The organism is Sphingomonas sp. Sph1(2015) (assembly GCF_001970915.1).
In the GTDB taxonomy this organism is placed as follows: Bacteria; Pseudomonadota; Alphaproteobacteria; order Sphingomonadales; family Sphingomonadaceae; genus Sphingomonas; species Sphingomonas parapaucimobilis.
In genome coordinates this window covers 1-49,908 of the sequence record NZ_MQUI01000029.1, presented here as the reverse complement: position 1 = coordinate 49,908, position 49,908 = coordinate 1, and the positions used below count along the sequence as shown (strand labels likewise).

At 67.1% G+C, this 49,908-nt stretch carries 36 protein-coding genes and 1 pseudogene; 25 read left to right on the top strand and 12 right to left on the bottom strand.

Annotation, left to right across the window (positions count from 1 at the left end):
• Window positions 1-330: 330 nt before the first annotated feature.
• From BSZ14_RS12535 to BSZ14_RS12515, 5 genes are all read left to right on the top strand, one after another.
• Window positions 331-603: an acyl carrier protein gene (locus BSZ14_RS12535; protein ID WP_042483611.1), complete on the top strand. Its 273-nt coding sequence runs from the start codon at window positions 331-333 to the stop codon at window positions 601-603.
• Window positions 600-1,295, top strand: coding sequence for a hypothetical protein (locus BSZ14_RS12530; protein ID WP_076711200.1), 696 nt, complete (start codon window positions 600-602; stop codon window positions 1,293-1,295). The genes BSZ14_RS12535 and BSZ14_RS12530 overlap by 4 nt, the downstream gene beginning before the upstream one ends.
• Entirely contained in the window at window positions 1,283-2,107 is an 825-nt protein-coding gene (locus tag BSZ14_RS12525) for a hydrolase 1, exosortase A system-associated (protein WP_076711198.1), read from the top strand. Before BSZ14_RS12530 ends, BSZ14_RS12525 begins: the two co-directional genes overlap by 13 nt.
• A gap of 74 nt (window positions 2,108-2,181) precedes the next feature.
• Complete coding sequence (locus tag BSZ14_RS12520; RefSeq protein WP_076711196.1) at window positions 2,182-3,039, top strand: SDR family oxidoreductase; 858 nt, start codon at window positions 2,182-2,184, stop codon at window positions 3,037-3,039.
• A gap of 250 nt (window positions 3,040-3,289) precedes the next feature.
• A complete protein-coding gene (locus BSZ14_RS12515; protein WP_076711194.1) occupies window positions 3,290-4,552 on the top strand; it encodes a M20/M25/M40 family metallo-hydrolase in 1,263 nt (420 codons plus the stop codon).
• A gap of 149 nt (window positions 4,553-4,701) precedes the next feature.
• On the opposite strand, the gene BSZ14_RS12510 is transcribed toward BSZ14_RS12515, so the two are convergent.
• From BSZ14_RS12510 to mqo, 3 genes are all read right to left on the bottom strand, one after another.
• Window positions 4,702-5,652, bottom strand: coding sequence for an RcnB family protein (locus tag BSZ14_RS12510; protein WP_083748242.1), 951 nt, complete (start codon window positions 5,650-5,652; stop codon window positions 4,702-4,704).
• Window positions 5,653-5,769: 117 nt separating this feature from the next.
• The gene (locus BSZ14_RS12505) at window positions 5,770-6,264 is read right to left on the bottom strand and encodes a GAF domain-containing protein (RefSeq protein WP_042483616.1); all 495 of its coding nucleotides are present in this window, start codon (window positions 6,262-6,264) and stop codon (window positions 5,770-5,772) included.
• A 192-nt stretch (window positions 6,265-6,456) separates the two neighbouring features.
• Window positions 6,457-8,100 carry a malate dehydrogenase (quinone) gene (gene mqo / locus BSZ14_RS12500; protein WP_241823749.1) on the bottom strand — a complete coding sequence of 548 codons (1,644 nt, stop codon included), beginning with the start codon at window positions 8,098-8,100 and terminating at the stop codon, window positions 6,457-6,459.
• 544 nt (window positions 8,101-8,644) lie between these two features.
• On the opposite strand from mqo, the gene BSZ14_RS12495 reads away from it, so the two are divergent.
• From BSZ14_RS12495 to BSZ14_RS12485, 3 genes are read left to right on the top strand one after another with little or no spacing between them, the layout of a single operon-like run.
• A complete protein-coding gene (locus tag BSZ14_RS12495; protein ID WP_076711206.1) occupies window positions 8,645-9,535 on the top strand; it encodes a 2-dehydro-3-deoxygalactonokinase in 891 nt (296 codons plus the stop codon).
• Window positions 9,532-10,161 (top strand): 2-dehydro-3-deoxy-6-phosphogalactonate aldolase, encoded by a 630-nt coding sequence (locus BSZ14_RS12490; RefSeq protein WP_076711188.1) that lies wholly within the window; start codon window positions 9,532-9,534, stop codon window positions 10,159-10,161. Before BSZ14_RS12495 ends, BSZ14_RS12490 begins: the two co-directional genes overlap by 4 nt.
• A gap of 5 nt (window positions 10,162-10,166) precedes the next feature.
• Window positions 10,167-11,108, top strand: coding sequence for a Gfo/Idh/MocA family protein (locus BSZ14_RS12485; protein ID WP_076711186.1), 942 nt, complete (start codon window positions 10,167-10,169; stop codon window positions 11,106-11,108).
• 219 nt (window positions 11,109-11,327) lie between these two features.
• Here the strand turns inward: BSZ14_RS12485 and BSZ14_RS12480 are convergent, their stop codons facing one another.
• Together BSZ14_RS12480 and BSZ14_RS12475 are read right to left on the bottom strand one after the other, a co-directional pair.
• Window positions 11,328-14,411 (bottom strand): TonB-dependent receptor domain-containing protein, encoded by a 3,084-nt coding sequence (locus BSZ14_RS12480; RefSeq protein WP_076711184.1) that lies wholly within the window; start codon window positions 14,409-14,411, stop codon window positions 11,328-11,330.
• A 456-nt stretch (window positions 14,412-14,867) separates the two neighbouring features.
• Window positions 14,868-17,963 (bottom strand): TonB-dependent receptor plug domain-containing protein, encoded by a 3,096-nt coding sequence (locus BSZ14_RS12475; RefSeq protein ID WP_083748241.1) that lies wholly within the window; start codon window positions 17,961-17,963, stop codon window positions 14,868-14,870.
• A gap of 352 nt (window positions 17,964-18,315) precedes the next feature.
• Here BSZ14_RS12475 and BSZ14_RS12470 point away from each other — a divergent pair, with 352 nt between their 5' ends.
• Entirely contained in the window at window positions 18,316-19,371 is a 1,056-nt protein-coding gene (locus BSZ14_RS12470; protein WP_076711204.1) for a N(4)-(beta-N-acetylglucosaminyl)-L-asparaginase, read from the top strand.
• 131 nt (window positions 19,372-19,502) lie between these two features.
• Here the strand turns inward: BSZ14_RS12470 and mprF are convergent, their stop codons facing one another.
• Complete coding sequence (gene mprF / locus BSZ14_RS12465) at window positions 19,503-22,085, bottom strand: bifunctional lysylphosphatidylglycerol flippase/synthetase MprF (RefSeq protein ID WP_445190546.1); 2,583 nt, start codon at window positions 22,083-22,085, stop codon at window positions 19,503-19,505.
• A 358-nt stretch (window positions 22,086-22,443) separates the two neighbouring features.
• On the opposite strand from mprF, the gene BSZ14_RS12460 reads away from it, so the two are divergent.
• The 3 genes from BSZ14_RS12460 (at window position 22,444) to BSZ14_RS12450 (ending at window position 24,846) form a co-directional block, all read left to right on the top strand.
• The gene (locus BSZ14_RS12460) at window positions 22,444-22,836 is read left to right on the top strand and encodes a hypothetical protein (RefSeq protein WP_076711178.1); all 393 of its coding nucleotides are present in this window, start codon (window positions 22,444-22,446) and stop codon (window positions 22,834-22,836) included.
• Window positions 22,805-23,494: a winged helix-turn-helix domain-containing protein gene (locus tag BSZ14_RS12455; protein WP_076711177.1), complete on the top strand. Its 690-nt coding sequence runs from the start codon at window positions 22,805-22,807 to the stop codon at window positions 23,492-23,494. The genes BSZ14_RS12460 and BSZ14_RS12455 overlap by 32 nt, the downstream gene beginning before the upstream one ends.
• A gap of 86 nt (window positions 23,495-23,580) precedes the next feature.
• Window positions 23,581-24,846, top strand: a complete 1,266-nt coding sequence (locus tag BSZ14_RS12450) for a sensor histidine kinase (RefSeq protein ID WP_241823748.1) — start codon at window positions 23,581-23,583, stop codon at window positions 24,844-24,846.
• Between the two features lie 170 nt (window positions 24,847-25,016).
• Here BSZ14_RS12450 and BSZ14_RS12445 read toward each other — a convergent pair whose 3' ends face one another.
• On the bottom strand, window positions 25,017-28,319 hold the full coding sequence (locus tag BSZ14_RS12445; protein ID WP_076711176.1) for a glycosyltransferase: 3,303 nt from the start codon (window positions 28,317-28,319) through the stop codon (window positions 25,017-25,019).
• 206 nt (window positions 28,320-28,525) lie between these two features.
• Here BSZ14_RS12445 and BSZ14_RS12440 point away from each other — a divergent pair, with 206 nt between their 5' ends.
• On the top strand, window positions 28,526-29,278 hold the full coding sequence (locus tag BSZ14_RS12440; protein WP_076711174.1) for an AcvB/VirJ family lysyl-phosphatidylglycerol hydrolase: 753 nt from the start codon (window positions 28,526-28,528) through the stop codon (window positions 29,276-29,278).
• 276 nt (window positions 29,279-29,554) lie between these two features.
• Here the strand turns inward: BSZ14_RS12440 and BSZ14_RS12435 are convergent, their stop codons facing one another.
• Window positions 29,555-31,228 carry an alkaline phosphatase D family protein gene (locus BSZ14_RS12435; protein ID WP_089413646.1) on the bottom strand — a complete coding sequence of 558 codons (1,674 nt, stop codon included), beginning with the start codon at window positions 31,226-31,228 and terminating at the stop codon, window positions 29,555-29,557.
• Between the two features lie 172 nt (window positions 31,229-31,400).
• Here BSZ14_RS12435 and BSZ14_RS12430 point away from each other — a divergent pair, with 172 nt between their 5' ends.
• Together BSZ14_RS12430 and BSZ14_RS12425 are read left to right on the top strand one after the other, a co-directional pair.
• Window positions 31,401-33,833 (top strand): TonB-dependent receptor, encoded by a 2,433-nt coding sequence (locus BSZ14_RS12430; RefSeq protein ID WP_076711173.1) that lies wholly within the window; start codon window positions 31,401-31,403, stop codon window positions 33,831-33,833.
• Window positions 33,834-33,915: 82 nt separating this feature from the next.
• Complete coding sequence (locus tag BSZ14_RS12425) at window positions 33,916-34,866, top strand: cell wall hydrolase (protein WP_241823747.1); 951 nt, start codon at window positions 33,916-33,918, stop codon at window positions 34,864-34,866.
• A gap of 54 nt (window positions 34,867-34,920) precedes the next feature.
• Here the strand turns inward: BSZ14_RS12425 and BSZ14_RS12420 are convergent, their stop codons facing one another.
• The 3 genes from BSZ14_RS12420 to BSZ14_RS12410 all read right to left on the bottom strand — a co-directional run bounded on the left by BSZ14_RS12420 (window position 34,921) and on the right by BSZ14_RS12410 (window position 39,106).
• A complete protein-coding gene (locus BSZ14_RS12420; RefSeq protein WP_042483657.1) occupies window positions 34,921-35,619 on the bottom strand; it encodes an HAD family hydrolase in 699 nt (232 codons plus the stop codon).
• Window positions 35,620-35,662: 43 nt separating this feature from the next.
• A complete protein-coding gene (locus BSZ14_RS12415; protein ID WP_083748245.1) occupies window positions 35,663-36,340 on the bottom strand; it encodes a hypothetical protein in 678 nt (225 codons plus the stop codon).
• 93 nt (window positions 36,341-36,433) lie between these two features.
• A complete protein-coding gene (locus BSZ14_RS12410; RefSeq protein ID WP_198930509.1) occupies window positions 36,434-39,106 on the bottom strand; it encodes a PAS domain-containing protein in 2,673 nt (890 codons plus the stop codon).
• A 136-nt stretch (window positions 39,107-39,242) separates the two neighbouring features.
• Here BSZ14_RS12410 and BSZ14_RS12405 point away from each other — a divergent pair, with 136 nt between their 5' ends.
• The 9 genes from BSZ14_RS12405 (at window position 39,243) to BSZ14_RS19680 (ending at window position 47,750) form a co-directional block, all read left to right on the top strand.
• Window positions 39,243-39,719, top strand: a complete 477-nt coding sequence (locus BSZ14_RS12405) for a hypothetical protein (protein ID WP_076711165.1) — start codon at window positions 39,243-39,245, stop codon at window positions 39,717-39,719.
• A gap of 87 nt (window positions 39,720-39,806) precedes the next feature.
• Window positions 39,807-41,255, top strand: a complete 1,449-nt coding sequence (locus BSZ14_RS12400; RefSeq protein ID WP_076711201.1) for a PepSY-associated TM helix domain-containing protein — start codon at window positions 39,807-39,809, stop codon at window positions 41,253-41,255.
• Between the two features lie 34 nt (window positions 41,256-41,289).
• The gene (locus tag BSZ14_RS12395) at window positions 41,290-41,799 is read left to right on the top strand and encodes a TspO/MBR family protein (protein ID WP_241823746.1); all 510 of its coding nucleotides are present in this window, start codon (window positions 41,290-41,292) and stop codon (window positions 41,797-41,799) included.
• Window positions 41,800-41,866: 67 nt separating this feature from the next.
• Window positions 41,867-42,835 carry a cytochrome c oxidase subunit II gene (gene coxB / locus BSZ14_RS12390; protein WP_076711164.1) on the top strand — a complete coding sequence of 323 codons (969 nt, stop codon included), beginning with the start codon at window positions 41,867-41,869 and terminating at the stop codon, window positions 42,833-42,835.
• A complete protein-coding gene (gene ctaD / locus BSZ14_RS12385; protein WP_076711163.1) occupies window positions 42,832-45,342 on the top strand; it encodes a cytochrome c oxidase subunit I in 2,511 nt (836 codons plus the stop codon). The genes coxB and ctaD overlap by 4 nt, the downstream gene beginning before the upstream one ends.
• Window positions 45,339-45,716, top strand: coding sequence for a hypothetical protein (locus tag BSZ14_RS12380; RefSeq protein WP_076711162.1), 378 nt, complete (start codon window positions 45,339-45,341; stop codon window positions 45,714-45,716). The genes ctaD and BSZ14_RS12380 overlap by 4 nt, the downstream gene beginning before the upstream one ends.
• The gene (locus BSZ14_RS12375; protein WP_076711158.1) at window positions 45,713-46,291 is read left to right on the top strand and encodes a cytochrome c oxidase assembly protein; all 579 of its coding nucleotides are present in this window, start codon (window positions 45,713-45,715) and stop codon (window positions 46,289-46,291) included. Before BSZ14_RS12380 ends, BSZ14_RS12375 begins: the two co-directional genes overlap by 4 nt.
• A complete protein-coding gene (locus tag BSZ14_RS12370; RefSeq protein WP_076711157.1) occupies window positions 46,288-47,319 on the top strand; it encodes a c-type cytochrome in 1,032 nt (343 codons plus the stop codon). Before BSZ14_RS12375 ends, BSZ14_RS12370 begins: the two co-directional genes overlap by 4 nt.
• A gap of 95 nt (window positions 47,320-47,414) precedes the next feature.
• Window positions 47,415-47,750 (top strand): hypothetical protein, encoded by a 336-nt coding sequence (locus tag BSZ14_RS19680; RefSeq protein ID WP_158069208.1) that lies wholly within the window; start codon window positions 47,415-47,417, stop codon window positions 47,748-47,750.
• 276 nt (window positions 47,751-48,026) lie between these two features.
• Here the strand turns inward: BSZ14_RS19680 and tnpC are convergent.
• Window positions 48,027-49,617, bottom strand: a pseudogene (gene tnpC / locus BSZ14_RS12365) (IS66 family transposase).
• 42 nt (window positions 49,618-49,659) lie between these two features.
• On the opposite strand from tnpC, the gene BSZ14_RS12360 reads away from it, so the two are divergent.
• Window positions 49,660-49,908 (top strand): transposase (locus tag BSZ14_RS12360; RefSeq protein WP_198930508.1); only part of this gene is annotated, 249 nt, incomplete at its 3' end.

Sequence of the window (49,908 nt, the reverse complement as noted above, 5' to 3'; positions counted from 1 at the left end):
CCTCTCCCCTCCCGCAGGCGGGAGGGGCCGGGGGAGGGCCTGGGGCTCCGGCGCTTTCCCCATGCCGAGCATTTGCATGCGTCATGCCACAACGACCGCGAGGGTGAAAAAACCCAGGGCATCCCCTCCCCCAACCCCCTCCCGCCTGCGGGAGGGGGCTTTTCGCCAGGCCGCAATACCTCTCCCCTCCCGCAGGCGGGAGGGGCCGGGCGAGGGCCTGGGGCTCCGGTGATTGCTTCGACACCAAACGCCTTCACCAACACCCGTTGCCCAACGCCCGCCGCCGCACTAACGCTGTCGCAAACATTACAAAGAGCAGGGCGACAGGGTTTGGAACTCCAGACGAACGGGCAAGTGGAAGCGGCAGTGCGCGGCGTGCTGGCCGATGTGCTGGGTCTGTCGGCCGAGCGCGTGGACGGTTTCGACGTGGATACGCCGCTGTTCGGCGCGCTGCCCGAACTGGACTCGATGGCGGTCGCGGGCGTGCTGACCGAGCTGGAGGACCGATTGGGCATCCTGATCGAGGATGACGAGGTCGATGGCGAGATGCTGGAGACGTTCGGCCAGCTGGTTGCCTTTGCGCAATCCAAGGCGGGCGCTTGATCGACTATTATGACTGGCCCGGCGGGCGCGAGGCGATGTTGCGCTTCGGCCCCGCGCAAGGGCCGGTCGTGCTGGTCGCGATGCCGTTCTGGGAAGAAGCGAACCGGACGCGCAGCCTGGCGGTCGCCATGCTGCGGCGGCTGGCCGATCACGGCATCGGCGGCGCGCTGCCCGACTGGCCGGGCACGGGCGAGAGCGTGATCGACACCGAGAAGGCGAGCCTGCTGCAATGGCGCGACGCGCATCAGGCGGCGGCGGAATCGCTGGGCGACCGGCCCTGTTACGCCGTGTCGATCCGGGGCGGCGCGCTGGTCGACGGGTTCGCGCTGCTGGCCGGGCGCTGGCACCTGACGCCGATGACGGGCGAAGCGGTGCTGCGCGACGTGATCCGGCTGCGCGCGGCGGCGGGGCTGCGCGGCGACGAACATGGCGTGTTCGGCGCGGAGTCGCCGGTGCGCGTCGCGGGCAATCGGGTCTCTCCGCACTTCCTTGCCGGGCTGGCGGGGGCCGGACTTCACGACCAGCCGGGGGTGCCGCGCCGCGTAGTGCGGCTGGGCCATGACCGAGCGCCCGCCGACCGCGTGATCGATGCCGTCCCGCCCTGGCGCCGGGCCGAGCCGCAGGAAGACCCCGAACTCGCCGCCCTGCTGGCCGAGGATATCGCGCAGTGGATCGCATCATGCGAAGGCTGATCTCCTTTCCCTGCGACGGCGCGACGCTGATCGGCACGCTGGACGAAGCGGCGGGTGCGACCGGCCTGCTGATCGTCTCCGGCGGCAACGAGCCGCGCATGGGTGCGCACCGGGGCCAGGCGATGATGGCGGCCCGCATCGCGGCCCATGGCTATCCGGTCTTCCGCTTCGACCGGCGCGGCGTCGGCGACAGCGCGGGTGGCAATGGCGGCTGGGAGTCGAGCGGTCCCGATATCGCCGCCGCCGTCGATGCCTTTGCCGATGCCGCGAACCTGACCCGGATCATCGGCTTCGGCAATTGCGACGCCGCCGCCGCGCTGGCGATGTTCGGCGCGGAGGCCGGGTTCGCGAAGGTCCTGCTCTCCAATCCATGGCTGTCGGACGAACCCGACGCGCTGCCCCCCGCCGCCGCGATCCGCCGCCATTATGCCAGGAAGCTGGTCAATCCGGCCGAGTGGCTGCGGCTGGCGCGCGGCGCGGTCGATCTGGGCAAGCTGCGCCAAGGACTGACCAAGATTGCCGCAGCCCCCTCTGCGCTCGACGAGACCGCTGCGCCGCTGATCCGCGCGATCCATCGCTGGGCCGGGGATGCCGCGATCATCGTGGCGCAGGGCGATGCGACCGGTGTCGCCTTTCGCGCCGCCGCGCGCGGGCACGGCTTTGCCATCGAGACACTGGCGACGGACTCGCACAGCTATGCCGATGCCATGGACGCACTGGAGCGGGTGGTCCTCACCCATCTGGCACGGGCCGGATCGGACGGAGCGACACCTGTGCGCGACAGCGAGGCGGAACCCCAGAATATCGCTTGATACGTTTTAAGATTCGATTTTTCTCAGGAACGCCTCCCCGCCCCGCCCATTGGTCGGGCAAGGAGAGACGGTCCATGAACGAACGCCCTACCCCGCCCCAGCCCGAACAGCAGCAGGACATGCCCGGCCAGACCGAGGCGATGGACCCACGCCCCGACCATGGCGAGCATAGCTATGTCGGCCATGGCAAACTGACCGACAAAAAGGCGATCATCACCGGCGCGGACAGCGGCATCGGCCGCGCGGTCGCCATCGCCTTTGCCCGCGAGGGTGCGGACGTGGTGATCTCGTACCTGTCCGAAGATGAAGACGCCGCCGAAACCCAGCGGCTGGTCGAACAGGCAGGCCGCAAGGCCCTGCTGATCCCCGGCGATATCAGCGATCCGGCGCATTGCCGCACCATCGTCGAGCGTGCCGTCCAGACCTTCGGCCGCGTCGACATCCTGGTCAACAATGCCGCGCATCAGGCCAGCTTCCAGGCGGTCGAGGATATCAGCGACGAGGAGTGGGAAACCACCTTCGCCACCAACATCCATGCGATGTTCTATCTGGTGAAGGCCGCGCTGCCGCACATGGGCGAAGGCGCATCAATCATCAACACGACCTCGATCAACGCCGACAAGCCCAACCAGCAACTGCTCGCCTATGCGACCACCAAGGGTGCGATCCACAATTTCACCGCGGGGTTGGCGCAGATGCTCGCCGAGCGAAAGATCCGGGTCAATGCGGTGGCGCCGGGGCCGGTCTGGACCCCGCTGATCCCCTCGACCATGCCACCCGAGGCCGTGAAGAGTTTCGGCGAGCAGACGCCGATGGGCCGCGCCGCGCAACCCGCCGAACTCGCCCCCCCTTACGTCCTGCTCGCCAGCGGCGAGGCCAGCTACATCAGCGGCGCGACCATCCCCGTTACCGGCGGCACCCCCTTTCTCTGATCCCCTGAAAGCAGATGATCCATCGCGACGCTCGCCGATGCCGTCGAATATCAGCCGCCGGCGCTGATCGACCGGCAGCCCGACCACCAGTCCGGTCGTCCGGGCGTCGCCGATGGCGTGCGGATGCACCGGGGACGAGACCGAGGGGAAGCCGATCGACGCCGCGCAGGCGGCGACGTGGCGAGCAGAACGGCTTCGACCGTAAAATCCGCCACTTGCCTCCCCCCGCCCGCTCGGCCAGTCTGGTACGATGATCCTCCCGCTCCTGCTCGCCGCCGCCGCGACGCCCGCCGCCGCTCCCTCCCCCGCCCGGCTGAAGGCCGATGTCGAAGCGCTGGTCGGCTTCGGCACGCGCCATACTGCCTCCACGACCACTGATCCCAAACGCGGCATCGGCGCGGCGCGCGACTGGGCGGCCAGGCAGTTCGAGACGATCGGCCAGGGCTGCAACGGCTGCATCACCGTGGAGCGGATCAACCGCCGCTTCACCGGCCCGCGCGCCCCGAACGGCGTGATGGTCGAGGACGTGCTGGGCATCCAGCGGGGGCGCGACCCGAACCGCGTGGTGATCGTCGGTGCGCATATCGACAGCCGCGTGACGGATGTGATGGATGCGACGTCGGACGCGCCGGGGGCCAATGACGATGCCTCGGGCGTGGCGCTGGTGCTGGAGGCCGCGCGCCAATTGTCGAAGCAGCAGTTCGACGCGACCATCGTCTATGCCGTCTTCTCGGGCGAGGAACAGGGGCTGTGGGGCTCGACCCTGCTGGCCGACACCGCCAAGGCCCGCAACTGGCGGGTCTCGGCGATGCTCAACAACGATATCGTCGGCAACACGGTCGGCCAGGGCGGCGTGCGCGAGGCACGCTGGGTCCGCGTCTTTTCCGAGGGCATCCGCGCCTCCGAGGACCTGCCGCAACAGATCCAGCGGCGGGGCAATGGCGGCGAGGATGACGGACCCAGCCGCGCGCTGGCCAAGGCGATCGACGGCGTCGCCGACAAGCTCGGAGGCCTCGACGTGTTCCTCGACCGGCGGCCCGACCGTTTCGGCCGCGGCGGCGATCATGAGCCGTTCCTGAAGCTCGGCTATCCGGCCGTCCGTTTCTCCGTCGCCAATGAGGATTGGGACGCGCAGCATCAGGACCTGCGCAAGGAAGGAACGGTCGCGTACGGCGACACCATCGACAAGATGGATTTTCCCTATCTGGCGAAGGTGACGGCGATCAACATCGCCACGCTGGGCCGTCTGGCCGCCGCCCCGGCCGCCCCCGACAAGGTGACGATCAGCGGCGCGCTATCCCGCGACACGCAGGTCGAATGGGCGTCGGTGCCGGGCGCGGTCCGCTACCGCATTCATTGGCGGCGCAACGACGTCGCCGGATGGACCGACGCACGCGACGTGACCGAGACGAAGACGGTGCTGACCCAGGTGCCGGTCGACGACCATTTCATCGGCGTCTCGGCGATCGCGGCGGACGGCGCGGAGAGCCTCGTCACCTTTGGCGGCCGCTGAGCGTCACCTTTGACGGCCGCTGAGCGGCGATCGATCGGACCATGGAAAGGATGCCGCCCCGCGGGAGAGTCGGAGCGGCATCCCGGTTTCCAACCCGGCGTCTCTCGGGCTGAAATCCCCCCTGGGGGAAGGCGTCAGCGACGGACCAGCTAGCTGCGAACGCGCGCGCGGCGCGGGGCAGAACGCACCACTTCGGTCGTAGTGGTGGTCGTCGTGGTAATGACAGGAGCGCCCTGTACCACAATTGTGGTAGTCGTGGGAGCCGGATAATAATAGCCGTCCGCATAATAACCCGCTTGCGGCGAAGGCGGCATACCTGTCGTTCCCACCGTGGTCGTGGTGGTGACGGTCGTGCCGCCCTGCGTCACCACGCGCCGTCCCATGGCAGGCGGCGGCGGGGGCGGAGCATATGGGTCCCGATAGCTGTAATCGTCATAGCCCGGCTCCATACGCCGCCCGCGATCCTCGGCCCGGTCGATGGCATAGCCCGCCGCCGCCCCGACACCCGCGCCGATCAGCGTACCACCCAGGCGGTTTCCACGCCCGGCGACCAGATTGCCCGCCACGCCGCCTGCCACCGCACCGATCGCGGCACCCCCCAACCCGTCATCGCGCCGGACGGGCGGCGGCGGGGGCGCATAGGGCGCACCTGCATAATCGGGCGTGCCGTCCCAGTTCACGCCGTACACACTGTCATAGACCGACCCACGCTGGTCGATCAGGACCGCATCGTCATAATAGCGCGACCAGCGATACCCAACCGGCGGCTGCGGCAGGGTATAGACCGCCCAGTCATCCACCCCGAAGCGCCGGTCGGTCCAATAGGACGGCACCGTCATGCCGCGCACCGGGCGGCGATAGGCAGGCCATCCGCCGGGCGCGTTCGCCCCGCCCCACCAGCGTCCACCGACCCGGCTGCCCCAGCGGTTCGCGCGCGCAGGCGGCACACCGACCGAGGTCGTACGGACGACCGGGGCTTGTGTGCGCGAGGGTTCGGGATCGAATCCGGGACGGGGATAGTTGGCCCCGGCCTGCGCCATGGCGGGTACGCTGGCGACCATGGCAAGGGTCAGGACTATCAGGCGCGACGAACTTCGCATGGCAAACTTATTCCCCTGTTCTATGCGACGACGTCCCCCTCAACGCCGAAGCCGAAACAAGGTTTGATACCAGCGCCCTGCCTGTATCGATAGCAGTGCCGCCCGTCCCGAAACGGGTCAGCCCGCCATGGCGGCGAGACGCGGCGCGAGCAGCGTCATCAGCGCCTCGCAGCCCGCCTGATCCTCTTCGTCGAACCGGCCCGGTTCGGGGCTGTCCAGATCGAGCACGCCGATGACCGTGCCGTCCAGAAGCACCGGCACGACCAGTTCCGAGCGGCTGGCGGCATCGCAGGCGATGTGGCCGGGAAAGGCATGGACATCGGCCACGCGCTGCGTCCGTGCTTCGGCAACGGCGGTGCCGCACACGCCCTTGCCGACCGGGATGCGGATGCACGCCGCCTTGCCCTGGAACGGCCCGAGCACCAGCTCGCCACCGACCATGCGATAGAATCCCGCCCAGTTGAGATCGGGCAGATACTGCCAGATCAGCGAGGCGGCATTGGCCATGTTGGCGACCGCATCCCCCTCCCCGGCGGTGAGCGCGTCGAGCGCGGCGTGGAGATCGCGGTAAAGCTCTGCCTTCGATCCGGCGGCGATGTCGAACTGGTACATGATGCGGGATGTAGGACGATGGGCGGCGTACGTCATCCCCGGGCGATCACTTTCGACTTGGCGTGAGGACGAACAGTGATCTCCCCTCCCCTTCAGGGGAGGGGCCGGGGGGTGGGGCGCTTCAACAGGCGTTACGCCTGAGGCGAGGCCCCACCCCAAACCCCTCCCCTTCAGGGGAGGGGCCATACCCAATCAGAGTGCCAGATCGGGATGCCGGTTGGGGCTGATCCGCGTGGCTTCGGGACGCGGTGCTTCGGTGGTCGCGGGTGCGCTGACCGGCGGCGGGGCGAGCGCCAATTGCAGGGTCTCCGCGGTCGCGGCCCATTCATGCGCCAGCAGATCGCGATCCTCGTTCAGCGCGGTGCCATAGCTCGGCACGATCTCGCGGATCTTGGCCTGCCAGGCCGGGGTGGCGAGGCGATCGGGGAAGACCTTCTTGATGAGGTTCAGCATGATCGACGGCGCGGTCGAGGCCCCCGGCGACGCCCCCAGCAGCGCGGCGATCGAGCCGTCCTTTGATGCCACGATCTCGGTGCCCAGCTTCAGCACGCCGCCCTTCTTGGGATCGCGCTTGATGATCTGCACCCGCTGTCCGGCCTGCCAAAGCCGCCAGTCGCCGTCCTTGGCGTTCGGGAAATATTCCCGCAGCGCGTTCATCCGGTCTTCCTGGCTCATCATCAGCTGCCCGGCCAGATATTCGACCAGCGAGAACTCGTCCCAGCCCACCGCCAGCATCGGGCGGAAATTGTCGAGCGTCACCGACTTGGGGAGGTCGAAATAGGAGCCTTCCTTCAGGAACTTGGTCGAGAAGGTCGCGAACGGCCCGAACAGCAGCACCTGCTTGCCATTCAGGTAACGGGTGTCGAGATGCGGCACCGACATGGGCGGCGATCCGGTCGAGGCCTTGCCGTAGACCTTGGCCATGTGCCGCTTGGCGATGGCGGGATTTTCGGTGACCAGGAACGATCCGCCGACCGGGAAGCCCGCATAATCGTCGCCCTCGGGGATGCCCGACTTTTGCAGGATGGGCAGCGCGCCGCCGCCCGCGCCCGCAAAGACGAAGCGGGCGGTGATGATGCGCTTTTCGTCGGTCTTGCGATCGCGCGCGGTCACGCGCCACGTGCCGTCGGCGTTGCGTTCGAGCGAGCGGACCTCGTGGCCGGTGGTCAGCGTCACCCCCGGCTGCCCCTGGAGCGAACGGATATACTGACGGGTCACCTCACCCCATTCGCAATCCGTGCCCAGCACCGAGCGGGTCGCGGCGATCTTCTGCCCGGCCTTGCGCCCCTCGATCATCAGCGGCACCCACTGGGCGATCTGGCGCGGATCGGTGGTGAACTCCATGCCCGAGAAGAGCGGGCTGGCGAGCAGCGCGGCATGGCGCTTTTGCAGGAAGGCGACATTCTCGTCTCCCCAGACCAGGTTCATGTGCGGGGTCGAGTTGATGAAGCTGCGCGGGTTCTTCAGCACGCCGGTGCGCAGCTGGTGGCTGAGGAACTGGCGCGTGACCTGGAACTGCTCGTTGATCTCGATCGCCTTCTTGATCTCGACCTTGCCGTCCGCCTCGTTGACCGGCGTGTAGTTCAGCTCGCACAGCGCCGAGTGGCCGGTGCCCGCATTGTTCCAGCCGTTGGAGCTTTCCTCGGCCACCTTGTCCAGTCGTTCGACCAGCTCGATGGTCCAATTGGGCTCCAGCTCGCGCAGCAGCACGCCCAGCGTCGCGCTCATGATGCCGCCGCCGATCAGCAGCACGTCGACCTTATGCTCCGAACCCGCCGCGTCCGCCGCGAAGGGTGCGACCGCCGCCGTCGTCGCGGCCAGTGCGGAGCCCATCATCGCACGCCGGGAAATCCCGCTTTGGGGGGCTGCTTCGGAAGCGCGCGCTGGGCTGCGCTGGTTTCGATCGTCACTCTGCATGTTCGACGCCTTCTCGATGGGGGGCATCCGTGCTGTCGGCAACCGATGGTCGCGACGAACCGCATGGCCCCGATGTCCAAAATCGGGCGCAGCCCTTCCGCCAGACGCGATCGTGCGGGCGGAAAAGCGGCCACAACCGGCCTTCCGATCCTCATCCCAATGTTCGTTTTCGTGTGCCTGTCATCCGCATAGCCGAGTCTGTTCGACTGTCCATGTCGGCAAAATCCGCCGTTCGGCTGGTTTGTCGGTGCAAATGGCAAACCGATTACTACCCGTCCAGGCATGATTATCAATAATGCGTCTTATTATATTAAGGACTATCGAAGTTGTGCTGATTCCCGCCCACCCCTTTGAGCGGTTGTTCGGCAAACCGCTCAAAAAGCCTTGAGCGGCCCGCTTGCGTGGCACGTCATATTGTCCTACAAATCTGAATAGAAAAAATTCAGGAGAGGGCGTGCCCGCCGTGCCATCAGACGTGACGCCTGCCTATATCGCGATCGATTGGGGTACGACCAACCGACGCTGCTATGTCATCGCCGCCGATGGCACGATGCTGGACACGGTGCGCGACGATCGCGGCGTACTGGCGATGAGGGCGGAGGATTATCCGGCTGAAATCGCCGCGATCCGCATGCGCTTCGGCGAGTTGCCGGTCATCGCGGCGGGCATGGTCGGCTCGACGCGCGGCTGGCGCGAGGCGGCCTATGTCCCTGCCCCCGCCGATCTCGCCAGCCTGGCCCGGGCCGCGACGCGGATCGAAGACGCAGACGTCACCATCGTCCCCGGCGTCTCGCTGCTGACCGAAACCCGTGCCGACGTCATGCGCGGCGAGGAGGTGCAGGTGCTCGGCGCGGTGGCAGCGGGCCTCGCCCCCGCCGACGCATTGTTCGCGCAGCCCGGTACGCACAACAAATGGGTGTATGTCGCCGATGGCCGGATCGCCGACTTCGCCACCACCATGACCGGCGAGCTGTTCGCCCTGGTCAAGGGACATGGCATCCTCGCCGGAATGCTTGACGGCCCGGTCGCGGACGGCCCCGCCTTTCGCGACGGCCTGGCGCGAGGCAGCGGCGCGTGCGACCTGACGGCGGCGCTGTTCGGCGTACGTGCCTCGGTGCTGCTCGGCCGGATCGCGGCAGAGGACGCGGCGGCCTATGCCAGCGGGCTCCTGATCGGCAGCGACATCGGCGCGGTGCCCGATATCGAGGGCGGCACCGTCCATCTGTTGTCGAGCGGGCTGCTCGCCGACCTCTACACCATCGGAATCCAGCAGCGCGGCGGCACCGTCGTCGCAATCGACAGCCATGCCGGTTTCCTCGCCGGTCTCCACGCCATTCGGGAGCATTTGTCATGACCGACCCCGCCCAAAGCTTTTCCAAGGCCTTCGCCGCCTGCCCGCTGGTCGCCATCCTGCGCGGCCTGACGCCCGACGAGGCGATCCCCGTCGCCGCCGCGCTGGTCGAGGCGGGCTTCACCCTGATCGAGGTGCCGCTCAACTCGCCCCAGCCTTATGACAGCATCGCCGCCATTTCGGCGCATGTCGGGGGCAAGGCAATCGTCGGCGCAGGCACCGTGCTGACCACCGAACAGGTCGACCGGGTGAAGGCGGCGGGCGGTACGTTGATCGTCTCGCCCAACACCGATACGCACGTCATCGCGCATAGCGTCGCGCAGGGCCTGATCTCGCTGCCCGGCTATTTCACCCCGTCCGAAGCGTTCGCCGCCTTGAAGGCCGGGGCGCACGGCCTGAAGCTGTTCCCGGCCGAAGGCGCCTCGCCCACCTTCCTCAAGGCGCAGCGCGCCGTCCTGCCGCGCGACGTCGCGGTGCTGGCGGTCGGCGGCATCACCCCCGACAACATGGCCGAATGGCGCGCGCACGGCGCGGACGGGTTCGGCCTGGGCTCCAACCTCTATCGCGCGGGCAAGCCGGCGGCGGATGTCGCCGTGTCGGCGCGCGCTTATGTCGAAAAGGCACGCTGATACCGATGACCGACACGATCCGTCTCGCACTGGTCGGCATGGGCAAGATCGCCCATGACCAGCATGTCCCCGCCATCGCCGGCAACCCGGCCTTCGAGCTGGTCGCGACCGTCAGCCGCTCGCCGGGCGGCGTCGAGGGCGTGCCGCATTTCCACGACATCGACGCACTGGCCAAGAGCGATGTGAAGGTCGATGCGGTGGCGCTGTGCACCCCGCCGCAGGTCCGCCACGCCATCGCCGCCGCCGCGCTGGCGAACAACTGGCACGTCTTCCTCGAAAAGCCGCCGGGCGCAACGCTGGCCGAAGTGGCGGTGCTGGAGGAACTGGCGGCCAAGGCCAACGTGACCCTGTTCGCCAGCTGGCACTCGCGCTACGCGCTGGGCGTCGAGCCCGCCCGCGAATGGCTGTCGAGCCGGAAGGTCACGTCGGCCGCGATCACCTGGCGCGAGGATGTGCGTCAATGGCATCCGGGCCAGGCCTGGATCTGGGAAGCGGGCGGCTTCGGCGTGTTCGATCCGGGCATCAACGCGCTGTCGATCGCGACCCACATCATGCCGCAGCCCTTCTTCATCGAGCGCGCGACGCTGGACTTCCCCGCCAATCGCGACGCGCCGATCGCCGCCGACGTGGCGTTCCGCACGACCGAGGGTACGCCGGTGACGCTCGACCTTGACTGGCGGCAGGAAGGCCATCAGAGCTGGGACATCGTGGTGGAGACGACCGACGGCACGCTGAAGCTGGCCGAGGGCGGCGCGCTGCTGACCCTGCCAGACGGCTCGACCCCGCATGAGCAGGAAGGGCTGCACGGCGAATATCCGGGCCTGTACGCACGCTTCGCTGAACTGGTGCAGGGCGGCCGTTCGGATGTCGACATCGCACCGCTGCGCCACGTCGCCGACGCCTTCATGCGCGGCAAGCGGCGTGAGGTGGAAGACTTCGTGGAGTAAGGGCCGCTCACCTTGGGCGAAGTCGGAAAACCATTCCCGTGGCCTTCGACTTCGCTCAGGCTGAACGGATGTTGAGAAGTTGCACAAAACTCCGTTCGCACTGAGCGAAGTCGACGTGCACGCCCCATCCAAGCCAAAAAACAAGGCCGGTTGTCCAGCAGGACGACCGGCCTTTTCAGTTCAAGGATTGGCGGGATGCCGAAGCACCCCGCCCCCTCATCAGAAGTTGATCGTCGTCCCGATCGCGATCTGCCGCCCCAATGCATCGTAGCGCTGCGGCGCGGTGTTCGCTCGCGACAGGGCCACGGTGTACGAGTTCGGAATGATCGGCGGGGTCTTGTCAAGCAGGTTGTTCGCGATGATGCGGAACGAGAACTGCCGCGCGATATTCCAGGTCAGCGCCAGGTCGAAGAAGCTCTGCGGCGCGATGCGGGCATAGGTGTTGCGGAAATTGGCAGCGGTCCCGCCGATGTCCGCATTGCCCGAATTATACGCCGTGGTCAGCGAACCCGTGTAGCGCCAGTTGAACGAAGCGTTGAACGTGTTGTCGGCCGTCGTCCAGGTCGTGCGCAGGCCATGCATCCACTTCGGGACCAGCTGGCCACAGGCGATGCCGTTCGAGAAATAGCCCGCGCAGTTATACTGGGTGCGCAGCGGAGAGTCCTGCGCACCGGCCAGCGTGGTGAGCGAGCCGTTGAAGTTCCAGTCGAGGCGACCCGCGCCACCCAGACCCAGCGTATACTGGCCCTGGAAGTCCCAGCCATAGGCGAGCGAACGATAGAAGTTCGTCGTGCCCTGGCGCACGAAGCCGCTGGTCGGGTTGTTGGCGATCGGGTTGGCGATCGAGCCCGTCGTCGGATCGCGCACGATCCCCTGACAGAAATAGGAATCGCCATTCGACGCCAGACAGCCGTTCAGGAAGTAATCCGCGCCGTTGAAGCTCAGCGAGTTGACGATACGGATCTGGTAGCGGTCCACCGAGAACACCAGGCCGGGCACGAAGCTGGGCTTCACGATCAGACCATAGGTCAGCGTATAGGCCGTCTCCGGGTCCGCCGTGTAACCGCCGGTGCGCACCGAGCAACCTTCCGTCGGGCAGAGCAACGACGTGCTGCCGTACAGATTGTCGGCCAGCCCTGTCTTGCGGCACAGATCGCGCGAGGCGAGCGGGGCCGTCGTCACCGTGCCATCGGGCAGCGTGCGCTGCACCGGCGCGCAGAAGTCGGTCAGCGTGCTGTTACGACCATAGCGGATCGTCGTGGCCTGCTGAATCTCGACCACGGTCGGCGCGCGCTGCGCCTTGTTATACGACGCGCGGAAGGTCAGGTCCGATACCGGCGCATAGATGCCCTCGATCTTCCAGGTCGAGAAGGTCTTGGGGTTCGAGCTGTATTTCGAGACGCGGAAGCCGCCATTGGTCTGGAGCAGGTGCGCGAACGGCTTGTCCTGGATAAGCGGAGCCTGAAGCTCGATGTTCGATTCCCAGACATCCTGACGCAGGTCGGTGCGGCTGTCGCCATTCTGCTCGATGAAGACATCGTTCGCGGTCGAGATCAGACGATCCTTGCGATATTCGGTGCCCAGCGAGATCGCCAGACCATCATTCGCCCAAGGCGTCTTGATGCCGTACTTGGTCAGGTCACCCGTTACCGTGCCGATGACGTCGTACAGGATGCCGATCTGGCCGCTGACGCCGCTCTGGCTGCCCGGGCCGTTGAACAGATAGTTGGTCAGCGGGGTGTTGCCCGAACCGGCGCGGAACGCATCGAACGGAACGCAGGCGCTGTCGGTGCCCGCCACCGTCGCGGCGCAGGTCGGCGTGCCGTTGACGTTGACGACGTTCAGCGAGCGGTTGACCCGGACCGGGTCGGCGAAAGGTGCGTATCGTGCATCCTGCTGGTTGCGCGCATAGACGCCGCCAATGTCATAGGTCCAGGCATCACCCACCTTGCCGCGCAGGCCGCCGGTCGCCCGGATACCCTGGTTGATATAAGTATCGATCAGATTGGGCTGGCCGTCGAAGCGATAACGGACCTCCAGCGGAACCGAGCCGGTCGATCCGGTGGCGCAACCGAGCGCACCCGCCTGCCCCGCCGACAGGAACGGGTTGTTGCAGTTCACCTGATAGGGCGTCGAGCCATAGACCGTGTAGCTGTAGACGCGCAGCGGGCTGGGGTTGATCGACTTGTCGCGGAACCAGATGGCATCGCCATACAGCTCGAACTCCGGCGCGATCTGGAAGCTCATGAAGCCGCCCGCCGTGTAACGCTCACCCTGACGCTGGAAGGAATAGTCGTCATAGGGGTTGGCCGCGACGCCGGGACGCGGGCCATAAGCGACGAAGCTGCGCGAGCCGTCCGGATTGTTGACATAGGCCGTGCCCGAATTCGGCCCAGAGCGCGGCGAGATGTAACCGGCGGGCGAATAGGTGGACACCGGCGAACAGGTCAGCGGACCGTCCTTGGCCAGCTGTGCGAGCGGACACGCCGCGATCGAACGGTCGCCGGTGCGGACCAGGTCCGAATTGCGATAATTGACGAAGCCCGACACCTTCAGCCGGTCGTCGAACAGCTTCTTGCCGACGGTCAGCGTGACGTCGGCACGGCCACCGTCATTGGTCCAGCCGAGCGGCGTCTTGAAGCCGACACCCTGCGCCAGCGGGGTGACGATGTTGCTGCGGTTCAGATGGTTGTAGAAATTGTAGTTCGCATCGACGCGGACACCGTCGAAATCCTTGCGCAGGATGAAGTTGACGACACCCGATACCGCGTCCGAACCATAGACCGACGACGCGCCGCCCGACAGAATGTCGACACGCTGAAGCAGCGAGGCGGGGATGATGCCCGTATCCTGGCCGTTCTGCGTGCCCAGGCGCTTGCCATCGACCAGCACCAACGTACGCTCGAAGCCCAGGCTGCGCAGCTTGATCCGCTGGCGACCGTCCGAGTCCTGATAGTTCTGCTGCGCGTCGGGTGCGATCTGCGGAAGGCGGTTCAGCACTTCCTCGACATTGAGCGGCGCCTGGGCCTGAATGTCCTGCGCCGTGACCGAAGTGATCGGCGAGGCCGAAGCGAGGTTCGGCCGGGCGATGCGGGAGCCCGTCACGATCACTTCGCCGTCATTGCTCGACTGCGGCGTGCCGGTGATGGCGGCGGTGCGGGTCTGCGCGGCGGTCGCGCTCGACGTGACATTGTCGTCGGCATCGGTTGGCACCGTCGTACCGGATTGCTGGGCCAGCACGGGCGTAGCGACCAGCGCACCGGCCGACAACGCAAGCCATGAGATCGGGTGAAGCATCTTCATTCTATAACCCCCATTTTTTAGCCGCCCGCGTCGTTGCGCCGTTGGCGTGTCGCACAAACAAGACACTCCAGCAGGGTCGTCAATAGTCAGGGCTATACCGATCTATAATCAATTCCGCTTTGGTCCTTCATTGTGACCCATGTGCCACACTTCATTACATTGCTAACCGACTGACAAATAACGCTTATATAAAGGCGGAAATTTTCCGATCAGGACTATTCCAAGCCTTTCAACAGCTTAGCAACTCCAGCAAGGACACCAAAATCCTGCGCCTCACGATTAAGCCATATCAGGCAGTATCGCCTTTATAGCAGACGGCAAACACCGATCGGACGTACCAGTTAGAAACCTTTGGCCCCCAGCTGTCCGACCGACATGGCTACACCCTGGATAAAAAAAGGGCCGATTCTCCGTGTGGAAAATCGGCCCGTTCAGGCTTGGGGTTCTGGAAAAAGATCAGAAGGTGATCGTCGTCCCGATCGCGAGTTGACGTCCCAGCGCGTCGTAACGCTGCGGCGCGGTGTTCGAGCGCGACAGGGCGACCTGATACGAGTTCGGGATGATCGGCGGCGTCTTGTCGAACAGGTTGTTGGCGATGATCCGGAAGGCGAACTTGCGCGCGATGTTCCAGGTCAGCGCCAGGTCGAAGAAGCTCTGCGGCGCGATGCGCGCAAAGGTGTTCTGGAACCGCTCCGGCGTACCGCCGATGTCTGCGTTACCCGAATTGTTCGCGGTCGTCAGCGAACCCGTATAGCGCCAGTTGAACGAGGCGTTGAACGTCCGGTCCGGCGTCGTCCAGGTGGTGCGCAGGGTATGCGCCCATTTCGGAACCAGCTGCCCGCACGAGATGCCGTTCGAGAAGTAACCCGCACAATTATACTGGCTGCGCAGCGGCGAGTCCTGACCACCGGCCAGCGTCGACAGCGAGCCGTTGAAGCCCCAGTCCAGGCGGCCTGCGCCGTTCAGGTCCAGCGAATACTGGCCCTGGAAGTCCCAGCCATTGGCCAGCGTGCGATAATAGTTGGTCGTCCCCTGCCGCACGAAACCGGTCGAGGGATTGCCTGCGGGCGCATTGCCGATCGAGCCGGTGGTCGGATCGCGAACGATGCCGTTGCAGAAGAACGGATCGCCGTTCGACGCCAGACAGCCCTGCAGATAATAATCCGCGCCGTTATAGCCCAGCGAGTTGACGATCCGCACCTGATAGCGGTCGACCGAGAAGACCAGACCCGGAACGAAGCTGGGCTTCACGACGAGGCCATAGGTCAGGGTATAGGCCGTTTCAGGATCGGCGGTGAAGCCGCCCGAACGCGTGGTGCAGCCTTCCGTAGGGCAGAGCAGCGAGGCGCTGCCATAGAGGTTGTCGGCCAGCCCGGTCTTGCTGCACAGCTCGCGCGAGGCGAGCGGCGTGGTCGTCACGGTGCCATCGGGCAACGTGCGCGACACGGGCGCGCAGAAGTCGGCCAGCGTATTGTTGCGGCCGAAATTGACCTGTGTCGCCTGGCGGATCTCGATCACGGTCGGCGCGCGCTGCGCCTTGTTGTACGAGGCGCGGAAGGTGATGTCGGCGACCGGCGCATACAGACCCTCGATCTTCCAGGTCGAGAAGCTCTTGGGGTTCGAGCTGTACTTCGACACGCGGAAACCGCCATTGGTCTGCAGCAGGTGCGCGAACGGCTTGTTCTGGATCAGCGGCGCCTGAAGCTCGATATTCGATTCCCAGACATCCTGCGACAGCCGGGCGTCCTGGTCGCCGAACTGGTCGACAAAGCCGGCATCGGCGGTCGAGATCAGCCGATCCTTGCGATATTCGGTGCCCAGCGACACAGCCAGGCCGTCATCCGCCCAAGGGGTCTTGATGCCATAGGTGGTCAGGTCGCCATTCACGACCGCGATCGCGTCGAACAGCTGGGTGATCGTCCGCCGCTGGCCGGTGGCGCCGCTCGAGAACAGGTAATTGGTCAGCGAATTGCTGCCCGACCCTGCGCGGAATGCATCGAACGGGACGCACGACGGATCAGTGCCGTTGACGACCGAGCGGCAGGTGGCCACGCCGTTGACGTTGACGACGTCTAGCGCACGATTGACCCGGTCGTTCTGCGACGTCGGGCCGAGATACCAGTCCTGCTGGTTGCGGGCATAGACGCCGCCCACGTCATAGGACCAGGCCTCGCCGATCTTGCCGCGGACGCCGCCGGTCGCGCGGAAGCCCATATTGACGAAGCGGTCCGCCTGGGCGGGCTGCCCGTCGAAGCGATAGCGCACGTCGAGCGGCACATAGCCGGTGCTGCCTGGCGTACAGCCCAGCGCACCCGCCTGGCCGCCCGACAGAAAGGGATTGTCGCAATTCACCTGATAGGGCGTCGTGCCCGCCACGGTATAGGAATAGACCCGGCGCGGCGTCGGATTCTCGGAGGTGTCGCGGAACCAGATGCCGTCGCCATAGATCTCGACCTCGGGCGCGATCTTCAGGTTCACGAAGCCGCCTGCCGTGTAGCGCTCATTGGCGCGCTGGAAGGACACGTCGTCATAGGGGTTGGCGGCATTGCCTGCGCCCGGCCCCCAGGGGACAAAGCTGCGCGTACCGTCCGGGTTGTTCACATATTGCGCATTCGCATTAGGACCCGAGGCAGGCGAGACGAAGCCGCTGCGCGAATAGGTGGACAGCGGCGAGCAGGACAGTGCCGAGTCCTTGGTCAGCTGCGCGATCGGGCAGGCGGCATAGGAACGCGCGCCGTTCTGGACGAGATCGGCCTGGCGATAGTTGAAGAAGCCCGACACGTTCAGCCGGTCGTCGAGCAGCTTCTTGCCCGCCGTCACCGTGATGTCCGAACGCCCGCCGTCATTGGTCAGCCCGCGCGGGCTGCCGAACCCGGCCGCGCTGGCGATGGGGGTGACGATGTTGCTGGTGTTGTTGTGGTTGTAGAAATTGTAATTGCCGTCGAGGCGAAGCCCTTCGAAATCCTTGCGCAGGACGAAGTTGACGACGCCCGAGATCGCGTCCGAACCATAGACCGACGAAGCGCCGCCCGACAGCACGTCGACGCGCTCCAGCAGGCTGGCCGGGATGATGCCGGTGTCCTGGCCGTTCTGGGTGCCCAGACGCTTGCCGTCGACCAGAACCAGCGTCCGCTCAAAGCCCAGGCTGCGCAGCTTGATCCGCTGGCGGCCATCGGAATCGGCATAGTTGGACTGCGCGTCGGGGGCGACCTGCGGCAGGCGGTTCAGCACCTCCTCGACGTTCAGCGGGGCCTGGGCCTGGATGTCCTGGCGCGTGACCGAGGTGATCGGTGCGGCGGAAGCGAGATTGGGGCGAACAATGCGCGTGCCGGTGACGATGACCTCACCGCCGCTCGATGCCTGCGGCGTACCGCTGATCGCGGCGGAGCGGGTCTGTGCCGCGTCGGCGCTGATCGAGGCGTCGTTGCTATCGTTCTGCGTGGTGCCGTCCTGCGCGGCGGTCGACCCGACCTGCTGCGCGGCGGCGGGTGCGACGAGCATCAGGGAGGCGGCGGAAAGCGCCAACCACGATGCGGACTGCTGGATTTTCATGAGGTCTCCCCTTCATCCCGGCCGATGGGACGCCGGGTAGAGGAAAAGGACAATGTTTTTGCCGCTTAGGGTCAATACCTAATGCATACCTATGCATCACCCATCGCTACATTCACTGGCCAGTGTCACCAGAAAGACACAATTTAAAACGATTTCAATGCCTTGGATTAAGGCTTGGAAATATTTCGATACAATTTGGCGCCGCCGCCATCGACAAGGCCAGGGTTCGCTAGCGTTGATTCGGGCAAGTGGTTCCATATCGGTTGCCACGCCCCTTGCGGCTTTCGCATTCCCCTCGCAGTATCGGCCCCGAGAACCGGGTCGGAATGACCCGGCGGGGATGGAGCATATCATGCAGGACGAACGGCGCGCTTTTCTGGGCGGGATCGCCTCGTTGGCCGGGATTGGGGCAGGCATGGGGGCGGGGCTCGCCGCTCCGGTGCGCGCGCTGGCGAAGACAGCGGCGAAGGCAGGCGCCGGGTCCGATGCCGTCATCGTCTCCACCTGGGACTTCGGCGCGCCCGCCAATGACGCCGCCTTCGCCAAGGGGCGCAGCGGCGGATCGCTATTGGATATGGTCGAAGCGGGGGTGATGGTGCCGGAGGCCGATCCGAACAACCATTCGGTCGGCTATAGTGGTTATCCCGATCGCGACGGCCATGTGACGCTGGATGCGGTCATCATGGACGATGCGGGCGGCGTCGGCGCGGTCGCCGCGCTGGAGGATACGGTCCACGCCATCTCCGTCGCGCGCGCGGTGATGGAACATACCCCCCATACTTTCCTGGTCGGCGAGGGCGCGACGCGCTTCGCCCGCGACCGGGGCTTTCCGCGCGTCAACCTGCTCACCCCGGAGGCGGAAAAGGCGTGGCGTGACTGGTTGAAGACGCAAAACTACAGGCCGGTCGCCAATAGCGAGACCGGCACCTATGGCGCGGGGCGGCCCGGCACGCCGGGCGGTGCGCTGGACCATGACACGATCGGGATGCTGGCGCGCGATGCCGGCGGCCGGATGGCGGGCGCCTGCACCACCTCGGGCATGGCGTTCAAGATGCGCGGGCGCGTCGGGGACTCGCCGCAGGTCGGCTCGGGCCTCTATGTCGAGCGCGGCGTGGGCGGTGCGACCTCCACCGGGCTGGGCGAGGAAGTCACCCGCACCGTGGGGACCGCGCGCGTCGTTGCCTCGATGCGACACGGGATGAGCCCACAGGCGGCATGCGAGGAAGCCGCCCGCCATATCGCATCCTTGCGCGGCGATGCGATCAAGGGCGTGCAGGTCGGCTTCCTGGCGATGGATATACGCGGGCGGATCGGGGCCTTCTGCCTGTTGCCGGGCTTTACCTATGCGGTGACGGATGCGACCGGAAAGACGCGGGTTGAGAAGGCGCCGTCGCTGTTCAAGGCGTGAACGATCTTCCCCGGTGCGGGGAGGGGGACCGCTCGCAGAGCGGTGGAGGGGGATCGCCCCACGGGACGCCCTTCGTGGAAGCCCCCCTCCGTCAGGCCTTTGGCCTGCCACCTCCCCGTACCGGGGAGGATTTAGGCGCCCTCCCCCCCATCGGCGATCAACGCGTTCAGATCACGCAGCGCCTTCACCAGCCCCAGCCCGCGCGGCCCCGCGATATAGCGCGGCGCCCATTCCGGCTGGAACTTCTCCTTATACGCCCGCAGCCCCCGGAAGCCGTAGAAACGCTCGCCATGCCGGAAGACCAAGGCCGCGACCTTCGCCCAGGTCGGCCCCAGCCGCCGCCCGTCCACACCCGATAGCGGGGCGAGGCCCAGCGCGAAGCGGCCATAGCCCTGCGCCTGCCCCCACAGCATCAGCTCGACGAACAGATAGTCCATGACCCCGCCGGGAGCGTCCTCGACATGGCGCATCAGGTCGACCGACAGCTCGCGCCGATCCCCGGACTTCCAGAGATTGGCAAAGGCGACGATCCGTCCCTCGACCCGCACCACAGCACAGTCGGTCAGCGCCAGATAGGCCGGGTCGAACCGCCCCAGGCTGAACCCCTTTTCGCCATGCCCCTTGGCGAGCAGCCAGTCGTCGGACACGGCCCTCAGTTCGGGCAGGATCGCGGGCACTTCGGCGGCGGGAAGGATGGCGAAGTTCGCATTCTCGCGCGTGCGGAAACGGTTGAGCGTCTGGCGCAGCCCGCGCACCCGCCCGCCCTCCAGCGCGAAGGTGGAGAGGTCGATCAGCGCCTCCTCGCCATATTTGATGATCTGCAGCCCCATCTCGATCGCGATTTCGAGACCTTCGGGGGTGATCTGATAGAGCATCAGGCGGCCTTGCGCGGCGTCCGCCATCGTCCGCAGCTGCCACAACAGGTCGGCCCAGGCGGCGCGCGGGCCGACGGGATCGCCCATCGCGATCCAGCTGGTGCCCCGCACCTGATACATGACGAAGGCATCGCCCTCGGGCGAAAACAGGAACCGCTTGTCGCCCAGCAGCGCCAGCGCGGCGTCGGTCCGCTCGGCCTGTTCGACGATGGCGAGGACACGCTCCATCGCCGGATGATCCGCTTCCCCCGGCGGTGCGGCCAGGAACAGCCGCCACAGCCCCGCCCCCGCCAGCATCACCGCCACGCCCAGCCCCGCGCGCAGGAAACGCGAGGCGTCGTCGGACAGCGCGAACCGCCACCACAGCGATTCCTGATAATCGACATGCTTATAGGCGAAAAAGCCGATCCAGCCCGTCCCGACGATCACCACCGCGACGCTCAACAGCCAGGCAGGCGACAGCGGCCGCGCGACCAGCGAGGTGCGCCGGTAAAAGGCCTTGCGACTCATCTGAAGGAGCAGTGCGATGCTCAGGCAGACCGCCGCTTCCTCATAATCGATGCCCTTGGCGAGCGAGAACACCGCCCCTGCGACCAGCAGCGCGCGCGCCGCCAGGCTCGCCCCGTCGAGCCGCCGGTAAAGCCCCGGCGCCAGCAGCAACAGGCCGGTGCCGACCAGGCTGGCGGCGAAATGCGACGCCTCGATAAAGGGCAGCGGCAGGATATGGACCAGATGGTGGACGCGCTGCGGAATGGCGGGCAGCGATCCCGACAGCAGCAGGATCGCCCCGCCGCCGAAACAGGCCGCGCTGAGCAAAGTCGGCGCGATGCCCAGCAACACCCGGCGCAGATCGCGCAGCGCCCGGATCGGCCGCCGCCGCACCTCGTCCCAGGCCAGCAGCGCGATGCCGAGCGCCAGCGGGGCGAGATAATAAAGGACTCGGTAGGCGATCAGCGCGGCGAACAGCTCGGTCCGGTCGACCGGGACGGTCGCCAGCACCACCGCCTCGAACACGCCGATGCCGCCCGGCACATGGCTGACCAGCGCGACGATGATCGCCAGCGCATAGGCCAGCAGGAAGGCGGGCAGCAGGTCGATCGACGCACCCGGCAGCAAGACGAACAGCGCCGAACTGGCACAGGCGAGATCCAGCGAGGCGATCCCGATCTGCGCCACGGCTTGCGCGGGTGTGGGCAGCGGCACGCTCCATGCGCGCCAGCCGATCCGCTGTCCGGGCCGCAACGCGCACAGCACGATCAGGCCCAGTGCCCCCGCCACCACCGCTCCGCCCAGCCAGCGGACGATCCCCTGCCCCAGCACGAAGGTCTCGACGGTGATCGGCCCTTCATGGAACAACAGCCCCAGTCCGGTGACGGTGAACACGCCGAACCAGAAGGTCGCGCTGGCGATGGCGATGACCCGCGCAATGTCCGGCCCGTCCAGCCCGGCGGCGGCATAGACGCGGTAGCGTGCCGATCCCCCGGTCAGCAGCCCCAGCCCCAGATTGTGGCTGAGCGTATAGCTGGTGAAGGACGCCGTCGCCGCCGTTCGCCAGCGCAAGCGCCGCCCGATGACACGCAGCGCGATCACGTCGTAGAAGGTCAGCGCGACATAGCTGGCGATGGTAAAACCGACCGAGAGCATGATCTGGCGCGGGTCGATCGCGTAGAAAGCCGCGCGAACATCGCTCAGCCGGACGGTCCGGGTCAGGTGATGCAGCGCCGACAGGCCCAGCGCGACAAGCAACAGGACCGCGCCCGCCGCCAGATAACCGCGTCGCGCCTTGGCATAGGCGACGACCCGGTCGGCGATCGACGCCGGCTTGGCGTGCGTTGTCACCGAACCGTCCATTTCGCGATCGTCATGATCCGACCGCCTGTCATATCCGCCCCCACTCGCGTTCGTCTCACTTGCTTTCCGGCCCTTATCGACGGGGCTGGCTGCGGCATAGGAGTGTTGCCGCCCCCGCCGCCTTACGGGACCATGACAAGTTCGTCATCACCGCCTCCACACGCTCATGACAGAACCGTCATGGTTCGCCCACCCTTTCCTCAGGTCGCCGGCGTTAGCATGGGGGCGTGAAAGGATCGTTCCTCCCCGTTGCGCAACGCAGGTCGGCCATCGCCGTGCCCGGACGGTCCGCGCGCGACCGGCGGCCGCGATGAAAAGCCTGCGGATCGTTGGTTGGAGCGCGGGCATGGCGGCGCTGATCGGCGGGGCGGCCTTTGCGCTGCTGGTCGGGCATATGCCGCTTCGTGCCGGGCCACACCGCCCCTCGACGCTGTACGGCGCGACCTTCGCACCGGTGGCGGAGGGCCATCCCGGCCTGGTCGTCACCAGCCTGCGCAGCGATGTCGACGACGATGCCGCCGCTTTGGTCAAGCCGCCGCTGCATGTCGGCGACATGGTCCTGTCGGTCGATGGCCACCCGGCCACGTCCTTTGCGATGTTGCGCGACGAAGCGGCGCTCTCAACCGATACGCCCATGCGTCTTCAGGTCGCGCGCGACCATGGCCTCCTCACGATCACGCTGCTAAGGAGCGGCTCGGGAGGACAGCGTGGCCAACAGGATTTTGCTGATCGAAGATGACCGCTCGACGGCGGATTACATCGCCAACGGATTGCGGGAAGAGGGTTTTCTGATCGACCATGCGGCCAATGGCCGCGACGGCCTGTTCCATGCGACCGACGGCACCTATGACTGCATCATCCTCGACCGGATGCTGCCCGGCATGGACGGCATGTCGGTGCTGGCCGCGATCCGCGCGGCGGGGATCGAATCGCCGGTGCTGATCCTGTCGGCCCTGTCCTCGCCCGAGGACCGGGTGGTGGGGCTGACCTCCGGGTCGGACGATTATCTCACCAAACCCTTCGTCTTTGCCGAACTGCTGGCGCGGGTCCGCCTGCTGATCCGACGCGGCGGCACCACCGGCAGCGCGCCCCAGACCAAGCTGGTATGCGACGATCTGGAGATGGACCTGCTCGCCCACCGTGTCCGGCGCGCGGGCAAGCCGATCGACCTGCAACCGCGCGAATACCGGCTGCTCGAATATCTGCTCCAGCATGTCGACCAGGTCGTGACCCGAACGATGCTGTTGGAGGGGGTATGGGATTTCCATTTCGACCCCAACACCAACGTCACCGACGTGCATATCAGCCGGTTGCGCAAGAAGATCGACGAAGGCTTTGCCCGCCCGCTGCTGCATACGGTGCGCGGTTCGGGTTATAAGCTGGGAGTCGAGAAATAGCCCCGGCGGTCCTCCGCTCGACCACGCTGCGGTTCGCGCTGCTGGTCTTCGCGCTGCAGCTGATCGGCGCGGGCGCGATGGTGGTCATGGTCCGCCATCTGACCCGCAGCGAGATCGCCGCACAGGCGGAGGATGCCGCCAGCGACCTGCGCGACGAACTGGCGGGCGTATGGCTGGCGGGCGGGCAGAAGGCCGTTCGCGCGGCGGTCGACCGGCGACTGACCACGGACCGGCTGCCCCTGTCGGTCATCCTGCTGACCGATGCGCAGGGGCGCTTCGTGGCGGGCAATATCGCCGATTGGCCACCCAACGTCCCCGCCCCCGGCGCCGCAACGATCGAAATCTTCCGCATCGGCCATTCGCAACCCGAACGGATGCGGGTGATGGCGACCCGCCTGCCCGATGGCTCGCGGATGCTGGCGGGCCATGTCGTCGAGAGTGAACTCCGCGTCGCACTGGCGATGGAGGAGGCGATGGCGGTCGGCATGGCGGCGGCGATCGTGCTGGCCGCGCTGGCCGCTTGGATCGCCGCGCGGATGATCGAGCGGCGGCTGGAGGATACGGTCGCCACCGCCCATGCGGTCGCCGCCGGGGACCTGTCGCGCCGCGTCGCGCCCAATGGCGGCGACGATGCCTTCGATGCGCTGGCGCTGGCGGTCAATGCGATGCTCGACCGGATCGCGCTGCTGATGACCGAGCTGAAGGTCGCGACCGACGGTCTGGCGCACGACCTGCGCTCGCCGTTGACCCGGTTGCGCGCGACGCTGGACCGCGCACTGGCCGAAAGCCGGGACGAAAATGCACGCGTTGCGGTCGGCCGCGCGCTGGAGGAAGGCGACCGGCTGCTCGCCATGCTCGACACCGCGCTGCGCATCAGCCGGGCCGAGGCGGGGCTGGGCCGCGACGCCTTTGTCGAGGCCGATCTGGGCGCGATGATCCGCGACGTGGCCGACATGTTCGAGCCGCTGGCCGAGGATCGCGGCATGACCATCCGCGCGGAGGGGCCGGAGACCTTGGTGGCGCGGGTCCACCGCGAATTGCTGGGGCAGGCGATCGCCAATCTGATCGACAACGCCCTGAAATATGGCGCGGGCGAAGTCGTCGTCCGGGTCGAGCCGGGGCCGGTGCTGGTCGTCGCCGATGACGGGCCGGGTATTCCCGAGGAGCGCCGGGACGAGGCGTTGAAGCGCTTCGGGCGACTGGACGCGGCGCGGACGGAAAGCGGCGCGGGCCTGGGCCTGTCGCTGGCCAGTGCAGTGGCGCATCTGCATGGCGGCACGGTGGCGCTGGAGGACAATGCGCCGGGGTTGATCGTCAGGATGACGCTGACCCCCGACATACGTTCCGCCTGAACTCGCTATCTTCGCTTAGCCTAAACTCCCCACCCCCGTTCGTGCTGAGCGAAGTCGAAGCACACGCCCCGTCTATAGCGACAAGCGTGGCCTTCGACTTCGCTCAGGCTGAACGGAGGTTGGGGTAAAAGTCCTGCCCGCCGTTGAGGACGGGCCGGAGGGACCAGCCCCTACGCCCCCACATTCCCCGTCCGCTCCAGCTTGCCCCAGCCGACGATCCACCCGCCGATCGCCGACGCGATGGCGCGGATCACGACCCAGTACATGATCTGGCGATAGACCAGCCGCTGCGCGACCAGCAGATGCGCGGGGTAGCGCACCCGGTTGCCGTCCAGACGATAGGCGAGCCAGCCGCACAGCACGTCGATCGCGGTGAAGGCCGTCCAATAAGCCGCCATCTGGAACACGTCGGTCTGCGTCTGTGCCCAGCCATGCTGGCCGACGCGCACCGCCGTGCCGATGATCGACAGGACCAGCGCCAGGTCGATCAGCGGCGAGATGGCGGCGAACAGGATCTGGAACAGCCACGCCTGCGGCAGTCCGACCCGTGCCAGACCGGCGGGCTTGCCGGTGCGCAACACGGCGCGATGCTTCCACAGGCATTGCAGCGTGCCGAAGGCCCAGCGATAGCGCTGCTTGGCCAGCGCGCGGAAGCTCTCGGGTGCTTCGGTCCAGGCGACGGCACGCGGATCATAGGTCACGCGCCACCCGGCCCGCTGGATCGCGATGGTCAGGTCCTGATCCTCGGCCAGCGTATCCTCGGGATAGCCGCCTACCGCGTCGAGCGCGGCGCGACGCCACGCCCCGACGGCGCCCGGCACCACCGTCATCGCATCGAACCCGGCAAGCGCGCGGCGCTCCAGATTCTGCGCGGTGATATATTCGACCGCCTGCCAGCGGGTGACCAAGTTGACCCGGTTGCCCACCCGCGCATCGCCCGCCACCGCACCCAGCTTCGGGTCGGCGAACCAGCGCGCGAGCTTGGCGATCGTCTCCGGCTCGAACTGGGTATCGGCATCGAGCGCGATCAGCACCTCGCCGGTCGCGTCCTGAAGCGCGCGGTTCAGCGCCGCCGCCTTGCCGCCATTGACGAGCGTCAGCAGGCGGACGCGCGGCTCATCGGCGAACGCCTCGCGCACCACGGCGCTGGTCCCGTCCTTCGACCCGTCATCGGCGACGATGACCTGAAGGCCCGGATAGTCGCTGGCCAGCACCCGCTCGACCGAGCGGACGATCACCCGCTCCTCGTTATAGGCCGGAACGATGACCGAGACGCTGGGCGTGAAGGCGGGCGGCACCGGCTTGGACTTGCGCCCCTGGAACCAGGCCAGCCCCGCCATCACGACCGCGCGCGCAATGCCCAGCGCAATCGCGAGATAGAACAGCCAGGCGAGCGAGGCCGACAGAAAGGCCAACGCCACGAAGATCGCCACGTCGGTGCGCACCGCCAGCAGGTCATGCCCCTCGACCAGCGGCATCGCCTGATCGCGGCTGACCCCGACCAGCTGCGAGGCGGGAACGAACTTATACCCTTCGGCGCGCAGCGTATCGATGATGCGGGGCAGCGCCTCGACCGTCTGCTCGCGATCGCCGCCGCCATCGTGCAGCAGGACGACATTGGCCGAGTTGTCGGGCGTCGCGCCGTGGACCTGATCGATCGTCTGCTGGACGATCGCGTCGGTGCCGGGCCGCTGCCAGTCGTTCGGATCGACGTGCAGGCCGACGACCGTATATCCCAGATTCTGCGCGATCAAGGCGGGGTCGATCTCGTCCGCCGTCGTCGGCTCGGCGTCGCCGAAATAGGGCGCGCGGAACAGCGTGGTCGAACGGCCGGTATAGGCCTGGATCAACCGCTTGGTGGCGTTCAGTTCCAGCTTGTTCGTCCGCGCGCCCGTCGTCGCCATATTGGGATGGGTATAGCTGTGATTGCCCAGCTCGCTGCCGTCCGCGACGATCCGGCGGAGCAGCTGGGGGTGTTGCAGCGCGTTCTCGCCGATCACGAAGAAGGTGGCGGGCACATGCTCGCGCTCCAGCACGTCCAGGATCCTGGGCGTCCATTCCGGATCGGGACCGTCGTCGAAGGTCAGCGCGATTGTCTTCGGGACCCCGCCCGCGCGCTGCACGACATAGGGGGTCGGATAGGTGCGATAGACCTCGTTCCGGATGATCCCGTCCTTGTCGTACTTCAGGCCCCGCTCGCCCTGGGTCGGCTGGGCGGTGATGCGCAGGATCTCGCCCGCCCCCTCGACATCGACGTTCAGCGGGGAGGCGATGGCGCCCAACCGGGGAATGACTCCGCGCGCATTGCTGCGGAACGCGGCGAAGTCGGCCCAGAGACCGGGGTCTTCCGATCCCAGCTGCCAGAAGGCGACATCGTCGATGCCGAGGCGCTTCAACGCCTGGAGCTGGTTCCAGCTGGTCGCGGCATCGAGCATCCAGACGGTGTGATGCTCGCCATTCTCGTCATAGGCGAAACCGGCATTGCCGCTGGCCTGGTCGAACGTCACCTTCGCCTGGCTGTCATGCGCGATCAGCCATGCCTCTTCGATCGACCGCGCCTCGGCCGGCCCCTTGGCGGGCCAGTCATAGCCATAGCTGCCCAGGGCGACGATCAACTTGTCGCGACCGACCTCGCGCAGCGCCTTTTCCGACGCCTGGAGGAACCAGGGCTGCGCCGCGATCGGGCCGGGGGTGCCGGTCTGCCAATGCTGGTCATAGGCCATCAGGATGATGCGATCGACGACCCTGGCCAGCCGCTGTAGCTGCCACGCCTCGTCCTCGGCGGGAACGGTGACGGCCAGCACGGTGCCCTTGGGCAGATGCGCCTTGATCCGCTGGAGCAGCCGGGGATAGCCCGCCATCGCACCGGCGGGCAGGTTCTCGAAGTCGATGACCAGCCCCGACTGGCGGTTGACCGTCACCGACTGGCCGAGCTGGGTCGCCAGTTTTTCGGACGCCGCCGGGCTGGCGATGATCCGCGCGATGGTCTGGCCGTCCCACTCGTCGTCGGACAGGTTCTGCACCATCGGCAGCAGGCGCGGCGGCCTGGCGGCGCGTGACAACAGGGTGGCGAGCTTGGGGTCGTTGCCGATGGTCAGCTGGCCTTTGGGGCCAGCCACATTCATCAGGCTGGGCACCAGCCAGTCGATCTGGCCCATATGCGCGTGGAGCGAGGCCAGCGCGGAGTCGTTGCCCGGCGTATAGAAGGCGATGGTCAGCGGCGTATGGTCCTGCGCCACCGACTTGCGGGGCAGCCATTCGCCGCGCCGCCCCTTCAGCTGCGCGGTCGGCTCCAGCGTCATTGCCTGCCGCCGCGCGAAGGGCAGCGGCAGCACGCCCGAATTGGGCACCGCGACCAAGGTCGTGGCAAAGGCGATGGCGGCGACCACCACCGCCAGGATCGTCACCGCGACGGCGCGCCGTGCCCAGGTGCCCCGACGGCCCGTCGGGTCAAAGAAGATCGGGTTGCTCAACGGTGTCGATCCTTGGTCCAATACGTGTATGCTGGCGGCGGCCCCAGTATCCCCCGACCGCTTAAGCCCACGTTTCCATCGCAAAGCCGATGACAGATCGCTGACATAGAGCGCGTGATCGCAACATTACAGATTTTTCATGATGCCCCCCGTCTCTCCTTCATGTGGAACGTGACAATGATCGCTGCCCGGCATTAGGACATGTCATGGCCGATCTTCTCGCCCGCCTGCGATCGCGGTGGCTCCATATTCTTGGCACATTGCTGGTGCTGCTTGCCGTGGCTGCCGCCATCCTTCTCTATTCGGGCAGTTATTTCGACAAGGACCCGTTCACCCGCTTCCCCGCCAAGGGCAAGGTCCGACCGACCCTGGTCCTGTCGCTGTCGGGCGACATGGGCCTGCGCTACGGCATGGGCGGGGTGATCGCGCGGGCGCTGAGCGAAGACGGGATCGAGGTGCTCGGCGTCAATTCGCCGGTGCTGTTCCGCAAGCGACGCACCGCCGCGCAGGTGGATGCGGTGATCGCCGACCTCATCCGCCGGGCCGAGGCCGAAAGGGGCGAGCGCAAGCTGGTACTGCTCGGCCAGTCCTATGGCTCGGACATGCTCCAGACGGGGCTGGCGCATCTGCCCGCCGATCTGCGCGCGCCCATTTCGGCGGTCGTCCTCGTGGTGCCGGGCGAGACGGCCTTTTTCCGCTCCGATCCCTCGGGACTGGCCTATATGGGCAAACCCGACAGCCTGGGCGTCACGACCGCGCGACAGATCGACTGGGTGCCGATGACCTGCATCTACGGCGTGCGCGAACCCGACAGCCTGTGCCCGCTGCTGAAACCGCAGGCCAATGTCCGTGTCGTCGCCCTGCCCGGCGGCCATTATCTGGACCATGACGATGCCGCTCTGGTCGCACATGTCGAGACGGCGGTGCGCCACGCCCCCTCCCCCTCCCCCGCCGACTAAAGCCAATCGACAGTCAGATATGCTCTTCTTCCCCTCTCCCCTCTTGGAGGGGAGAGGGTTGCGCAGACTTGGTCTTTGCGTAGCAAAGGCTTAGTCGGAGCTGGGTGAGGGGTGAAGCGCTCGCCATGCGAGCGCGCGAGCCGGAGGCTCGCTCAACCCCTCACCCAAGCTTCGCTAGCCAGCAGAGCTGGCAAGCTCCGCTAACCCTCTCCCCTTTCCAGGGAAGAGGGAAGCATGAATGTCGATTGGCCATAACCGAAGAGGGGTGGACAGGGGTCAGGCGGTGATCGCTTCGATCGGCGTGTCGGCCCCCTTGCGCGTCCGCCACACGGCGGCACAGCCCAGCGCGTAAGGCTTGGCCAGCACCGTCGATACCGTCATGTAGCGCGCGGTGGCGGTATCGCGGGTCAGCGTCAGGTACAGATAGCCCTTGTCGTCCTGGTCGCAGAAACGGACGACCTTCGGATTGGCCGCCGCGATCTCGCGCCCGATGCCGGGCATCAGGTCGCCCCAGGACGGGCTGGTAACGGACGTACCCGCAAACTCCGCCGCGACCAGCTTGCCGTTCGTATCGTACAGGTCGTTGGCCCAGGCGGCATGACTGTCGCCCGAGACGACGACGGGCCGTGATCCCGCCCGCTGGAACGCCGCATAAAGCCGTTCGCGCGCCGCCGGATACCCGTCCCAGCTGTCGAAATTGAGCGGCAGGCCCGCGCGATACGAGGCCTGCGCCTCGCCCAGCTGACGTCGCTCGCTTTCCGACAGCCGCTCGGTCAGCTTCGCATAGCCCTGCGGCCCCATCTGCTTTTCCAGATCGGGCCCGTCGATCCGCGCCATCACCACCTGATTGCCGATGACCTGCCACGGCGTCCCCGCCTTGACCGAGGCGCTCAGCGTCCGCTCGATCCAGTCGAGCTGGCCCGCGCCCAGCAATTCGCGATCGGGCCGCGCGCGCTCGGCCAGCATCGCGGCATATTCGTCGGGCTGGGGCGCTTCGCCCTTGGCCGCCGTCACCTGCTTCGATCGGGCGAGCAGCCGCGTTTCCAGCATCACCAGCGTCGCGAGATCGCCGAAATCGAAGCTGCGGTTGATCGCCTCCCACGGCTGGCCCAGCTTGGGGTCGCGGATCGGCATCCATTCGAAATAGGCCTGCATCGCCGCCGCCTTGCGCTTGCCCCAATCGCCTTCGGTCGCGGGCTGGTGATTCTCCGCGCCGCCGATCCAGTCGTCATTGGCGACCTCGTGATCGTCCCAGACGCAGATGAAGGCGGCGCGGGCGTGCGCGGCCTGCATGTCGGGATCGCGCTTCACCTGGGCATGGCGCTGGCGATAATCGGCCAGCGTCACGATCTCGTGCGCGGGCTCGGGAAGGCGGTTCAGCTGATGCCCGATCTTCGTGCCATAGCCGTCCGCGCCATATTCATAGATATAGTCGCCCAGATGGACCACCGCGTCGAGCCGCTCGGTCCGGGCGATCGCGTCATAGGCGTTGAACAGGCCGCCGGGATAGAGCTGGCACGACACCACCGCCAGCGCCAGTTCCTCGACCCGCCCGCGCGGCAAGGTGCGGAAGCGGCCCTCGGGCGAACGCTGGCCGCCCGCCGTCTCGAACCAGTAACGATAGTCGCGCCCCGGTTGCAGCCCCGCCACCTCGACCTTGGCGGTGAAGTCACGTGCCGCGCGCGCCGCGACCCGGCCGGTGTGGAGGCCCACCGCATCGGCGCCGCCGATCGGCGCGACATGCCAGGTCAGGGGGATATCCCCCGCCTGCCCTTGCGTCGGCGTCGCGCGGGTCCACAGGATCGCGCCGACGGGCGAGGGATCGCCGCTGGCCACGCCATGATCGAACCGTACCGCCGGAGCCGCCGCCTCGACCAGCGTCGTCGGCAGGGCCAGGCCGGCCCCGCTTCCCATCAGCGCCATCGCCCGGCGTCGGTTCATCATCGTCATCATGTCGGTCCTTTCAGGCCGCACGGCTAGGCGCGGCGCGCGACAGTCCGATGGCGGAGCCGTGACGGTTCGACGACAACATCGCTTGTCATCGAAATGACATGCCGTGGACACCGGCTGGTAATCCCTTGCCCTTAAGCGCGCCGAAACGGGGTATATCCGGGGGGCAAACATGAATTCGACGATCGGCCGCATCAGCGCGGCTGTGCTGCTGGCAGGCCTGTCTCAGGCCGCCTTCATCCAGGCGGCGACGGCACAGGCGATGGTCCAGCCGCAGCAGGACGCGCGAGACGCGGATGACAATCCCGATGTGATCGTCACCGCGCAGAAGCGCGAGCAACGGATCGAGGACGTGCCCGTCACCGTCACCGCCGTCACCGGCGCCCGCATGGCCGATCTGGGCGTCAACTCGCTCTCCGAGGTCGCGCAATATATTCCCGGCCTCCAGATCCAGGAGCAGAGCGCGAACAATCCCGGCTTCGTGATCCGGGGCATCACCTCGGACTCCGGCTCGGCGCAGCAGGGTGCGCGCGTCACGCTCTATTATAACGGCGTGGACATCAGCCGGACGCGCGGCGCCTATCAGGACCTGTACGATATCGAGCGGATCGAGGTGGTGAAGGGGCCGCAGGCGACCCTGTTCGGCACCGCCGCCGCCGTTGGCGCGATCAGCATCATCTCCGCCAAACCGCGGGCCGGGACCGAGGGCGGCATCCTGGCCTCCTATGGCAATTTCGACCGCGCCCAGGTGTCGGGCTATCTGAACGCGGGCAACGACACGCTCGCCGGACGGATCGCCTTCGCGTATAAATATCGCGACGGCTATGTCCGCAACATCGCGGGCGATCCCAAGGTCGCGAACCAGAATCAGGGCCGTATCGACCAGGACGACCTCAACGGTCAGGACCAGCGGGGCGTTCGCGGGTCGCTGCGCTGGACGCCCAACCCGTCGCTCACCGCCGATCTGGTGCTGACCTATGACGGACAGCGCAATCCCGGCACCGCCTTCAAGAGCCGCGTCTTCGCCCCCACCGGCGGCCAGACCGGCGATTACGGCTATGCCGAACTGTCCGGCTCGCCCCTCTCGGCCGAGGTGCTGGGCAAGCGCAAGCTGGGGCTGACCCGCAACGTCTATGACGCGAACCTGACGGTCGCGGTCGATGTCGCGCCGGGCATTACCTTCACCACGGTCAACGGCTATCGCCGGTTCGACGCACTCGAAATCTTCGACGCCGATGGCGGCCCGGCCTGGTATCTGGAGTTTGGTGAGGATGCCAAGGGTGACCAGTGGAGCCATGAAAGCCGCTTCGCCTTCGACGGCACGCATTACCGCGCCTCGTTCGGCTGGAACGCCTTTTTCGAGAACGGCCAGCAGCGCGTGCCCTTCTCGACGGAGGAAGGCACCTATCTCGCCTGTTCCGTCACCCCGCTCTTCGCTCCCGTCCGCCAGCTTCTGAACGGCGCGGGGCTGCCGACCGGCACCGCCTGCGTCGCCGCCAACGGCAGCATCCCGGCGACCCGCGCCACCGCGCTCCTGTCGCGCGGCGCGGCGATGGTGCTGCCCTACAGCGCCAGCTTCGCCAATTACGGGCGCAACAATACCTATTCGGTGTTCGCTGACGCGACCTGGCTGCCGACCCCCGCGCTGGAGCTGACCGCCGGTGCCCGCGTCCTGATCGAGGATCGCAAGTCGGGCTATAGCAACGTCATGCCCGACAGCCGCCTGCTCGCGGGTGCGGGCGTTTTCACCAGCCTGCTCGGCGCAGCCAATACCAAGGGCCAGTTGTTCGAGGCGCAGCGCAGCTATGCCGCCATCCTGCCGCGTTTCAACGCGCTCTATCGGCTGAGCGACGACGTGAACCTCTATGCGACGGTCAGCAAGGGTCGCCGCTCGCCGGTGGTGCAGCTCGACGCCCAGCGTATCGTGCCGCTGAGCGTCGCCAATTCGGGCGCGATCCCCCGGCTTCAGATCATTCCGGCGGAAAATGTCTGGAATTACGAGGGCGGTATCAAGGGGCGGGTCGGCCCCTTCTCGGGCGCGGCCTCCGTCTTCTACCAGCGGTACAAGGGTTTCCAGGTCTCGGTGTTCGAGAACGGCCTGGCCGTGACGCGCAGCGCCGGGTCGGCCAACAATCTGGGTGTCGAGCTGGAGGCCAATGTCGCGGTGCATCGCTGGCTCAGCCTGTTCGGCACCTTCGCCTATATCGATGGCGGCATCGGCGATGATCCGTCGAACGGCGTCTTTGCGGGCAACCGCTTCCGCCTCCAGCCCGACACCACCGCGTCGGGCGGCGCGAACGTGCGCATCCCGCTGGGCACCTCGGCGACCTTCTATGCGACGCCCAGCGCCACCTATCGCTCGAAAGTGTATTTCGAGCTGCCGAACAGCGAGGCGATCTCGCAGGGCGGCTATACGCTGGTCAATCTGCGCGCAGGCGTCGAGTTCGGCGACCAGGGCCGTTTCCATGTCGGCGGTTTCGCGCGCAACCTGACGAACAAGCGCTATCTGATCGATGCGGGCAATACCGGCGGCACCTTCGGCACCCCGACTTATATCGCAGGCGAACCGCGCTTCTACGGCGTGGAGCTGGGTGCGCGTTTTTGATGAATATCCTCACCGTGCAGGGGAGGATGACGTACACTTAACTGCTTCCTAACCCCTGGCCGCTACAGCGGCGCATGGGGCCATGGGTTGGGAAGCGGATATCGTGCTGCGCTGGTTGATGTTGGTGGCGGGCCTTGGGGTTGCCACCTCCTGCACGCCCGTCCGCGAACGTTCGGCGCATCTGACGCTGGACGTGCCGCCGCCGACCGCGCGGACCCTGCTCCGCCAGCTTGCCCTCGATGTGCCCGACACCGACCTGCCCGAGGCGATCAGCGGCAATACCCCCATCGAAATGGCCGCCGCTCCTGCCTTCAGCGGCATCGCCCGGACCGCGACCGACGCGGCCCGCGCCGCCGAGTGCCTGACCGCCGCCATCTATTACGAGGCCCGCTCCGAGCCGGTCGAGGGACAGCGCGCGGTGGCGCAGGTCGTGCTGAACCGCGTCCGCGACCGGGCCTTCCCCAAGAGCATTTGCGGCGTCGTCTATCAGGGGTCGGAACGGTCGACCGGCTGCCAGTTCAGCTTCACTTGCGACGGATCGATGCTGCTGCCCCGCGACCCCGCCGCCTGGACCCGCGCCGCCGCCGTGGCGCAGGCCGCGCTGGCCGGGCTGGTCTATGCACCGGTGGGGGCGGCAACCTTCTACCATGCGAATTACGTGCTGCCCTGGTGGGCCTCCAGCCTCAGCCGGATCGGCTCGGTCGGCACGCATATCTTCTATCGCTGGCGCGGGGCACTGGAGCGCGACCTGTCCTTCCGCCAGGATTATGCGGGGGTGGAGCCGAACATCCCCGTCCCCGCCGCTGTCCCGAACCCCGCCGCCGCGCCGATGGCCGAGGCGATGTACGGCGTGACCATCCATCGCGGCGAGAAGCGGGCCGAGGCGACGATCGGAGCCGGGGCCGGAACTCCCGATGCGAAACCAACGCCGGTATCGACGGCGGGCGTGCGCATCCACCGCAACGGCTTTGCCCATGGCGGCGGGGAAACGGTGTCCGGCGTAGTGGTGGGCGAGGAAAGCGATCCGGGCTGATCGCGCGCCGCGCCGTACCCCCGCGCAGGCGGGGGTACGCATCTGTGCGGGATTTTACTGGTCGATCATATCGATCCACTCGGGCAGGTCGCCCAGTCGCTCCAACTGGCGGAAGCGGGGATGGTCGACCGGCGTTTCGCCCGCCTCATGGCTCCACGCCAGCGGTTGCGGGATATAGGCGGCCCAGGCCCCTGCCTTGAGTGCGGGCAGCACGTCGGAGCGCATCGAGTCCCCCGCCATCACTCCCTGCTCCGGCGCGACGCCGTGGCGGGCGAAGATGCCCCGGAAAGTATCGGGCGTCTTGTCGCTGACGATCGCCACGTCATCGAAATGCGAACCCAGCCCGGATGCCGCCAGCTTCGCCTCCTGATGCAGCAGGTCGCCCTTCGTCACCAGCACCAGCTTTCCCCGCTCGCGCAACGCCTCGATCGTGTCGGCAATGCCGTCGAGCAGTTCGACCGGATGCGCCAGCAATTGCCGCCCCGCCTCCAGCACCCGTGCGATCAGGTCGGTGGGCAGGGCCGGCCCCGCCAGTTCCACCGCCGTCTCGATCATCGACAGGGTGAAGCCTTTGGCCCCATAGCCATAGAGCCGGAGGTTGCGCGCCTCGCACGCCTCCAGCGTGGCGCGGGCCACCCGTGCCTCGGCAAAGGGGGCGAGCAGGCCGACCAGCGCTTCCTCGGTCGCCGCGAAGTGCCGCATATTGTGCCAGAGCGTATCGTCCGCATCGAGGCAGATCAGCGCGATCGTCATCGAGTGTCTCCCATATGGCCCGACGTCCTTGGTCGCGTTTCCATCACAGCTCGCGGATCAGGCGCAAGCCCAAACGCGGTCGGAACCGCTCGCCGCGTGCCTTTTCCGCGCCGACGCCGCCCTGCACCCCCAGCTTGCCGATCGCGCGGTGGACCTGCGGCATCAGCAGCCAATAGGCACCCTGCCCATTTTGCCGGTTCAGTTCCAGGCCCAGCACCGTATCCGGATTTACGTCGTAGAAGGTCGAATGGTTGATGATCGTCCCGGTCTCGTTGCCCTCGCGCAGGGTCACGTCGCCGACGCCCAGCATCGTCATGGTGCTCCACCGCTCGCCGAAACGATTGCCGAGCAGCCATAACAGGGTCGAGGTCCAGCCGCCTTCCTCGCGGTCGTGCAGCCCCAGATACTGGACGCCGTGAACGCTGCGCCCGCCCCGAAAGGTGCCCAGCCGCTTCTGAAGCCCCATCTTGTACTGGACGACGCGCGAATTGACGAGCGGCAGTTCCAGCTCGACCGCGAAGCCGTCCGCCACCGCCAGTTCGACCTCCGGCGCCCATTCCAGTTCACGGCGCGGGCCGGTCAGGTCGCGCTGGGCCAGCGTGTTGACCTCGATCTCGCCCGCCCTCGCGGTCAGCGGACGGATCATGTCGAACACCATCGGCTCCGGGATGTCGGGGCCGGTCTGGGCGGCGGCCGGAACGCCGAAGAGCATAAGGGCCATTGTCGAGAAAGCCAGGCGGCCGGTCATGAACATCGTGAAACTCCCAAGCATTACGCAGAACCGCGGTGCCGGGGGCCATGGCCGCCGAACGGATCAGGACGCGTGGGGTTCGTACCGCCGCGCCCCCGCGCCCATTGCCGCCTGAATCCCCATGACCAGCGCATCCACCGTGAAGGGCTTGGTCAGCAATTGCATACCCGGCGACAGATGCCCGCTGTTCAGCACCGCATTCTCGGCATAGCCCGTGACGAACATGACATTCAATTCATGTCGCAACTCCCGTGCCGCCTCGGCCAGTTGTCGCCCGTTCATGCCGCCGGGCAGGCCGACATCGGTGACGAGCAGGTCGATACGCTCGGGCGATCGCAGCACGGCCATCCCTTCGACGCTGTCCGCCGCCTCGATCACCCGATATCCCATGTCGCGCAGCACATCGGCGACCATCATCCGCACGGTCGCCTCGTCATCGACGACCAGCACGGTTTCGCCCGCCCCCGATGCGTTGGCCGGGGCACTGACGGCATTGTCACCTTCCAACTCGGCGGGGCCGTGATGACGGGGCAGATACAGGAACACCGTCGTCCCCTCGCCGGGCGCCGAACGGATACGTACCTGCCCGCCGGACTGCTGCGCAAAGCCATAGATCATGCTCAGCCCCAGCCCGGTCCCCTGCCCCAGCGGCTTGGTGGTGAAGAAGGGGTCGAACGCCTTTTCGATCACCTCCGGCGTCATGCCCGTGCCGGTATCGGTGACGCACAGCGCCAGATATTCGCCGTCCGGTATGTCGGCGAAGCGGGCATTGTCGCGGTCCAGGCGGCGATTGACCATCTCGATCGCGATCCGCCCGCCGTCCGGCATCGCGTCGCGGGCGTTGATGCACAGGTTCAGCAGCGCATTCTCCAGCTGCGGCGCGTCGACCAGCACGGTCCACAGGTCGTCCGCGCCTTGCGTCTCCACCGTGATACCCGGCCCGACGGTGCGGCGGATCAGGTCGGTCATCCCGGCGACCAGCGCGGCGATATCGGTCGGCTTGGGGGCCAGCGTCTGCCGCCGGGAAAAGGCGAGCAGCCGGTGGGTCAGCGCCGCCGCACGCCGCGTCGCACCCTGCGCCGCATCCATATAGCGGTCGACGTCGCTCACCCGCCCCTGCGCCAGCCGCAGTGCCATCAGTTCCAGCGAACCCGAAATCCCGGCGAGCAGATTGTTGAAGTCATGCGCCAGGCCACCGGTCAGCTGGCCTACCGCCTCCATCTTCTGGCTCTGGCGCAGCGCCTCCTCGGCGCGCATCAGTTCGGCGGTACGGTCGGCGACACGCTGTTCCAGCTGGTCGGTCAGCGCGCGGAGTTCGGCGATGGCGGTGTCGCGCTCGACCTCCAGCGCGCGGCGCACGCCGACATCGATCAGGACGCCGGGAAACTGGATCGGCGTCCCGTCGGCCGAGTGATCGACCCGACCAATGGCTTCCAGCCAATGGTAATGGCCGTCATGGCGCCGAACGCGATATTGGTGCGCATAGGGACCGCCCCGCGCAATCGCCTCCTGCACCGCCTCCGACAGACCGGCACGGTCGTCGGGATGGACCAGATCGGCCACCTGCTCCAGCTCCACCCCTTCATGCCCCCGTGCGGGGTCAAGTCCGAAATGGCGCGCGAACGGCTCGTCGCAGGTGAAGCGATTGGTCACCAGATCCCAGAACCAGGTGCCGATGATCGCCCCGGCCTCCTGGGCCAGCTGCACCCGCTCGGCATTCAGCCGGGCGCGTGCCTCGCTCTCGCGCAGTTGCTGTTCGGCGCGGACGCGGTCGGTGATGTCGAAGCTGACGCCCGGAAAACGCACGCAACGCCCATGCTCGTCGGCGATGCAGCGGCCCCGCGCCGACACCCAGTGAATGGTGCCATCGGCCTGGACCAATCGATATTCGGAGGCGAAGCGGCCTGCGGCATCGCCTGTGCCCTCCCCCAGTCCGGTCATCGCCTCCGCCACTTCGCGTTTCACGCGCTCTCGGTCATCGGGGTGGATGCCCCGGAAGAACTCGGCGATCGGCAAGCCCTTCTCGGCCGCCGCGGGATCGACCCCGTATATGGTCGCAAAGCGCGGGTCCGAACGGATCGAATCGTTCGTCACGTCCCAGTCCCACATGCCGACATGCGCGCCCGAGCCGAGGGCCAGTTCCAGCCGCTCGTCCGCTTCCCGCTGGTGCCGCTCGGCCAAGACCCGCGCGGTCGTCTCGCCGGTGACGCAGATCATACCGGCGATCTGCCCCCGATCGTCAAAGACCGGCGAATAGGAAAAGGACCAATAGGCCTCTTCGGGCTTGCCCTGGCGCGCCAGGTCGAGTCGCATGTCGGTGACCTGCGCGACCTTGCCCGACAGCGCGACCTCGACGAGGGGCGCGATATCGTCCCAGATGCTGCCCCACAGGATACGAAAGGGCATACCCATCGCGGTCGCCGCGCGATAGCCCAGCATCGGGCGATAGGCGTCGTTATAGAAGGACACGAGATCCGGCCCCCAGACCAGATACATGGGCACCGGGCACGCGATCATCGTCGCGATCTGCGCCTTCAGCGCGGCGGGCCATGTGTCGGGCGCCCCGAGGCTGGTCGTCGTCCAGTCGAAGGCGATCATCTCATCGACGATACGGCCCGATACGCCGTTGAGAAAAGCAAAGGCGGGAGAGTGTACCATCGTGCAACCCTGCAACAGAGTGCGGTCCAGCGCCAGCGTTGAGAATGGACGGGGCAAGACGTCATGGCGGATCGACATTCGCCTTGTTCCTCCCTCGCAAGAGACGGAAAGAGGGGCAAGCCGACCTGCATGTTGCCCCCCTGAGTTCCGGCTTCAAGGTCGCCCGGGGCGCCGGGCCGGCCATTTTGCCCCTGGGTTGATCTGTCCGAGTGACATGGGCGGTCCGCTCGATTACCCCATTCTCGTGACGGCGATCCGCAGCCTGTTCGCGCAACGCCATCTGGCCGTGCTGATCTGCGCGGCCGCGCTGTTGCTCAAGCTGATGATCCCGGCGGGCTATATGATCGGGCAGGTCGATGGTCGGGCGAGGGTCATCCTGTGCCCGGGCAGCGCGCCAGCCCCCGACCCGGTCCCGGTGGCGCATGGCGGGGCCATGGCGATGGACCATGCCACCATGAGCCATGACAGGAGCGGCCACGGTTCCGGGCATTCGGACCCGGATCATGGCCGCGACATACCCTGCGCCTTTGGCGGACTGTCGGCCCCCGGTCTGGCGGCGACCGATCCGATCCAGCTCGCCCTGCTCGTCGCCTTCGTCATGGCGATCGGGTCGGCCATGCCGGTCCTGCCCCGCTCCGTCGCCGCGCCCCATCTGCGGCCGCCCTTGCGGGGACCTCCCGCGCTTTCCTGACCCGTCTCATCCGACGTCCTGCCCTTGGCTGGCGACGTTTCCATGATGCTGCCCCCGCCCCGGCGGGGGTTGGTCGAAAGCATTTTCATGCCGCTTTATCCTATCGGTGCCGGACGAGCCCCTGTCCGGCCAAACGCCTCCGCCGCCTTTCACCGAACCATCTGGCGCTGGCATTTCTGGGCCGGGCTGCTCGTCGCGCCGATCCTGCTCATGCTCAGCCTGACCGGCGCGCTCTACCTGTTCAACGACGAGTTGAACGATGCCATCTATCCAGAGCTTCGCTTCGTCGCACCGCACGACACGAACGTGCCGATGTCGCGGATGATCGAGGCCGCACTCACCGCCTATCCGGGCAGCGCGTCACGGGTCGACATGCCCGACACCGCCAACCGCTCGGCGGTGGTCTTCGTCCAGCCGACCGGGGGGCCGCCGCGCCGCGTCGCGGTCGATCCCGGCACGGGCCGGGTTCTGGGCAGCGTCGTCTATGACCGCACGCTGGTCGGCTGGGCGGATGCCATGCACCGTTCGATACTGATGGGCGTGTTCGGCGAACGGCTGGTCGAGCTGGCCGTCAGCTGGGCGCTGGTCCTGCTCGTCACCGGCGTCATCCTGTGGTGGCCGCCCGGGCGGTTCACGGCGGCGGGGACGCTCTGGCCGCGAAGGAGCGGGCGGGGACGGCGCTTCTGGAGAGACCTGCATGGCCCGGTCGGGGTGTGGACCGTGGTGCTGATCGGTTTCCTGATCGTCACCGGCCTGCCCTGGGCGGGGGTCAGCGGGCCGTTGATCCACCGGGTCGGAGCAGCCCTGGGCGTCGGCTATCCCCCTTCCTTCCGCCAGTACAACATACCCCATAGCGTGCCGATGAAGGCCGCGCTGGGCGATGCGCCCTGGACGCTGGAGGATGCGCCCCTTCCCCAATCCAGAAGGCCGCACGCCGCCATGCCCGCCATGGACGGCGAGCATGCCGATCACGGCCCCGAGACGCCCGGCATGACCCGCGACCCGGCGGTCATTCGCGGCACCGACCGGGTGGCCGCCATCCTGAGCGCGCATGGCTGGTCGGGCAGCTACCGCCTGTTCCTGCCCAAGGGCGCGAACGGGGTCTATACCGTCTTCACCTATCCCGAACGACCGGCGGGGCAGAAGACGCTGTATATCGACCGCTACAACTTCCGGCCGATCGGACCGGAGGTGCGTTATGCCGAATATGGCATTATCGGTCGCGCGGTGGAATCGGGCGTCCAGCTTCACATGGGCAATTATTTCGGCCGTGCGAACCAGTTGCTGATGCTGATCCCCTGCATCGCCATCTGGGTCCTGACGATCAGTGGCGTCGCCATGTGGTGGAAGCGCCGCCCCGCCGGACGGATCGGCGCACCGCCTGCGCTGTCCGGGGCACGGGTCGGCGGGCTGCTTCTGTCGCTGGTGGCGGCGGCGATCGCATTGCCGCTGTTCGGTCTGTCGCTGATCGTCATCGGCCTGCTGGACCGAGCCCTGCTGTGGGGCCGCCATCGCATCGCGATTGAACAGGGTTGAGCGAAGGCCGTTATCCACCCGACATTCGGAAAGGATGACGGCCATGAAGAACAAGGGATTATCGCCGCTGGCGGCGGGTGGCATCGCGGCGGGCGTGCTGGGGCTGAGCGCGCTGATCGGGCGGCGCAACGCCCCCGATCCGTCGCACCCGCGCATCCGCCGCTGGTATCGCCACCTCGACAAGCCCGGTTTCACCCCGCCCGACCAGGTCTTCGGCGCGGTCTGGCCCGTGCTGGAGACGCTGGCGGCGGTCGGCGGTTATCGCCTGCTGCGCCAGCCCGCCTCCCCCGCCCGCAATGCCTCGGTGGCGCTGTGGCTGGGCAACAGCGCGATGATCGGCGGCTGGACCGAGCTGTTCTTCCGCGAACGCCGCACCGGGGCCAGCACCGCCGCCGCCGGAGCCATGGCGGCCGGCACCGCCGCGCTGGCCGCCACCGCCTGGAAAGTCGACCGCCCGGCCTCGGTCAGCGTCATGCCGCTGGCGGCATGGCTGGGCTTTGCGACCCTGCTGGCGGGGGAAGTGTGGCGCCGTAACGCCGACTGACACCTCCCAACATGAACTCCAGATGAAATTAACATGAACTAATTCGCCATCGAAACGTTCGGGGGCGATGCGGGGGAAGATAAGCGCCATTTCGATCGTAACGGCCGGTTTGCTGGCGGGATGCAACACGCATCAATCCACGCTGGCGCCGTTCGGCGCGGATGCGGCCGATATTCGGCATCTTTTCATCATCATGCTGGTCGGCGCGGTGGTGATCGCAGGCGGCGTCGCGCTGCTGATGCGCCATGCCGTCCGTGCGCCCGAAGGATCGATCGACCATCGCAAGGGGATGCGGATCGTCCTGTGGCTGGGCGGGATCATCCCGACCGTCGTGCTGCTCGGCCTTCTCGCCTATTCGCTGCCCTATATGCGCCCTCGCCCGGCCTCGCCCGCCGACCTGACCATCGCGGTGGATGGCGAGCAATTCTGGTGGCGCGTCGCCTATGCGCCGCCGGGCCGTCCGCCGGTGCTGAGCGCCAATGAGATCCGCATCCCGACCGGCCGCACCGTCGCCTTTCGCCTGAGCGGCGGCGATGTGGTCCACAGCTTCTGGATACCGGGGCTGGCGGGCAAGATGGACATGATCCCCGGCCGCATCAACAGCTTGGTCGTGCGCGCCGACAAGCCCGGCCGCTATCGCGGGCAGTGCGCCGAGTTTTGCGGACTGTCCCATGCGCTGATGGCGTTCGACGTCATCGCCATGCCGCCCGCCGCCTTCGACGCGTGGCTGGCCGAACAGGCCCGCCCCGCCCGGCCGGGCGACGCCGCCGGGGCGCGCCTGTTCGCCGAAAACGGATGCGGCGGCTGCCACGGCATTGCGGGCGTCAACGCGCCCAGCAGGATCGGTCCCGACCTGACCCATTTCGGATCGCGCCGGACCCTGGCGGCGGGCATCCTGCCAATGACGGAAGCGAACGTCGCCGCCTTCATCCGCCACCCCGAAAAGACCAAGCCCGGCGTGCGGATGCCGTCCTTCCCCCAATTGTCGGATGACGAGGCGATTGCCCTCGCCCGCTATCTTCAGGGCCTGAAATGAGCCTCCACGCGCAGGACGATCCCCAGCTTCGCGCCGCCCAGGAGGACCGGCTGCGCGCGGTGTGGAAACCACCCAGCGGCCTGTTCCTGCGCTGGACCGACACCAACAACAACCGGGTCGGCGTCTGGTACACGCTGACCGCGTTCGGCTTCATGCTGTTCGCGGGCGTGCTCGCACTCATCATGCGTACCCAGCTGGCGGTGCCGGACAACGACCTCGTCTCGGCGAACACCTTCAACCAGCTGTTCACGTTGCACGGCTCGATGATGATGTTCCTGTTCGCCGTCCCGATGTTCGAGGCGGTGTCGATCATCCTGCTGCCCCAGCTGCTGGGCGCGCGCGACCTGCCCTTTCCCCGCCTGTCGGCATTCGGCTACTGGAGTTTCCTGATCGGCGGCGTGTTCGTCGGCGGCTCTATCTTCTTCAACGCCGCGCCCGATGGCGGCTGGTTCATGTATCCGCCGCTGACCACCCGCACCGACCTGTCAGGGCTGGGCGCCGATATCTGGATGCTGGGCCTGTCCTTCATCGAGGTGTCGTCGGTCGCCGCCGCCGTCGAGCTGATCGTCGGCGTGCTGAAATGCCGTCCGCCGGGGATGCGGCTGAACCTGATGCCGCTTTACGCCTGGTATATCCTGGTTGTGGCGGTGATGATCCTGTTCGCCTTCCCGCCGCTGATCGCGGGCGACCTGTTGTTCGAGATGGAGCGGCTGCTCAACTGGCCCTTCTTCGATGCCGCGCGTGGCGGCGATCCGCTGCTGTGGCAGCACCTGTTCTGGATCTTCGGCCACCCGGAAGTCTATATCGTCTTCCTGCCCTCCATCGCGCTATTCGCGATGATGATCCCGACCTTCGCGCAAAGGCATCTGCTCGGCTATCCGTGGATCGTGCTGGCCGCCGTCGGCACCGCCTTCCTGTCGTTCGGCCTGTGGGTCCACCACATGTTCGCGACCGGCCTGCCCAAGATCAGCCTGGCCTTCTTCTCCGCCGCCTCGGAGGCCGTCGCGATCCCGACGGGCGTGCAGATCTTCGCCTTCATCGCCACGCTCTGGGCGGGCAAGGTGAAATGGTCGACGCCTTTGCTCTATGCGTCGGGCAGCCTCGCGGTGTTCGTCATCGGTGGGCTGACCGGGGTGATGGTCGCGGTCGCGCCCTTCGACTGGCAGGCGCACGACACCTATTTCATCGTCGCGCATCTCCATTACGTGTTGATCGGCGGCACGCTGCTGCCGCTGTTCGGCGGGCTTTATTATTACTGGCCGCTGATCACCGGCAAGAAGCTGTCCGACCGGCTGGGGCGCATCGCCTTCTGGATCATGTTCGTCGGCATCAACCTGACCTTCTTCCCGATGCATCTGTCGGGACTGGAGGGGATGCCGCGCCGCGTCTTCACCTACCCGGAAGAACTCGGCATCGGCTGGTTGAACCTTGCCTCCACCGCCGGTTCGTACATGTTCGCGGCGGGTGTATTGGTACTGGTCGTCGACCTGGCGCTGTCGCCGACGCGCGCCAAGTCGCCGCGCAACCCGTGGAATGCGGGCACGCTGGAATGGCTGGCGCATCCGGATGACGAGGATTGGGGCATCCGATCGGTGCCGCTGGTCGAGAGCCGCTATCCGATCTGGGACCAGAAGAATTTCGTCGCCAAGGTCGATGAAGGCCGCTTCTTCCTGCCCGATGCCGAGGAAGGCCGCCGCGAGACGATCATCACCTCTGTTCTCGACGCAAAACCCGTCTCGGTGATCCGGCTGGGCACCCCCAGCGTCAAGCCGATGCTGACCGCCGTCGCGCTGGGCAGCGTGTTCATCCTGACCACCTATCACCTCTACCTGATCGCGGCGCTGGGCGGTGTGGTGACGCTCGGCTGCATCCTGTGGTGGCTGTGGGACACCGCCGAGATTCCGGAAAAGCCCGAAAAGCCGATCGGGCACGGCATGCGCCTGCCGCTCTATATCTCCGGCCCGGCCGCGCCCGGCTGGTGGGCGATGTTCATCACGATGATGGCCGATGCCACCGCCTTTTCGGGGCTGGTCTTCGGCTATTATTTCTACTGGACCATCCATCCCGATTTCGGCGCAGGCTTTGACGGGCCGGGCAGCGCGGGACCGCTGGTCGCGCTGGGCCTTTCACTGGCCAGCTGGGCCGCCACGCTGATCGCGCGCGAGGTGCATCACCGGGGTTCGGTCAATGCCGCGCGCGGGCTGCTGGTCGCGGGGGCCGTCGCGGCCATCGCCAGCCTGTTCGCCGGAACAAGGTGCCTGGACGGTCTGGACCCGGAGGCCAATGTCTATCCGGCCATCGTCTGGGTGCTGGTCGTCTGGACCGTCGTCCATGCCGTCATCGCGACGATCATGCAGCTTTATACGCTGGCGCGCAGCATCGCAGGCAAGATGACGCCGTTCCATGACGCGGATATTCGCAACATCACCGTCTATATGCATTTCTTCGCGCTGACCGCGATCGTCACCTATCTGACCATCGGCCTGTTTCCGGAGACGGGGCTGTGAAGCGCTGGCTGAAGGGCGCGCACCGACTGCGCGTCACCCTCTGGACGCTGATCGTGCCGCCGACGACCTGGGCGGTGCATTTCCTCTTCTCCTATCTCTGGGTCGCGATCTCGTGCGAGCGGATCGGGAAATGGGCGCTGTTCCCCACCGCCTTCGCGATCGGAACGGTCGTCGCGCTGGTCGTCATCGTCGCCTCGGGCGTCATCGCGTGGCAGCAGTCCCGCACGCCGGGCGATCCGCCGCCGCATAACGAGGGCACCGACATCGATCGGCTGCGCTTCCTGGCCTATTCGACGATGCTGCTGGCGGGGTTGAGCTTCGTCGCGGTCATCTTCACCGCCATGCCCGTCCTGATGCTGGGCGATTGCCGATGAAGCGCAGCTGGTTGATGCTGGGGCTGGCTCTGTTGTCGGTCGGCTGGGCCTTCAGCACATGGGGCATGACCGGGCATATGGTCGCGCACATGATCGCCGTGGCGGTCGCCGCGCCGCCGATCGCGCTGGGACTTCAGGGTACACGTTTCGATCCGGCGCTTCGTCTACCCCGGCTCGCCACCCCGCTGGCCGCCGCCATGGTCGAGGCGGTCGTGGTCTGGGGCTGGCATGTCCCGGCGCTGCGGCGGCTGGCGGACCATGGGCTGGTCTGGCTGGTCGCCGAACAGATGAGTTTCCTGGCGGTCGGCCTGCTGCTCTGGGCCGCCGTGCTCGCACCGCGCCACCGAGCCGCCGGGGTCGCGGCCCTGCTCGTCACCTCGATGCATATGACCCTGCTGGGCGCGCTGATCGGCCTCGCCCCGCGGCCGCTCTACAGCCATCATGACATGGGGGCGCTGGCGGATCAGCAGATGGCGGGCGTCGTGATGCTGCTGGTCGGCGGCGTCGCCTATCTGTGCGGCGGGCTGGCGATGCTCGCGCGCCTGCTCCAGACCAAAGAGGAAGCGCACGCATGACGATCCGCATCACCTGGAAGCGGGCGCTGGCGGCTCTGCTCGGCCTGGCGCTGCTGGGCATGGGCGTGGCCTGGTCGGGCATGATCAACCTCGCCGCCTCCAGCGGGCATTGGGCGATCACCGACTGGTTCCTCCACTGGGCGATGCGCAATTCGGTGCGCACCCATGCCGCCTTCACCGCCCCCAAGGACCCCGCCGACGCCAGCGGGCTGGTGAGCGCGGCCGGGCATTTCGCCAATAGCTGCGCCGTCTGTCACGGCGCGCCCGGGCAGAAGCCTGCGCCGGTCATGCAGGCCGCCACCCCGCCCGCGCCCGACCTGTCGGTCAACGCGCGCGAATGGACCGACAAGCAGCTGTTCTGGATCCTCCAGCACGGCGTAAAATATACCGGCATGCCCGCCTGGGCCGTGCAGGACCGCCAGGACGAGGTGCGTCGCATGGTCGCGTTCGTCCGCCGCCTGCCGGGCATGACGCCCGCCCAATATCGCGCGCTGGTCGCCGAAGCCTCACCCGCCGTCGACCCCGACAATTGCACCGGGTGCCATGGCAAGGACGGCCGGGGTCGCGGCGCGCCCGACATTCCGATCCTGGGCGGCCAAAGCCCCGAATATCTGCTCGCCGCGCTGAAGGGCTATGCCAACGGCACCCGGTCGAGTGCGGTGATGCAGCAGGTCGCGATGCGGATGGAGCCCGCCGACATGGAGGCCGCCGCGCGTCGCTTCGCCGCGATGCCGGGGCTGGGTGCGCAACCTGCGGGCGATGCGGCGGCGGCGCAGATCGTCGAGCGCGGACTGCCCGACAAGCAGCTGCCCGCCTGTGTCAGCTGTCACACGCCCGGCAAACCCTATCCGGTCCTCGCCGGACAGCGGGCAAGCTATATCGCCGCGCGCCTGCGCCATTGGCAGGGCGACAAGAATATCGTCGACGCGCGCAAGAGCCACGCGACGATGCCCGTCATTGCACGGCGCATCCCGAAGGACATGATCGACCCCATCGCCCGCTATCTGGCGGGGAATGGGGGACGCTGAGCCTTGCTCCAGCGGTGAGATTTCAGGCGGATGTTCGTCCGGAGTGGCCGGGCAGCACCGATGTTGCGCCACGTCGGCGTGCGAGCGCCGACCGGGTGAATATCGACAGGAATCCCCGAACGACGCCGTACAGTCGCGCCGAGGTCATGCAGCGCGCGCCCGGCGGATATCGGACGTCACATCCGCCGAGGTCGTCGAGCGGGTCACCGCCTCGCGTCGGCAGCGGTTCGAGAGCGCAGCTGAAGACGCTGTCCACCGGAATGACGCCGGATGCGACGCCCAACGCACAGCCGCGGGCCATGCTGGAGCAATGGACGTCGCTGAAAGGGTATGCGTCGATCGGTGACGCCCCGGCGCTCAAGAACTTCGCAAGCGATTTGATCCCGACCGTGACGGCGCATCTGAACATGGCGAAGGGTCCGAAGGCGTGACGCGATCGGCCTCCGGCACTATCGAGTCATGGATCGCCCCGAGGGATGAACATGGTAATCGCCATGTCCATCCCGTTGCTTCTGGGGTGCGAGGATTGCATTTGAACAACCAGGGCGGGGAAGGCTTGGTAAAACAGGGTGACGAGTAGCGCTGCCTGAAGCCGCCGTTCGGCCTGAACGCAGTCGAAGGTCCAGGGAGGGCGTATGGCTGTTCCCCCGCTTTCAGATGCGCCGCTTGCGGCACGCTCAGCGTAAGCGCGTCGTGGGGACTGCAGATTATGCGGCTTGCGCGGTTGGCTGATCTGCCGGCGACATCCAGTTCCAGGGCATGATGTCGTCCCAGCGGCTGGCAGGCCGGTCGCCTACGACTTTGGCGATAACGTCGGCGATATAGGCCTTCGGGTCGACGCCGTTCGCCTTGCAGAGCCTGCCCCGGCGAAGGCCGGGGTCTGGATGACGGTATAGATGGCCGCGGCGCGCTCGCCGCCTGCGCGAGAACCGGCGAACAACCAGTTGCGGCGTCCGACGGCCACACCGCGCAACGCACGCTCAGCGATGTTGTTGTCGATCTCGAGACGCCCGTCCTCCAGGAAGCGCGACAGCGCCGGCCAGCGCTTCGTGCCATAGGCGATGGTTCGCCATGTCGGACCCAGGCGACAGACGACGCAGGGCGGCGTTGAGCACCTCGCGCAAGGCATCGACCAGCGGCCGGCTTTTCTCCTGCCGGCTTCGGCATCGCACGTCGGGCGGTTGGCCGCGCACCTCGGCCTCGACGGCATAGAGCGCGCCGATCCGCCCAAGGATGTCGGTGGTCAGCGGCGTGGACGACCGCTCGTGCAGATCGAAGACCTTGCGCCGGAAATGCGCCCAGCACGCGACCTCGGTGGCGCCACCACGATACAGTCCGTCATAACCGGCATAGGCATCGGCCTGGAGAAAACCGCGAAACCCCGCGAGATGCGCCATCGGGTGTGCGGCAGTACGGTCGGGCGTGAAGCGATACCAGGTCGCACGCGGTGCCGTGCTGCCGGACGCCTGGTCGTCGACGGCATAAACCCACAGCCGCCCGGTTGCCGTCTTGCCCCGACCGGGGTCGAGCACCGGCGCGGGCGTGTCCCCGGCCTTCGCCGGGGCAGGCTCGGCGTGGATCTTGTCGGCCTTGAGGACTTCGTCGCGCATGCGGCTGACGATGGGGTCGAGGAGCACCGCGGCCTGTCCGGTCCAGCCCGCCAGCGTCGAGCGGTCGATGTCGAGCCCTTGCGCCGCCATCATCTCGGCCTGGCGGTAGAGCGGCGGATGGTGGTTGAACTTGGAGACGACGACATGCGCCAGCGTGGCGAAGGTCGCCTTGCCCCGCGCGATGGCGCTCACCGGCACGGGCGCCTGAACAATCTTTTCACAGGACCGGCAGCTGTATTTGGGGCGAACGTTGCGCACGGCCCGCCAGCGCACCGGCACGATGTCGAGCATCTCGTGCGCATCTGACCCAAGCGGGCGCAACGCACCGCCGCAGTCCGGGCAGGTGCAGGCATCCGAAGCTGGTTCGTGGAGGACCTCCTCGCGCGGCAGATGTTCCGGCAGACTGCGGACGGGCACCGGCCGCGCCGCTGTCGGCCACCTCGAGCGCAGGCGCATCGTGCTCCGTTTCCGGTTTCTCCAGCGCCAGTTCGAGCTGCTCGATCTCGCGGCCGAGCTTCTCGGACGAGGCACCGAACTGCATCCGCCGCAGCCGGGCGATCTATCCGCGCAGGGTATCGATGAGCTGGTCGCGGGCAGCGAGTGCGGCATTGGCCCGGGCGAGCGAGACCTCCAGCGCGGCGATCCGCGCAGTGACATCAGCAGGGGAAGCGAGGGGAGTGTCAGGAATTTCGTGTGTGGGCGGGCATAACGGGAAGGAAGGAGCCCCGATATGTCTCGACGCAAAGAGCCTGCGATACCGAACGAGCTGCTGGATCAATTGCTGGCTGGCGGTGACGCCGGCGCCGCGCTGGCGCAGGGCGGCCTGCTGGACGCGCTGAAGAAGGCGCTGAGCGAGCGCGCGCTGAATGCCGAGATGGATCATCACCTGGCCGGGGAAGACGGAGCCGGAAACTCCCGCAACGGCTACGGTCGGAAGACGATAACGACCGATACCGGCAAGCTGGCGATCGACGTGCCG

Coding starts and splice junctions, on each gene's coding strand:
- BSZ14_RS12525 (WP_076711198.1), top strand. CDS start 1,283: ATGCGAAGGCTGATCTCCTTTCCCTGCGACGGCGCGACGCTGATCGGC.
- BSZ14_RS12520 (WP_076711196.1), top strand. CDS start 2,182: ATGAACGAACGCCCTACCCCGCCCCAGCCCGAACAGCAGCAGGACATG.
- BSZ14_RS12515 (WP_076711194.1), top strand. CDS start 3,290: ATGATCCTCCCGCTCCTGCTCGCCGCCGCCGCGACGCCCGCCGCCGCT.
- BSZ14_RS12510 (WP_083748242.1), bottom strand. CDS start 5,652: ATGCGAAGTTCGTCGCGCCTGATAGTCCTGACCCTTGCCATGGTCGCC.
- BSZ14_RS12505 (WP_042483616.1), bottom strand. CDS start 6,264: ATGTACCAGTTCGACATCGCCGCCGGATCGAAGGCAGAGCTTTACCGC.
- mqo (WP_241823749.1), bottom strand. CDS start 8,100: ATGATGGGCTCCGCACTGGCCGCGACGACGGCGGCGGTCGCACCCTTC.
- BSZ14_RS12490 (WP_076711188.1), top strand. CDS start 9,532: ATGACCGACCCCGCCCAAAGCTTTTCCAAGGCCTTCGCCGCCTGCCCG.
- BSZ14_RS12485 (WP_076711186.1), top strand. CDS start 10,167: ATGACCGACACGATCCGTCTCGCACTGGTCGGCATGGGCAAGATCGCC.
- BSZ14_RS12480 (WP_076711184.1), bottom strand. CDS start 14,411: ATGAAGATGCTTCACCCGATCTCATGGCTTGCGTTGTCGGCCGGTGCG.
- BSZ14_RS12475 (WP_083748241.1), bottom strand. CDS start 17,963: ATGAAAATCCAGCAGTCCGCATCGTGGTTGGCGCTTTCCGCCGCCTCC.
- BSZ14_RS12470 (WP_076711204.1), top strand. CDS start 18,316: ATGCAGGACGAACGGCGCGCTTTTCTGGGCGGGATCGCCTCGTTGGCC.
- BSZ14_RS12460 (WP_076711178.1), top strand. CDS start 22,444: ATGGCGGCGCTGATCGGCGGGGCGGCCTTTGCGCTGCTGGTCGGGCAT.
- BSZ14_RS12450 (WP_241823748.1), top strand. CDS start 23,581: ATGGTCCGCCATCTGACCCGCAGCGAGATCGCCGCACAGGCGGAGGAT.
- BSZ14_RS12440 (WP_076711174.1), top strand. CDS start 28,526: ATGGCCGATCTTCTCGCCCGCCTGCGATCGCGGTGGCTCCATATTCTT.
- BSZ14_RS12435 (WP_089413646.1), bottom strand. CDS start 31,228: ATGACGATGATGAACCGACGCCGGGCGATGGCGCTGATGGGAAGCGGG.
- BSZ14_RS12430 (WP_076711173.1), top strand. CDS start 31,401: ATGAATTCGACGATCGGCCGCATCAGCGCGGCTGTGCTGCTGGCAGGC.
- BSZ14_RS12425 (WP_241823747.1), top strand. CDS start 33,916: ATGGGTTGGGAAGCGGATATCGTGCTGCGCTGGTTGATGTTGGTGGCG.
- BSZ14_RS12420 (WP_042483657.1), bottom strand. CDS start 35,619: ATGACGATCGCGCTGATCTGCCTCGATGCGGACGATACGCTCTGGCAC.
- BSZ14_RS12415 (WP_083748245.1), bottom strand. CDS start 36,340: ATGGCCCTTATGCTCTTCGGCGTTCCGGCCGCCGCCCAGACCGGCCCC.
- BSZ14_RS12410 (WP_198930509.1), bottom strand. CDS start 39,106: ATGTCGATCCGCCATGACGTCTTGCCCCGTCCATTCTCAACGCTGGCG.
- BSZ14_RS12405 (WP_076711165.1), top strand. CDS start 39,243: ATGGGCGGTCCGCTCGATTACCCCATTCTCGTGACGGCGATCCGCAGC.
- BSZ14_RS12400 (WP_076711201.1), top strand. CDS start 39,807: ATGCCGCTTTATCCTATCGGTGCCGGACGAGCCCCTGTCCGGCCAAAC.
- BSZ14_RS12395 (WP_241823746.1), top strand. CDS start 41,290: ATGACGGCCATGAAGAACAAGGGATTATCGCCGCTGGCGGCGGGTGGC.
- coxB (WP_076711164.1), top strand. CDS start 41,867: ATGCGGGGGAAGATAAGCGCCATTTCGATCGTAACGGCCGGTTTGCTG.
- ctaD (WP_076711163.1), top strand. CDS start 42,832: ATGAGCCTCCACGCGCAGGACGATCCCCAGCTTCGCGCCGCCCAGGAG.
- BSZ14_RS12375 (WP_076711158.1), top strand. CDS start 45,713: ATGAAGCGCAGCTGGTTGATGCTGGGGCTGGCTCTGTTGTCGGTCGGC.
- BSZ14_RS12370 (WP_076711157.1), top strand. CDS start 46,288: ATGACGATCCGCATCACCTGGAAGCGGGCGCTGGCGGCTCTGCTCGGC.